Source organism: Exiguobacterium sp. s146, assembly GCF_018618415.1.
GTDB lineage: Bacteria > Bacillota > Bacilli > Exiguobacteriales > Exiguobacteriaceae > Exiguobacterium.
Genome location: NZ_JACSMA010000001.1, coordinates 336268 through 393938, shown reverse-complemented (window position 1 = coordinate 393938; position 57671 = coordinate 336268). Strand labels below are relative to the sequence as shown.

The following is a 57671-nucleotide window of genomic DNA, read 5'->3' as shown; positions in this document are numbered from 1 at the left end:
GATGCAGAGACGAGACGACATCTCCTGCTCATCTACAACCGCAAGCGACAAACAATCGACTACATCTTCAAGACCGGCGGCAATATCGTCCATCAAGCGTTTCTCGAGTTTGTAAATGAACAGGCGATTACGACATACTCCGCTCATACTCGCGTCCCGAACTTCGTCATGAACGATTGGTTGCCTCACTTAGAACAGATGGACCGGTTGAATCGCTATTGGCTCAACTATGGACTGATCATTTGGTTCGAACGGAAAGGCAGCAAGCGTCTCAAACTCTATGTGGAAGTTGGACCGATTGACTACACCGAACGTCTCCCGCTCCTCGAGGCATTCGAAGCGAAGAACATCTCGTTTTGGAAGTCCGGGAAACAAGAAGGCAAAAAATTCACTCGCATCTACACTGAGACGACCGATGTGTCCGATTGGACGAGCGCAATAATCGTGAAAGAGGCAATGACATCACTCATCGACGCCCCATCGTTCCGCTCGTTCAGTGATACGATAACCGAAGTCCTAAGTAACATTTACAACGAATCGCCAGTAGAACTTTAAGAATAGCCAATTCACCATTTCCAATCGCCTCACCTTCCATGATTTTTATGTAAGGAGAGGCGAATTTTATCAGCACTTATGCTTCGGTTAATAAATATTTCTTCAATTTTGTTTATGAATGTGACAACTTAGGGAATTCTTTAATTGATGTGCGATAAGTGTGTTAAAAAAAGTTTAGACATAAAAAACCATTTGATACAAATCAGTGGTGGATTAAACGTCAGCGTCGTCATTTGTAAGCGCTTACTTAAAGGAGGACGAAATGTTAAATCGAAAATATGCCATGCTCATGTCTGCTGGATTATTGACGTTCGCGATGTCCGGTTGTACCCCGAACGATTCGGGAGACAGTGGAAAAACAGAAATCAAATTCATCAATGGATTCACTGGTGGTGACGGCGACTACATGACAAAAATCGTCGATGACTTTAACTCCAGTCAAGACACATATCAAGTCGTCCAGTCCCAAGAAAAAGAGCATTACACGAAATTTAAGTCCGGGGATTACGATTTGGTCGTCATGCATGAAACGAACCTGGATACGTATCAAAAAGATCAATTGATTCAAGACGTCGGACCGTTCATGGAGGCGGCCGAGATTTCGGAGAGCGACTTCAACGAGGCGGGTGTCCAATCCGGTTCAGTCGACGACAAGATGTTTGGTGTCCCACTCGACATTCACCCACTGACGATGTTCTACAACAAGGACATGGTCAAAGAAGCACCGACCGATTATGAACAGTTGAAGCAACTCGGAGAATCGCTTCAAGCTGAAGATTCGAACTTGTATGCATTTGGTCTTCCATCGACCGGATTGACGACATTCTACTTCACGGTCGCTGCCGCTCAAAACGGTATCGATTTGGCTAAGGAAGGCTATTTGAATTTCACTGATAGCACATATGCGGACGCGTTGATGCAGTATCACGCGATGGTGTTTGAAGACAAGACCTCGCCTGAGAAGCTCGGCCTTGACGGTGAGTTCCAAGCGTTCATGAAGTCGGCCGAGGACAGTTCGAAACAGACCGCGGTCACCTTCACCGGTCCTTGGTATTATCAAGCCGTGAAAGAGAAATACGGCGATGCGCTTGGCATCGGCAAAATGCCGACCTTGTTTGAACAAGAAGCGACGACCGGGAACGCTCATACGATCGCCGTAGCCGCCGCTGTCGATGACCAAGAAACAAAAGACGGGATTGCCGAGTTCTTGAAATTCATGTACACCCCTGAGAATTTAGCGAACTGGGCCGAGTCCGGTCAAACACCGACACATGTCGCCACTCTTGAATTGATTTCAGAAGACCCTGAAAAATATGCGCTCGCCAATCAAAACCAGGAGCAATTAGAAATATATGAACCAGCTCCTCGTGTGTATCAATTTGACGAGCAAATGCGTTATATGAACGAGGTCGTCTTCACGAAATTGACAGGTGAAGCAAATCTCACGAAAGAGGATTTGATGGCCGAACTTGAAAAAGCGACGAAAGCAGCGAAACAAGTCGCCGATACCCAACAGTAAAGATGACATTTCGATCAGTGTGGGGGCTCCTACACTGATCGTTTTGGAAGGAGGACGTGCGATGTATATGACGAAACGAACCAAATGGATTGGCTTTTTGTTCGTGATTCCATTTCTCCTCAGTTTTCTCATCTTTTGGCTGACCCCGTTACTTTACGGCATCTGGATCAGTTTGCATGATTTTCGTTTGTCCGTGGGCAATAACGGGTTCATCGGATTAAAGAACTATGTCGATATTCTCACGCCGGACACGCTCTATAACAACGTGTTCATGAATTCTTTAAAGAACACGTTAATGTTTATCGTCTTGAGCGTGCCACCGCTCATCTTGATCAGCCTCGGCTTGGCCCTATTAATCGATAACTTGCCGAAGCGGTTGAAAACATTTTTCCGGACCGTCTTTTTCTTGTCTTATGCCATTTCTGTCACCGCCGTCTCAGCGCTCTATCTTTGGTTGTTCGGCGCCAACGGTGGGTTCATTAACAACTTATTGTTAAATACCGGTATGATTTCGTCACCGATCAACTGGACCGGTGATCAACCGTACGCTTGGTTCGTCATCGTCATCGCGACCGTCTGGTGGACGATCGGATTTAACATGCTGTTGTTTGTCAACGCGCTCGATGAAGTCGATCCGAACTTGTACGAGGCAGCTGATTTAGATGGGGCTTCCTCGTGGAACAAGTTCCGCTACATCACGTTACCCGACATTCGAAATATCTCGATTTTTGTCATGATTACGACTGTCATCGCCTCCTTCAACTTATACGGACAGTCCCTTCTCATCACACGCGGTGGACCAAGTCAATCGACGAGTTCCTTGATTATGGGCATTCATGCGACCGTGTTCGGAAACAACCAACTCGGCGTCGGTTCCGCCATGGCGCTTTTGATGGGACTCATCATGATGGTCATCACAGGCCTCCAATATTGGATGTCATACCGAAACAACAAAGAAGAAACGGAAAGTGGAAAGTCCGAGAAGAAACGGTTCACCCGTGCCACCAATGTCGGACCGACAAATGTCAGCTCACGGCCAGCCACGACGATTGAGAAAAAGGAGCGGAAAGTCACATGAAGAAGAAACGAATGAAATCGGTTTTACTCGTGACGTTCACGTCCATCCTTGCCGTATTGTTCATATTCCCGCTCATCTGGATGGTGTTTACCTCGTTCAAGACACTCAGTGAATCACTCTCGAGCGCCGGTCTCTTCCCGAACGAATGGACACTCGAGCACTATCAGACCATCTTCTCTGCCTCGGCGGACTCCAACATGGTGCAATGGACGATCAATACCGCAGTCGTCACGCTCATGGGAACGGTGATTGTCATCTTCGTCGATGTCCTCGCCGCCTATGCGCTCGCGCGGCTCAACATTCCCGGTAAAAAAATCATTTTGGCCATTGTCATCATCGCGTTGACCGTACCCGGAATCGTGACGTTGTTCCCGGCGTTTTATCTATTTAAAAGCGTGAACTTACTCGATACGTATTACCCGCTCATCTTGCCATATTCAGCAGGAACACTCGGCGTGTTCCTTATATACAACTTCTTACGCTCATTTCCACAAGAGCTCGAGGAAGCCGCCTATCTTGATGGTGCGACCCAGTGGCAAGTACTGACGAAAGTCATCTTCCCGTCCATCAAGCCCGTCGTCACAACACTCGGTGTCGTCACATTCCTCGCCATCTATAATGATTTCCTCTGGCCATCGCTCGTGACGAACAGTGATGAGATGAAGACACTCACGCTCGGTGTCGCAACGCTCGTCCAAGGGTCGAACTTCGTCAATCCGGCCGCCATGATGGCTTCGACCGTTGTCGCGACCGTCCCGGCTCTTCTGATTTTCCTTTGGGCGAATAAATATTTCGTCAAAGGCGTCACGAATTCGGGGATTAAATAAAGTCGGAATCAGCAATCGAATCAAAAAGGAGCTGGAAGAATATAATCTTCCAACTCCTTTTTGTATAGAGGCTTATCAATCTACACCAAACCGATACACCGTCCGCGAGTGATATAACTCCCCCGGTTTCAGTTCAATCGATGTGGCGATGTCTGGATGGTTCGGTGCATCCGGCAGTGCTTGAGCTTCTAAACAGATGGCGCTATGCTTCTGCCGCCCCTCGAGCGTCACCGGCGTCTCTTCACTGAGGAAGTTGGCCGTATAGACGACCATGACCGGTTGGTTCGTCTCGACGTCCATGACGCGTCCGCTCACCGGGTCGTGCAATCGCGTCACCCCGTCCTTCAAGATGAACGGATGATCAAGGCCACCAGCTTTCGCAATCGCCTCGTCCTCTGACGTAATTGCCTCCCCGACTCGCTTCCCGTCCCGAAAATCGAACGGTGTCGATTCCACTTCAAGTAATTCGCCCGTCGGCAACGACTCGTCATCGAGCCGTGCGACGTGATCCGATGGCAGTGTCAGCACGTGATCATGGATTGTCGGCCGTCCGCCGAGATTGAAATAGTTATGATGGTTCAAGTTGACCCACGTCCGTTTGTCCGTCGCAGCCGTCATCGTGACTACGAGCTCGTTATCGTCCGTCAACTCATACAACACCTTGAACGTAACGTTGCCGGGATAGCCTTCTTCCCCATCCGGACTTAGATAAGTAAACGTGATCGCCTGTCCTTCGGCGTCCATGTCCCAATGCCGGAACGTGATGCCGTCGTCTCCACCGTGGATATGATGCGGGGCCTCGCTTGGGGTCAAGGCCACGCCATCAATCTCCGCGTTACGGATCCGTCCGGCAATCCGTCCGACGACGGAACCGAGATAGACCGGGTTCTCAAGATATTGCTCGGGACTGCCGTACTTCAAGATGACGGAGTCCATGTTGCCGTCACGGTCCGGTGCAGTCAATTCGGTCATGGCACACCCATACGAAATGGCCGACAGCCGCATGCCGTTCTTGTTCTCAATCGTTGCTTCTCTCAACTGACTCACCTACTTCGCTTCGTTTACCCTCTCATTCCCGTAGACGTCGCTCCGTACTCCACTTTGTCGACATCGCTGCTAAGAAACGAATCCATTAGCGCGTTCTACAGGCCCACTTATATAGTTGCTGGAGAGTGCCCTTCGTACAGACTGTGTCCTTCAATCAATCCAGAAGATCGGCTGATGGAACCAAAGAACCTTACATGGGAAATCTCTTACCTGAGTCCTTCTATTTCATATTCGTCGGATATTCATCGATATTCGACGATTGGTTGTTGCTGTACGCTTGCCTTTCGACTCCATTCGTTATTGTAAGCCGATATTTCAATTAAGCCCTAGGCTTACGTGCGATAAGGGCGCTAGTCCATCTCGGATATCGATGACTATACTCGAATTAACCTAGGAAAATCAACAGAGCGCTCGGAAAAGAATCACCACATGAATCACATTGATGATCAAATCTATGAATGGGAACCGATGATTCACTATGTCATCCGCCACCTATCGATTCACCCGAACGAACAGGAAGACTGCGCCCAAATCGCACGAATCGCCCTATGGGAAGCGTTGAATCGCGGTTGCACGCTGTCAAAGACATATTGCTTCCAGCGGATCCGGGGTGCCATTCTGAATCACCAACAAAAGAACGCCAGACATTTGAAGCACGAGGTCGCAGCCGAACGGATTCCGGAACAGTGCATGACGTCCGAACGCAATCTCTTCGACTGGCTCGACGAACAACGGTTGTTACTGTCTCCCCGCCATTTCGAACTCCTCTGCCACTTGATTGATGGGACCGAACAGACGCTGTCTTATTCGCCGAGTCGTTTGCGGGCATATAAGGCCGACGTCCAACGAGAACTGAAAGAGGCAATCAACTTGAAGGAGTGAATGACATGAAACACGTGTTACTGAATGATGCCATCGACTTGTACTTAACGGACTTGAGAGAACGAAAGGAAGCGCCCGAAACGACGCTGAAAAGCACGCGCAATTCGTTATTGCGCTTCGCCCGCTATGCGGCCGAGCACGGTGCAGTGTACATCCAAGAGATCGACGAGACGAACCATGCCATCCCATACAAAAAACACCTCAGCGGGATGGCCGACAATACGGTCAAATCCTATATTATGCGCATCCGTGGGCTGTTCACGTTCGCTATCGATCAGCATTGGATGAATCATAATCCGTTCAGTCGAATTGTCACGCGGGAAGGTGTCAGTGAACCACCAACAATCATTACACGCGAACAAATGAACACGGTGCTGTATCACGCCCGCAATTACACGCTCTATACGATTTATCTCGTAGGAGGGGATGCCGGATTACGAATCAGTGAGATTCTGAATTTGGAGCTCGACCACATCAATTTCGAAGAGCGGTTGTTGACGGTCCGAAAAGGAAAAGGCGACAAGACACGTCATGTCCCGATGACACCTCGACTTACGACGGAATTAAAGAAGTATATCGCCACGCATCGACCGAACGTCGGAGATTCGAATCGCATTTTCTTGATGCCGACCGGACGCATCGTCCAGCCCGGCTTTGTGAACATTGACTTGAAGAAAATCGCGCAAGAACAGTTCGGCGTGAAGCTGACGAGCCATATGTTGCGGCATAGCTTTGCGACAACATTGTACAATCAGAGCCAAGACATTCTTGGCGTAGCCGACTTGCTCGGACACAAGTCAATCAATACGACCGAGCGCTATCTTCACGTGTCAAGAGAGCGGAGTCGGAAGTTGATTGAAGGATTGAACAAAGAACAGTAAACGAGAGAATTTGGACAGGAGTGATTGATTCCAACTATTCCTGTCCCTTTTTTGGCCCTCACGCATGTTCAGTGAAGATTGATTCCAGACATAATGTTTTAACGCTTCTAACATCTTATGTACCATCAAGCGTCACGGTTTGTATCTAACCGTGAGATGCATCGACCATTCCATAACTCAAAGTCTGTCGCACAAAAATTCATTCTAAACTCGCTCGGACAACTATATTCGGACAACTATATTAGGAACATCATAACGTCATCCTCTCTATTTGGTAACAGGAAGATGCGGCTGGCAAAAAATCACTGCAGGAGCGACACGACCTTTGAATAAACTCAATTTCTAACCATCGATTCGTTGATGAGTATTGTGGAGACAGGGAGCCACTAATACGGACTTGTGAGCCACCTAATGCGGAGACTGAGCTAAAGGAAGCCGACCGCGCCTTCGACGCTCGATTTGTCTTTCGGTTTACGGAAACGACTGGGTACGACGACCGTCCGATAATGGTCAGCCAGCTCGCGGTATGCTTCATTCACCTGTGAATTGCCTCGTTGATGCTTAATGATTCCAATCTTGAGATTTTTCGGGGCCAGGTCTCGGTGACGACGTCGAAGTATTCAAAGGCGTTTACATGCGCCAATGATCATGATTGTGACTTCATGTCGAGGGAATGATAACGGCCAGTGAAATGTACCAGCATTGCAATCCTATTTACCAAAGAGTGACGATAATACAACGGCGATAAAATCTGAATTTGGTGCTTCAACCCAGTCCGCACACGAAAGACTTGTCAACAAGTTTCACGATACACGAATACCACCCAGTCAAAATCAGGGGAACTCCATTTGGTAACGCGAAATCGTTCACTAACTTTCCAAAAAATATCATCAACACCTTATATTAAAACAGTGAAGGTAGTTCATCTCCGCAGTTAGTGCCGGGATTGTCACAATTTAAAGGATTAGTGACGACGCGTGTGACAAGTAAGTATTGCGGGAGTACCGAAAAAAATGTTATGTGGAGCGGATTTGTGACTCCACAGTTTGGTTGCTCTGAATTAAAATTTCTATAGTTTGATTATAAGGGTCGACTCATATGCTTTTTCATGGTATTTTTAGGTAAAATACCGGAGGTTACCATATGAACGCAATTATGAAAAGCTATTTATTCGCAAGGAAATTACACATGAGAAGAATACCTGTAATTCCTAACCTCATAACGATATGTAATAGAATTCTTTTTTCGTGCGATATTCCACCCACTTCCGAAATTCACCCAACTACAAAGTTAGGGCATAACGGTTTAGGTCTGGTCATACACCCTAATTCAGCAATTGGTGAAAACTCTGTAATCATGCAACAAGTGACAATCGGAGGAAACCATGGAAAGATGAGAGTTCAAGACGGCAGGGAATTCGGACACCCAATCATCGGTAAAAATGTTTTTGTCGGAGCGGGAGCTAAAATAGTTGGGCCAATATTTATTGGGGATAACGTGATAATCGGTGCAAACTCGGTGGTTACAAAAGATTGTATTTCGAACGGCGTTTATGCTGGCATACCTGCTAAACGACTAAAAGATATCCCTGACCAAGACCCAAATAATAATCTTCATTATGGAAACTTTTAACGTGCCATTAGTCCAAAATACGATGCAAGTCGTAAACATATAATATCAAAATCTTGAAAACAAAATGTAAATCAAGTGAACTAAAAAGCAGAAAAGAAGTTGGCCACGTTCAAGCCAAGCTTTGTTCTGCTTTTTTCGTTATTCCACCCCAAATCGATACATCGTCCGTGAGCGATACAACTTTCCCCTATTTCAGTTCAATTGATGTAGCGATGTTTGAATGATTTGCTGCATCCTAAAACGATTGTGCTTCGAGACAGATGGTGCTAAGCTTCTGCCGCTCCCCGAACGTCATCGGCGTCTCTTCAATGAAGAAGTTAGATGACCATGACGCACCCACTCACCCAATCGTGTAATCGTGTCGTCCCATCTTTCAAGATGGAGGGACGATTGAGGTCGCCACCTTTTACAATGTCTTCATCCTTCGACTTGCTTTCCTTTGTGATGGACATCGGCGTATGAATGGAAGATGCGGTCCGGGGTTGAGTCCCCTGTATACGGGATAATATCCACTTCTTCATACTGGTCCCAATGCTCGAACAACTGGTTCGCCAACATGACGAGCTGCTCTTACTGTAGGGAATGAATCCGGACGACCGAGCGCGGTCGGCCTGGTAATGATCGTGCGTTAAAGCCTCTTACGCTTTATTGAGGAAGAATGTCGGAATAGCCCATCAAAAAATCTACTAAAATAGATCAAGAAATCTTCGAACTTCTGATTGAACTTGATACCGTTTGAATTATGGCTGATGACCGCCGTTTCATACAAATTCCTAAGGTTCTGGACCAGATGAAAACGATTGAGGACGTCTATGACAGGATGGGATGCCAGACTGGCTACCCCTACATAAGGCAAGAAGCCGCCTCGAGACACCAAAATGAATCGGCGTCTTATTGTTGCGCCATTCCAACACGGTCCCCGTATCTCGCGACGGCAGCAGTTCAATCGAACGGCCTGTTCTCAAATCGCAGATGCTCGTCTCATATTTTTTTGTTTTTCCAATCCCAGTCATTGATACCAATCATGCGAGAGTCAGGCATGATTCGATGTTGTTCTGAGCGTTTCAACACTCGGAGCACCGTATTAGCGCTGATATTGTTCAAGATATACTCTAACTCGACCACGCTCAACCCATGCAATAGCCTCAGCAACCTAAGTTCAAAACTAGACATTCTACGGGAGTGTGATCGACACAGGTCAAGAAACCTCTTCGTGAAAATGCTTTAGAGACAGGATGGGTCGCTGCAGAAAAAAACGCCTTGCCTGAATGAGGGCACTGAAAAACCCCAGCTCTATCCGAGCGTGAGAACGTGAAAAAGGCGATTGGCCCAACTTGTGTCGGGACGATCGCCTTTTTTCCTTGCCTTTAATCTGTTTCTTCTTTCCGGAGGGTGATGATTCGCTTCAGATTGACCGCGACGATCGCCATCACGCTCTGTAAGGTCATGCCTTTCAGGTCTGGCGTCTTGTTGCGCGCCAGACCTTGGGGGTTCTTCAGTTGACTGTTCTTCGGCTCGATCGCGAAACGCTTCCGACGATGATCCTTGAAGTCATCGGTCTGCTCGTATTCGAACTGTTCGCTGTGCTCCCTCGATTTCAATGACACGCTATAGGACTTCGATTTGGCCCCGTCCTTGTAACACCCTTCGCGCAAGGGGCACTGCTTGCACAGCTCGATGTTGAAGAAATGGCTCTCCACTTGGTTCTGTCCGACGTTCTTGCGTCCGCCATGTAATCAACGCTGTTAAAATGGTTCTTCCTCACTTTTGATGAAGGTAATCTTCGGGAATTAGTTTACTAAAAGGATTGAAGGGATCGATCATGTTAAACGAGTTTCTTCCAGAACTAGAAGTGGTCGAGGTGAACCGTTGTGATGAAGCGTTTCAGTTCATTTGTCATGGAAAACAGTCGTGTGCACCCTGTCCCCATTGCACTAAAAGCTCACATCGTGTCCACAGCCGATACATCAGGACATTGCACGATGAGCATGTGTTCGGATTCGATGTGCAACTACGGATTCAGGCAAGACGTTTCTTCTGCGACGAACCAAGCTGTCCCTCAAGCATCTTTACGGAGAGATTTCCCTCCCTGTGTCGACCACACTCCCGCAGAACAATCCGTTTAGAACGTGGGCTGCTGAGGCTCTTGAGTGGGATGAGTGCGATCGGGCTGGAACGTATCTTGAACAATATCAGCGATAGTACGCTACTCCGACTGTTGAAACGCTCACAACATAATCGGAAGGTGGCTGCCCCCCGCGTGGTCGGTATTGATGACTGGGCCTGGAGAAAACGAAAAAAGTACGGGACAATCATCTGTGATCTAGAGACACGACGCCCAATCGCCTTACTTCCCTCTCGGGATGTCAAAACCGTCTGTGCTTGGATCCGTTCGCATCTCACCATACAGGTGGTGGCACGAGACGGGTCCATGGAGTTTCGGGAGGCCATCCGTTTGGCCGATGAGACGATTCAACAGGTGAGTGACCGATGGCACTTGTTTCATAACTTAGGAAAGAAAATGGAGGACATCTTGAAGCGACGTCTTCCATCTAGCGAAAAAATCCTTCTCGAACCGGACGGTCTTATCACCGAACGTGAACTGACAGACGCTGAAAGAAGAAAATGGACGCTTGTTCTCGCAGTACAACAGGATGCAAGACAGGGCGTTCCGATCTCCGAGTTGATCAGACGTCACCATATCGATCCAAAGACGTGCCGTAGATACCTACAGATGACAGAGCCACCAAGAATCAGTCGGTCACATCGACGACACAGCGCAGACATCTACAAGGCAGACAACGTCAGATGGATCCGTCAAGGTAGGACGACCGAATGGATGTACCGGACGTTGAAACGGAAAGGATATCCCCGTGGAATCAGTACGTTTCGACCTTATGTGGCAAGATTGAAAAAAGCAGTCCCGCATGAGATAAACATCAATCGACGAATCATCCAGAAAGTCCTCTGGGAGGACGAACCTTCTAACAAACCACTTCTCATAAAGATACTGGACATCCATCCTTTCTTGAAGGTGTTGAACGACCTCGTCCGTTCGTTCAAGAACCTTTTCAACGAAGTGACGTCCAAACAGGATATCTTATGGTGGTGTGAACAGGCGGAACGGATGAACGAAGCCTCGCTATCTTCTTTCGCAATCTATATACGAGGGGACATCGACGCCATCCGGCTCGGGATGACGCTGCCCTGGTCGAACGGCATTGTCGAGGGGCAGGTCAACCGACTCAAGACGACCAAACGCCAAATGTATGGTCGGGCAGGATTGGAACTGTTGCGCATCAAAGTATTGAATATCACTTGAGGCTCGTTATTATACTGAAATATGAATCGATGTCTAAATAACCACAGGAATGAAGCGTTTCATCAAAAGTGAGGAAGAACCAATTTTAAACCGCTGTTGACAGGAATCAATCCTTTTTGATTTTATTCCCATAATGTCGGCATCACTACCTCACCAACATTGCGTAAGAACCACTCCTATTTTGCACTACACATAAGAACCACTCCTATTTTGCACTACACAAGATCCAGTTAAAAAGGTTGCGAGATTCGGACCTGGTCATCATCGATGACCTTATGTACATGGCGATGGACCAACGAGAAGCCAATCTCTTCTTCCATCTCGTCAACCACCTTTATGAGCGCAGCTCGATCATCCTGACCTCGAACAAAAGCCCCGACCAATGGGGCGAATTGATCGGAGACCAGGGCATCACGACTGCGACATTGGACCGCTTACTTCATCGCGTCGAAATCATACATAGTGATGACGACAGTCATCGGATGAGGAACCGAAAATCATTATTTTCGGCAGAAGTGTAAAAGGCAAACGAGCAAAAAGTGTCAAAATCAACTTGACGTCTACACGCCTCCAAGTTGGTTGGTTACTGCCAGTATAGTCCGGAATGCAGGAGGCGTGCAGCCACCGCCCGAGGGCACGCCGACTCCCGGGGAATCAGCGGGCAAGGCGAGACCCAGCAACGACGACGTCGAGATGCGGCTCGACGCCCGCCCCAGGAAAGCGGCGTGCCGGATAGGGCGGCTGAAGGGCGATGAAAACAGAGGAGCGCCATTCCTCACGGGACGACGCTCCTCTGTTCAAAATCATTTGAAGTTTTTCAGTGCCCTCGCCTGAATCCGTAGTTTTACATCCATCCCGAACACGTAGTCATCCTTCAACGTCCTGACGTACCGCTGTGGATACGATGTTAAAAGAATTGCATTGAGGACAGGATGCACATGACCTATTTCCATGGCAAATGAACTGATACCTTCTACCTTCCATCGCGACGATTCACATCGAATATTTCCAGTTTCGAAAAACCTCGTTCAATATAAGAAATCCCTTTGATCTTTTTAGATAGCCAACTCCCTAAGATGAGGATTATCAAAAAACGAGGACAACCAGTTTTAAACTTTTATTGACATTTTATATTGTAGTAAAATAAAAATTACTGGATAAAATTACATATCTATACTGGAACATCAATAAGTATATAAATGAATAGACAGAAATTGATAGAATCATTAATTTAATGAGGTTAAAGTAGATGCTAACTTTATTATTATTCTTACTAGACATTAGGTCGTAATTAGCATGAGAAATACTTCTAATTACTTCTGCTGTTAACATAATTACGATTGGTGAAAGAATAGATAAGAAATCGGAAAATCTAATGAAAATATTATAATTCAATACGGATCCTAACGTAAAACATAGCACAATTAAAATATAGGTTTGTATTTTTTTAAAGCCTTTTGGGATATGTTCGAAGTTATATATATTAAATAAAGACATTATGAAAATCAAAGATATAATAAGCACCTTGTTTATAATTGGAAGTAAAGAATAATAATCTACTGCACTATAGCCTAGTATTTGCATATAAAGAAGATTAAAGAAATCAATATATGTTAAATTCGCTACTATTTTTAAAATGAATTCTAAAGAAAAAGACCATCCTAAAAGAACAGGAATTATTATTTTCGAAGACATTTTATTATAAAACACCAACAATATTCTCAAGAGTACTAATATAATCACACTAGAATGTAGAAAGCATAATAAAATATAAAATATCCAACTGTAAAAAGCGTTCTTTTTATATACTAAATCATAGTAAAGTACGTATGCAAAAATGGCGAAGGCCAACATGTTTCTAATCCCGCTCACCATAGCTAAGTAATTAAAAGTAGTGATAAATAATAATACCCCTAGAAAAATTACAATTTTTGGTGATTTTAATTCACGAAATGTCTTAATGTGAATACTAAAAGACGATGTATAGACTAAAAATGTTGTAATTGCAGGTAAAAAACCGTTATAAGGTAGAAGGCTGATGACATAAAAATAGTATCCGAATAAAGGTAGGGATTCGAATAAATCGAAATTAATTAATGCATCCCATCCTCCTGATCTAAGACTTTCAAGAATTATAAAATGTCTAAATAAATCCATTGTTTCAAAAGGTTTTATGAAAAAACTTATTAAAGATAAAAGAATAGTAAATATCAAAAAATATATTCCCAGAACTCTTTTTGGTATAACAATAAAAAAAAGTATAAAGATAAAAAATAATATTAATAGTGCTAGCATTTTACCTCCTAATAAATACAAATGTTTTATAGAACAAAACTAACAACCATTCATTTCTACTTTTTAATAAAAAATATAAAATCTGACTTTTACGTTCTCTTCCCATTTTTTTATAATTATTAATAAAATAATTAATTATATATTTTTCTTTCCATTTTTTTATCTCTTTTTTCATCTCCGTTGCATTCTTGTTTAATGCTAATTGTCTTATACACTCATGCAAGCTTTTGTAAGAATAGTCATATAATATTTCATTTTTGCTTTTCTCATCCATATTAATTTTTTCCATAAATCGTTCTAAAGAAGTCATCATTTGATTCATTAGCGTGAGCCTTGAAGTTCTATAAGAATTAGATAAAGAATTATCGTTAATCACATAATTATAACCGATTGCAGCAGATGTATTTATTCTCTTTATGTTTTTAATGTACTCCATATAGAATAGTTGATCTTCAAAAAGACTTGTACTTTCATCAAAAAAAATTTCATTATCTATTAAAACTTTACGTTTGATGATTTTATTCCAAGTGTATCCAAAAACATTACTTCTCATTAGATATAATACAGCTTCGGCTAAGCTTTTATAGTTTGAATTATTTAACTTAATAAAGCTTGAAGCGTTTTTTTGTATTCTTTGGTATCCAGAAACCACTATATCTGAATTTTTTTCCTCCATTTCTTCTACCATATTTTCAATGTAGGTTTTTTCTAGATAATCATCAGAATCCACGAACATAATATATTTCCCTGAAGAAATCTTAATTCCACAATTTCTTGCACTAGAGACCCCTTCATTAACTATTTTATCAATAATAATAAAACGATTATCCTTTGCAGCATATTGTTTAATAATTTCAATACTTTGATCTTTAGAAGCGTCATTAACACATATAAATTCAATATTCTTATAGGTTTGGTGTACTAAACTAGTAAGACATTTTGAAAGTATATTTTCAGCATTAAAAATCGGTATAATCACACTCACTTTTTCCATTTTTTCCTCCATAAGAAGATTAAATTCTCCACAGAAATTAAGATTCGAATAATCAAAGTATTTTTTCTTTTGAAAAAAAATAAAAATAGTTTATTTCTTTTACTTGAAATATTCTGATAGCTGATTTTTCGAGTAACTTCGTTCTCATTCAATATATATTTTATATTATGTTTTTTATCAATTTGTTTACTCTTTTCAATAGAAACTATAGAATGTTTCAGGACCTTGAAAAGTTCATTTTGATGATATTTGAAATTCTGTTCATTATCTAATCCATTATACTGATTTAAAAAAGACTCAATCATTCCGAAATTAATTCTCATCATTTCATAATAATCAGGAAATATTTTTTGAGAACTTTGATAAGGATAAACCATATAATTATAATAAATATCATTCGTAAACATTATGTTCTGGCATGATTTTAAATAATTCACTACAAAATATCCATCTTCACCCATTTTGATATTTTCGGGAAATTTTAATCCTTCGTTCTTTATAATAGATGATTTGAATAATTTATTCCAAAGAGGATTTATTGCACCTTTACGGAAATATTCCCAGTAATTTCGAGAGATGTCTTCAACACTAACTATCTTTCTTTCGAAAATTATTTTTTCGTTCTTAACTTTTTTTTCTTTAGATAAATGCTGAACATTATATCCACATATGACTAAATCAATATTATTTTCAAAACCTCTTAATAATCCCATAATCATATTTTTTTCTAAAATATCATCAGAATCTACAAATAGTATGTAATGTCCTTGGGCTATTTCTAAACCTTTGTTTCTAGCCGCTGATACACCTTTATTTTCTTGGTTGATTACAAATATCCTTTGATCTTTTTGAGCTAATTCCTTACATATACTTAGACTGCGGTCAGAAGAACCATCGTTAATTAATAGAACTTCAATATTATAATAAGTCTGATTTAAAATACTACTTATATTTTCAAACAAAAAATTTTCTGAATTATATACTGGAACTATAATTGAAACTAGTTTTTTCATACTTGCTCACTTCCTTTAAGCAAAATCTATCAAAAGTCTTTTAATATCTTCACGTGCATTACGATTGTTTTGTGAATTTTCTTTAAGGTATATACGCGATTTATTTAAATATTCAGGATTATCAACTAACCATTTTAATTTTGTGTAGATACCTTCTTCAGAGTTTTCACATATAAATCCTTGTTTATATTCGGCAATTATTTCACGAGCTGAAAGTGTTTCTGTTGCTAACACTGGAACTCCTAAACTCATCGCCTCACTGATGACAAGTGGAGCAGCTTCATGTAAAGATGGTAGTAAAAACAAATCGGCGTTAGGAAGATACCTATATGGATTTATAGTGTCACCGTATATTTTAATGTAATCTTTCAAATTATAATTATTAATTATTTCAATTATTTCTTCTTTTAAAGATCCATCTCCCACGATATTCCACATAATCAAATGTCCATCCTCAATTATTTTTTTTATAACAAACAAAGTTCTTATCAAACCTTTTTCAGAACTTAACCGAGAGATTGTTACAATGTTAAATATACTTTTTTCGTATTCAAACGGATTATTTGAGGCTAATTCTTGTATTGAGTTATAGTCATGAAAGTTTTCAACTTTGTAAACTCTATCATTGAGTGAAGGAATAGCCTGAAGAAAGCTTTTTTTGCAACTTTCTGATACTGTAGCTACACCGTCTAATTTACAATATAGCTTTCTATTTTCAGAAGTATTTCCACCATAATTTAAAAAATCACAATGAATAAATCCTATTTTTTTCGTAGCTTCAATTTTCTCTAATACGAATTCAACGCACCCACCATAAAATGATTTGTTATTAGTAACATGCAGATATGAAATAGCTATGTCAAAATTTTTTAAGCGTTTTTCTGGAAAGAACAGAATTTTAAAAGGGATTTTATTTCCAAATACTTTCGTCCAACCTACCATGATAGCGCGAAAGAAAGCTAAGTATTTACTTTCTTTGTTTATATTACTTTGAGCTTCACCCAAGACCTTTAGAAACGATTTCGCTTCTATAACTTTTACACTTTTAGGGATTAAATGATTCTGTACTTTATTAAAGTTATTAAATAAATATAAGGTTATGTCATATTCATTCTCAATTTCTTTTAATAGACTTAGTAATGCTTTTTGAACCCCACCTATATTTAAATTATTGTTAACTATTATAATTTTTTTTTTTGTCAATTTAAATAAATCTCCTTTTTGATTAATGATCTATATTTTTTTAATTTTCTTTAAAAATAACTTACGGTAGTAAATATAGTTTTTGTTTCCTTTAAAGAAAAATAAAATAAATATGAAGTACGTTGCAAATACGCTAATAAATGAAAATACTAATGTAATCCATGTTCCATTAAATATTAATGAAGTAGAATAAAATGCGAATATAGTTATTATTATTGTAATTAAAATGTATTGAATATAGCTCTTAGCATAATTAAGAAGATTTTTTTTAAAATAATATTTGTATAAAATATAGGGTTCTATCCACACACTAGTTGCAAGTGTAGAAAGAATTGTTCCTAAAAACACACCCGCTAAACCATAAAATTGAATGAAAATATATGAAGATACTAGATTGATCACTACTTCAACTAATGGTTTATACCTATCCTGATAATAAAGCCCTAAAGCATTTCTATATGACAATACACTTCTACGCATGCTAGACAAATAAAAATTCACAATGATCAATATTACTAGAGCATTTGAAAGAAGATATTCTTTTCCTAACCACATTTCTATAAAAGGATTGAGTAACGTAAACAAACTTACACTACAAAAACTAAAAATTATGAACGTACCAAAAAACAGTTTTTGAAAAATGTCTGAATTTTTTTCTATACTTTCAGAAGCAGTAGCATTTCCTATACTAGCAGCAACTGAATTAAGTAGTTGATTAGTTAAAGCGCTGATAACTCCAATTATCATCAAATAATTCGAGTAAATTCCTACAAAATTAATACCTATAAACATCGAAATCAACAAATTATCTGTACCAATGACAAGCACTTGACCAATTTGATGATAAGACATTGCTCTAATTTTTCTAAATATTTCAGCTTTAAATGTAGTCTCTAAAATAATATGTTGAGATTTTTTTAAGTACGGATACATTTTATCTGCTTTTTGAGATATAAACAGATTAATACTTATCGTAGCTATAATTTGAACACATAGATATATAATGAAACTTTCAAAAACTATTAAAATCATGATTTGAAGAACACTCATAAATAGCGTAAAAAATGTGTGTATCACAATGATGATATAATTTTTTTGATCAGCAATGATTATTGAGCGTTTATAACTTAGTAGATAAGTAGAAACTGTATTAATTAAAAAAAGTAGAAATATAATTTCTAAATTTTCAACATCAGGTTTTTCTTCAAAGAAAATATTTAAAAAGGGAATAAGACTTAAACCTATAATTAAAACTATTATTCCAATTACAAGGTATGCTTTTCTAAAAAGGTTCATCAATCCTGAAATTTTAATTTTGTCGTTATCTGCTAAAGGTTTATATAAACTAAATGTAATAGCAGAACCCAATCCAAGTTCTGCTAATGACAGTATAGTTAATATGTTTGTAAAAAGACCGTTAATCCCCAAATATATTACGCCAAGCGTTTGTATGAATATAGTTCTTGAAATGAATTGAGTTGAATATAAAATTATTTGACTAATTAATCCAAACTTCGCATTTTTATATGTTGCTTGCAAACGCGTTGGTTTTGTCATTTCATTCTCCTTGTAACTTAGTCCCTTAGTCTCTTCTGTAGATATCTCTTGTATATAGTTTATCTTTGACATCTTCAAGATCACTACTCATACGGTTCGTAATGATTATATCTGATTTTTCTTTGAATTTTTGTATATCATTAATGATTTTGTATCCTTCAAATTCAGATTCATTTATTCCAGGTTCAAAAACAATTACTTCAATACCTTTTGATTTAATTCTTTTCATAACTCCTTGAATCGAGGAATATCTAAAGTTATCGGAGTTTGATTTCATAGTTAAACGATATACCCCGACTGATTTTGGATTTTTATCTAGTATTGTTTTTGTAATAAACTCTTTTCGAGTTTTATTTGCTTCTACTATAGAACTTATAATGTTATTAGGTATATCCACATAATTTGCTTTCAGTTGTTTTGTGTCTTTTGGTAAGCAATAACCACCATACCCAAACGAAGGATTATTATAATGGTTTCCAATCCTAGGATCTAAAGATACGCCTTCTATTATCTGCTCTGCATTCAAATTACACATTTCTGCATAAGTATCAAGTTCATTAAAAAATGCAACTCTCATTGCTAAATAAGTATTTGAGAACAATTTAATAGCTTCTGCCTCAGTAGGTTGAGTAAATAGTACAGGAATTTCTACTTTAGTTGCAGCTTCAGTTAATAAGTTAGCAAATATTCTTGCGTTGTCTGTATTATCACCAATTACAATTCTAGATGGATGAAGGTTATCGTACAATGCTCTTCCCTCACGTAAGAATTCAGGGGAAAAAATAATATCCATGTTTGGGTGTTTTTTCCTCATTCTTTCAGTGAAGCCTACTGGAACTGTGGATTTAATAATTACACAGGTTTTATTGTTAATCTCGTTTATATTATTTATAACAGTCTCTACTGAACTTGTATTAAAATAGTTTAATTTAGTATCATAGTCTGTTGGTGTTGCAATGATAACAAAATCTGCACTCTTATAAGCTAAATAACTTTCAGTTGTAGCGGTTAAATTTAATTTCATGTTTTTAAATTGATATTCAATATCCTCATCTAAAATTGGTGACTTGCGTTTGTTTATACTTTCAACTTTAAACGAATCAATATCTAATGCTATCACATCATTGTTACTAGATAATAATGTTGCTAAAGACAACCCAACATATCCTGTTCCCACAATTGTAACTTTCATTTTTTTTATCACCACTCCTAGCTCTATTTATTATTAAAATCTTTAATTCCATTTATCATAAAAGTCATGGCTTCGACAAACGAAATATTTCCACCTATGTTTTTCTTTTTTCTAATTAAATACTGAAGCATCAATAAATATGAAAACCTTCGGTTAATCGCAGCAAACAAAGCACCTTTGTCATAATAATACTTTTCGCTATATCCTTTAAACCACGAAGAAGGACGATATTTAATTTCCGCTATAATTTCTTTGTTAGAATATATTGTTAGTCCTTTTTTTATACATTCAGTTAAGAATAATGTATCTTCTCCTGAGCCATACCTTGCCCCACCTCCAAATAAAAGTGAAAAGAATATATTGTTTTTTATGATAACTTCACGGCGAAATGCAATATTAACAGTTCCATATTTTAAATAATTATAAAACTTAACCTTGGAATTCTTTTTTACTTTCAAATTGATATTTCCTTCTGCATCTTCGATGGCGACGTTAAATAGAATCACATCTGCGTAAGGATTATTTCTAAAAGCATCAAGGACTATTTTTTCATATCCATCAACATATCTCATATCGTCATCTGCCATTAGACATATGTCAGCATTAGATCTTATAAGAGCACTGTTTCTACTTTTACCAACTCCAAGTTCGTTGTAAGAATAAACTTCAACTTCCTTAAAATTTTTATCAATCTTTATATATTCATTCTTATCACATTGATTAATAATAATAGCATTTGTTTGTAAATTAAATTTGTCTAGCCAATCTATTTTTGATTGGTGCATTGTTGAGAGTAACACTTGAATATTCAAATCTACACCTCTGTCATTTTTTAAATAGCATTCACTTATTTCATCAGCAATCTTTGAATCATGTCCACTATTACATTATAAGTTTTCGCTCTATCAAATATTTCTTCAGCTAGATTCCTATGATTAATTGACATTTGATGTCTTAGTTCTTTATTTTCAATGAGGAATTTTAGTTTTTCCGCTACATCCTGAGGGTTACTTGAAGTATTCATTCCTATTTGATTTAATTCAATTAAATCTCGATATTCTTTTGAATTTTGAGTATTAAGAACTGGTAAGCCGGCCGCAGCATAATCTGCATGTTTATTGATAATACTCTGTGCCGCTTTAGGGACGATTGGATTTACTGCTATGTCACTTAATTGCAAATATGATACGACTTCTTCATAAGAAATTCTTCCAGTGAAATTCACATTTAATTCATATTTTTTTGCTTCATTTTTAAAATGAGATTCTAGTGGTCCATTTCCTATAACAGTTAGTTTAATATCATAAGCTTCCTCTTCTTTTAATATTTTCATCGCCTCAAAAATTAAAGGTAAATTATAACTGTGACCCAAAGTCCCAGTGTATACTAAATTGATCTGATTTGTTTGTTTAGTGAGAAGGTTGTTCATTCTAGTTTTAAAATTAAAGAAATCTAAGTTAGTACCTAGATAAACCGTTTTAGAAATCGTACTATTTTTTCTCGAAGATAGCGCTCTTTCTCTATAAGTATCAGAAACTGCAATGATTCCATCAGCAGCATTGTAAACTCTGTTGGCTTTTCTAGTCATTGGATAGAATAAAACAGTTGAAATCATTTGATTTTTAATAACCATTTTAAAAGCCTCTGGCCACAAATCCCTAACGTCAATTACGTATTTAATGTCGTTCTTTTTAGCATATTTTGCAACTACCTGTCCAACGTCAAGAGAAGGTATAAAATTATAGATTAAATCTGGTTTTTCTCTCTCATTTAAATATTTCTCCAAATTTTTAGCGAATTTCTTTTGGCTTAGGTATCTGTTCAATGAAAGATTTTTTTTATAAGGGATAGTTGGAATTAGAGTTATTTTAAATTTACTATTGAGATAATCGTCTTGTACAGCCAACTCTTTTGTAAAATGATTGAAATTTGAGGATACTTTCTCTACATCATATCCTTCTTTAATTAGCATTTCCGGAATATAGTTACTGCGATTATTGGAAGGATAACCCACAAACGGAGTATCAACTATCAAAATATCTTTCATTAATCTAATCCCCTTCTGAATTTAAAAAATTTCAAAATCGTTGTTATTAAAAAGCTTTTAGCCTGATGCCATATACAAATTTGATGATGAAGTTAGGTAAAGCGGAGGCTAATACTAGCATAACTTTAAATGACACATTTTGAGGATGCCAATCATTTAGAACTTCACGAGCTTTTTTACGTTGGCCTGCTAAAATCAAAGTATACGTATAGGCTATAATTTTTTTGTCATATTTAAGTCTGATATTGAGTCTTTGCAAAGAACTTCTGTTAAAATTATTCATTTCATTTCTCAAAATTTCCAAGTAGGCTTTTGGAAAAGCGACTTTCCCAGATGTTCTAGCATTGTTTTCTGCATATCGATTATATTTTACACAAGGTAAAATTGAATGGGCTATATTAGAATTGTTCAAAGCAATACGAGCAAAAAAGTCTAAATCTTCACCGATTGTCTCATTTTCATTGAAAAACCCAATATCATCCAATGTTTTTTTTCTTATTGTAGTAGCAGAAGTCCAAACAAATTCATACTTATTGTTAATGGTCATCCAATAATCACTCACATAATTTTCATCATCGGTATCCTTATAACTAATCGCTGCTGATAATTTCGAAGTGTGTTCATTTAAATGAACTGTGTAAGCTGTTGTAAAAATATCGCAATTAGGAAATAAAATTATCAATTTATTTATCACTTCAAGGTAATTACTTTCCCAGATATCGTCCGCATCCAGAAAAGATATATATTCTCCTTTAGCCTCTCTAAGACCAGCGTTTCTCGCAGCAGAAACTCCTTGATTCACTTGCTTTATCAATTTTATTTTGCTGTTATTAAAACTTACTTTTTCCATTTCTAAGATACTTTGATCTGTTGAGCCATCATCTACCACAATTATCTCAAAATCTTGAGTTGTTTGATTTAAGACACTCAATATGGTTTCTTTAATATGTTTTTCTTTATTATATAAAGGGATTATTACTGAAAATAACATTTAAATCTCCATTCTAGTTGAGTTTCGACTGTTTTTCTGATATAACAACGCTATTATAGTAATCAATCACATGATAATCTTCATCTAGTAAAGACATTTCTTTTTCATAAATTAGATTACCAAAGACTTTTTCAAAAACGTTTAATCGTATATTATTTATGATTTTCTTTAAACCTCTTATCAAATAAATCTTATGAAAGTGTATTTCCCCAATAGTTATCACTAAGTCACCAACATCGACATATTCTTTATTCTGAGGGAAAAAGTAACCTGACTTTTGATTTAATATAATTATAGATAGTAATTCTGTAAGATTATAAATATGCAGCATGCTTCTTGAATTGTTTACTTTCGGGAAAAAAGGTGTTATTTTAGACATTTTTGATATTTTTTGATAATTACCCTTACATCCCAATCCGTAAATCATAGGAGGTCTAACAATTGCCAAAGTAAAGTTATCATCTACTAGATTTTTAATTTTATGTTCAGCTTCCAATTTAGATTTCCCATAATAAGAATTAGGTATCGCCTTAGTGTTTCTAGTAATCACACCTGTTGTTAATCCGTATACACTCATTGAACTTAAAAATACAAATTGCTTAACACCTGCTTTTTTCGCTTTTTTAGCAACAGATTCAGCCAAATTTGTATTGATTTCTTTATAAATATTTTCATTACTTTTTTTTTCTCTGATATGTGCAATTCCAGCCACATGTATTATTGAATCATACTTAGAAAATTCTATAGTTTCCCATTCTCCGTTTTTTGAGCCTACGAGATCCAATTTAATTTGACTAGAGTATTTATTTGTAATCCATTTATTTAACTCTTGACCTACATAACTATTTTTCCCAACCACTAGTACTTTCTTCACTTTTCTTTTTCCTTCGCAGTTGCAACTTCCTTACTCATCATTCCAGTACCACCTTCTAACACTCCTTCGCTTTTCAAAACACTGAAAATGGTTTTTACAAAACAATAAGCATCTAGTTTTAATGACATTTTTTTGACATAGTCACCGTCCATTTTGGCTTTGAGTTCAATTGGTATTTCGTCTCTCCCATTGATTTGTGCCCATCCTGTAAGGCCAGGTAATATACTATGAACTTCATACTTTTCACGCTCATCAATCAAATCATATTGGTTCCAAAGTGCTGGACGTGGTCCAATTACTGCCATCTCACCTTTTAAAATATTAATGATTTGTGGTAATTCATCGAGACTCGTTTTTCGAAGAAACTTGCCGATTTTCGTAATATATCGGTCTGGATCTGTTAATAAATGAGTTGGCATATCTTTGGGTGCATCAATACGCATCGTGCGAAACTTTAAAATATTGAAAGGCGTTCGATGAAGTCCAATACGTTTTTGCTTAAAAAAAACCGGGCCTTTCGACTCCAATTTAATAGCGACCATAATTCCTATAAATAATGGTGACAGTAAAATCAATCCGATTAAAGAAAGTATAAAGTCAATTTTTCGTTTTTTTTCACTATACGGCATTACTGACCCTCCATTATTAGACTGTCTCATGTAAGTTTTTATTTACATTCAAATTATTTAAATCCAGACAATCGTTTGCCCAGTTAACAAGATATAAACTGAGTGCTTCGCTAGTCATTAATTCATTCATACGTGCAAGTTTTTCAGCCATATTCGTCTCTTCCGTCACAATTCCAGTAAAAATTTTGGGATATACTGCTTCTGGGTGAACTTCTCCTTCTTTCAGCAACTCCTCAAACATTTTTTCTCCTGGACGAATACCGCTAAAAGCAATCGGAATCTGTTCTTCCGTAAAGCCACTTAACTTAATCATGTTTCGAGCAAGATCAACAATTTTTACCGGTTCTCCCATATCGAGAACGAATACTTCGCCTCCATCCGCAAGCGTTCCCGCTTGAATGACAAGACGACTTGCTTCAGGAATCGTCATGAAATAACGGGTCATATCAGGATGAGTCACCGTGACTGGTCCACCTTTTTCAATCTGTGTTTTAAATAAAGGAATAACCGATCCACGACTCCCCAACACATTTCCAAAGCGGACGACAGCGTATTTTGTATGACTTTTCTTTGCCAAATTTTGAATAATCATCTCAGCGACTCGTTTCGTCGAGCCCATGACGTTAGTTGGATTGACCGCTTTATCGGTTGAAATCATGACAAAGCGAGACGCACCGTATTCATCTGCTATTTCAGCGACGTTTTTTGTACCATAAATATTATTTTTAACTGCTTCATGCGGATTCGCTTCCATTAAAGGGACATGTTTGTGCGCCGCCGCATGGAAAACGAGATGCGGCGAATGTCTCATAAAGATGTCGCGTAACCGTTCAACGTCCTGAACATCTGCAATGACCGGGATGAGTTCTACATCTAAATTTAGTTCTCTTAACTCACGTTCAATCAAATAAATGCTATTTTCACCGTGACCGAGTAATAACAAGCGTTCAGGATTGAATTTCAAAATTTGGCGACAAATTTCAGAACCAATCGAGCCTCCTGCACCTGTGACGAGCACCGTTTTATTTTCAACCTCTGATTGAATACCCGAAATATCAAGTTCAACTGGTTCACGGCCGAGAAGATCGTCAATTGATACTTGACGCATTTGATTGACCGCAACTTTACCGGCTGCGACTTCTTCAATCATCGGCAACGTATGAACATTTGTACAAATTGCTTTCGCACGTTTAATAACTATGAGACGTTCTTGATAATTCATAGATGGGATAGCGAATACAATTTTATCAATCGCATGATGTTCGACTACACTCTCTAATTCTTCAAGTGTCCCCAACACCTTCACTCCATTAACAGTTAAATTTTGGAGATGACTATTATCATCAATGAATCCTACTGGATGCATGCGATGATTATCTGACTGATTAATTTGACGGACTAGCATTCGACCAGCTTGACCAGCTCCAACAATTAAAGTTCGTTTTTCAGATTTACGACGATTAATCTTTCGTGCACCTAGAATTAAACGACGATCTTGTTTCCACGTCACGTAAATTCGTGACCCTAAACGAATACCACCTAATAGTAAGAGAGAGAGACAAAAACTAAGGAACAACATTCTTTCCATCGCTTCCCCGTAAACAGCAAATTGAAGAAAGTACAAAGTTAACGTGCTCATAATAAGAGTAACAGCAAGACGAATGGCTTCGGACATACTTGCAAAGCGCCATGCAACTCGATACAAGCGGCTGATACCGGCCATGACGATAAATAATGCGCTATATAGTAAAGCAGACTCTACGAAATGATTCCGATCTACATTTTCAATAAATTCAATAGGGTACAAGAAAAAGTACGTCACGAACATTGAAGATAGAATTGCAAAAACATCAAGAACTACTAATACGCTTGTCCGAAATGATTTTCGACCTAGTTCAGGAATTGACAATTACTTTCCCTCCCTTTAGTTGACTACATTCATTGCAGCATTTTCTTCTACTAGTTGCGTGATCATCTTCAACACGTCCTTACGCAAATCTTCTCGCGCTAAAGCAAACTCTAGTGTCGTTTGGATGAAGCCGAGCTTCTCTCCGACATCATAGCGCTTTCCTGTGAATTCATAAGCGAAGACACGTTGCACTTCATTCAAACGTGTAATCGCATCTGTTAACTGGATTTCCCCACCAGCTCCTGGAACTTGTGTCTCTAAAAACTTAAAAATTTGGGGTGTAAATAAGTAACGGCCAAGAATAGCGAGGTTTGAAGGCTCTGTCCCCGGTGCCGGTTTCTCAACGAACGACTCAACTTTATGTAACCCACCTTCTAGCGACGTTTGCGGGTCGACGATACCATAACGATGTGTCACTTCGTGAGATACCGGTTGCACACCGATAATCGAGCTCTCTGTTTTGTTGTATTGTTTGATTAATTGTTTCGTACAAGGAATCTCTGCTTGCACAATATCATCACCAAGCATAACAACAAACGGCTCGTCTCCGACGAATGCTTTTGCTTGAAGAACCGCATGTCCTAGTCCCATCGGTTTTGATTGACGGATGAAATGAATATTAATGTTAGTTGTTTCTTCGACGAGTTTTAAAAATTCTGATTTTCCTTTTTCAATCAATTGTTGCTCAAGTTCTGGTACCGAATCGAAATGATCTTCAATCGCTCGTTTACCTTTACCAGTGACAATTAAAATGTCTTCAATACCTGATTCGACTGCCTCTTCGATAATATATTGAATTGTCGGCTTATCTACGATTGGTAACATTTCTTTCGGCATCGCTTTCGTTGCCGGTAAAAAACGTGTACCGAGACCTGCTGCCGGGATGACTGCTTTTTTCACTCGTTTAGTTGTCATTTAAACCACTCCTTTATGGATAAATATATATTTCCTGTATGATTCATAGAAAAAAGGATGTAACTTACATCCTTTCAAAATTATAAATTAAGATTATCACTTTCGACCTAATATAAAAACATACAAGGAGTAAAATAAACCTAAAATCGTTCGACAGTTGTCGACAAAAGAATTATATTTTAGATGGATTTTCAATAACTACTCTTTGACAATAAGTAAATTATTTTTTCCATTTTCCTCGCCAATTTTTAGTCGGTAATGTTGGTGGATCAATGAATACAAACTCATCTTTCATAACTGCTTCCGCATTGATTACGTAATTCTCCCACTTATCTTGACCAAGTTCTTCGCGAACAACCTTTTCAACTTCGGTCCAATAGAAGGTTCGACGGCCAGTACTATGAGCGTCTGATGCAAGCAAGTGACTTAATCCGTTACGAAGGTAAGCGAATGCTAGTTCCTTCACATTTTGGCCGAACTCGCCAGTCAAGCTACTCGTCGTGATTTGTGAGAGTGCTCCAGACGAGACGAAGTCCATCAATCGTTTTGGATTTGTAGCAAATTCTTTATTCCTTTCTGGGTGAGCGATGACGGGTGTATAGCCTTCCGTTTGAAGGCTAAAGAAGAGTTGTTCCGCATAGGCTGGCACTGAATCACTCGGAAACTCCACTAAAACGTAACGAGATCCGGCGAGTGATAATGCCTTTCTTTGCTCTAATGATTCAGCAAGGTCTCCAAAAACTCGAATTTCTTGCCCTGTATATAAATCCAGGTCGATTCCTTCTTGCCGCAAAACATTTTGTAATCTCGCGACAGCATTTGCTACATCGAGCTGACTTGTGTCAAACTGCGGGTGAAACGCGTGGGGGGTGACCACGATTGCGGTCACCCCTTCACTTACGGCGCGTTTCGCCATTTCGACCGCTTGTTCGACTGTTTCCGGACCGTCATCAACGGCCGGCAATAAGTGACAATGGATATCAATCATGGCACGCTCTCCTTTTATTCGTATGCGTAATAGTAATAGTAATCGTCGCTGCCTTGCGGTTCACGTTTATTCAAGACAACCCCAAGAATGTGTGCCTCCGCGAGCGTCAATTGTTCTTTTGCTTTGACAACCATTTGACGGTCTGACTTATCACAACCGACGACGAGGACGACACCATCCACTTTGCGTGCCAAAAGACGTGTATCCGCCACTTGCATCATCGGAGGAGCGTCTAAAATGATGACGTCATAATTTGCTCGAAGTTCTTCTAAGACACGATCCATCATTTTTGATGACAACAACTCTGACGGATTTGGTGGAATTGGACCAGCCGCAATCAAATCGAGGTTTTCGACTTGAGTCGAGTGCGTCGCTTTTTCAACGGTTGTCTTTTTCGCTAACACGGTAGAAAGACCAATACCGTTCGAAAGACGGAACGTGAAGTGGGCTGTCGGGCGGCGCATGTCACAGTCGACGAGCAAAACTTTCTTACCTTGCTGTGCGTAGACGACAGCAAGATTAGACGAAGTGGTCGACTTCCCTTCACCCGATGAGGCTGAGGTAATAACCATTGTTTGTAAATCATCATCTACAGCGGTAAATTCTAAGTTCGTCCGGATTGTGCGATATTGCTCTGAAATCGGTGACTTCGGTTTAAGAAGGGTGATTAAATCCCGTCCTGTTTTGTCATATTGAACGTGCTTATGTTTCTTTTTTCCGAATTTAAACATGGGCTTGTTCACCTTTCACGTTAGCTTGACGTTGTTGACGCATTTCAACTTTATCGATGACAGGAATCGATCCAAGAACCGGGAGTTCCAAGATGTTTTCAACGTCTTGTTCCGTCTTAATCCGGCGATCCAACACCACTTTAAGGAATGCGATGGCTACACCAATCATTAATCCAAGAACTGATGCAATCGCTGTATTTAATAAAATGTTCGGCTTTACCGGGAACATTGGGACCGATGCCTTTGAAAGAACTTTGACATTATCAACACTCATCAATTCTGGAACTTCTTTTGAGAAGACATCACTGATTTCGTTGGCAATATCTGTCGCTAAAACTGGGTTTGTATGTTGGACTTTAATATTGATAACCTGAGAATTTTGTTCACTATTGACCGTGATTAAATTACTGATGTTCTCCGGAGCACCCACTACATTTTCTTGAACTTGCTCTAAAATGGCCGGGCTTTGAATGATCACACGATATGTGTTGACCAAGTTAATTGAAGATTGAACTTGACCTAAATCAATCGATTGTTCAGATTGTTTCGGTGCAACGAGAACCTGTGTTGACGCTTCGTATGTCGGACTAATCACGAACGAACTAGCTAAAAAGGCGATGAGTGCCGCGATAATTGCTAAACTAGCGATGAGCAATTTGCTTCGCTTTAAGATGGAGAATAATTCTCCAATAGAAATTGTTTCTTCTTTCATACTCGTGTTTTCTCTCCTCTGTTCTCTAAAGTCACTACTGGAAAAATTCCGCAGATAATATTTAACAATGTCAATACCAAAACATTATAGCAAAAATCCTCACAATTGATGACCCATTTTTTTAAAATTTGGGTTTTTTGGTATGTAAATCTGATAAACTTTGTTAGGAAGAACTTAACAAAAGGAGGAGACAATAGTGCACGTTAGTGAGCGCCTACTCCAGTTGTATGCAGAAACAAATGCGGCAACACGTACAAAACTGCAAGATACCATTAAACAAAATTTAGGGGACGGAAAATCGTTAAGCGTGTCCTTTGAAGAACTAACAGGTTCGGTAAACAATGCACTACCAAAAGAAGAAAAATCGGCTACTGACTTCGCCGCCTGGATTAAAGACGGCAAAAAAGATGCTACGTTTCTTCCATACTATGTCTCTTTACTTGAGATGTATGACACCGTGTTGAACAAAGAAGCGACTGTCCTACAATCGGCACCAGTTGACAAGACAACGGTCAATGAGACTCCAGTAGTCGATAAGTCGACAGAAACAGTGCCTAAATCAACCACAGTTGATGCTCCAAAAGTAGAAGACAAGCCAACTGCTTCAAAGCCACGTTATACGCCAGAAGTGCCAGTCCCATCACGTGCCGAACGCGCCAAGTACCAACGCACGATTGAACCGGCCCGTCCACGCCGAAAGTCTGGCAAATGGATTGGTGTGCTTTTCTTTCTCGCTTTACTCATAGGAGGCGGTTATCTCGGGTATCCATATGTAATGGACTTATTGGAACCAAAACAAGAAGCCACCGTCGTTGAGGAAACACCAAAACCAGACCCTGAACCGGTCGTCCAAGAGCCGGAGACGAACTACGTCTGGCTCGCTTCAAAAAACGTCAATCTCGTCTCAGAGCCAAACGGCACAACGGTTACCTATATAGGAGATATCGGCGACCGATACGAAGTTATGAAGGAAGAAAACAACCACGTCGAAGTGGATTTAGATGGGACAACCGCTTGGGCCCCACTTGACGCCGTCACGAAAGAATGGCCGACGCGCGAGTTGACGGACAGCACTCTGCTTGATTGGGTGAACACGAACTTGGACAACGACTGGCTCGGTGAATCGATTCCTGATTTCTTCGCGATGAACGAAGCAGGTCTCACTGAAACAATCGGCGCTCCTTATGGTCGGGAGACGGATGCGTTGAACGCCTACGCGTTCTATAACGGTGGTTTCTTCGTCATTCAACAAGATAAGGTTCATGCCATCGATTGGACGAACACGCAAACGACACGCGACGCCTTCAGTTCGCTCGGCGAACCCGTCCTTGAGACGGAGGATGCAGTGGTTTACGAGAGTGAAACATATTCACTCCGCTTATTCGAAGGTACGAACGGACAGACACGCGTACGTTTAACAGAGAAGTAATCATATAGAGGGTTTTTGGAAGGAGTTATTCATATGACCACCATTTTAGTCACAGGTGGTGCCGGTTATATCGGTACCCATACCGTCTTACAATTACTTGAGGCAGGACAGGACGTTATCGTCCTCGACAACTTATCAAACAGTCGTCGTGAAGCACTCGAACGTGTTGAAGAAATGACCGGAAAGTCAGTCACATTCTACCTCGGCGATATCCTTGATCGTGAGTTACTCGAACAAATCTTTTTGACACATACAATCGATGCCGTCATCCACTTTGCTGGACTGAAAGCTGTCGGTGAATCCGTATCAGAACCACTCCGCTATTACGAGAACAACGTCGTCGGCACGACCGTGTTACTTGAAGTCATGAATGCGTTCGACGTGAAACGGATCGTTTTCAGCTCTTCGGCGACTGTATATGGTATGCCGGAACGGACACCTATTGACGAGTCGTTCCCGCTTAGCGCGACGAACCCATACGGTCGCACGAAACTGATGATAGAAGACATCATGCGTGACCTCGCCGTGGCTGACCCGTCATGGAGCATTGCGCTCTTGCGTTACTTCAACCCGATCGGCGCCCATGAATCGGGTCGTATCGGTGAGGATCCGTTCGACATCCCGAACAACTTAATGCCGTACATCACGCAAGTCGCCGTCGGTCGCTTGAACGAATTGAGCGTATTCGGTGATGATTACGACACACCGGACGGCACCGGCGTCCGCGACTATATCCACGTCGTCGACTTGGCCGAGGGTCACTTGAAGGCGCTCGACTACGTCATGGATCACACTGGTGCCGAAGCGTTCAACCTCGGAACGGGCACAGGTTACAGCGTACTCGACCTCGTCCAAGCGTTCGAGGCCGAGAGTGGTAAACCTGTTCCTTACAAAGTGACACCACGTCGCCCGGGCGATATCGCCATCTGCTTCGCTGACCCGTCGAAGTCGAAACAAGCGCTCGGCTGGGAAGCAAAACATGACGTTCGCGCCATGTGCCGTGACGCCTGGAACTGGCAATCGAACAATCCGAACGGTTACCGGGCATAAGAAAAACCCCTTACGAGAACATCACTGTTCTTCCGTAAGGGGTTTTGTCATGTCGATTTCGATGATTTCTGGTTCCTTGCCCGGCGTGACGAGCACCCCAAAGTCAAGGACGGCGATGACGATGGCGATCCCAGCGAGCGCCCAAGCGGCGTCGAACGTGAACGCTTCAACGATTAAGCCAAACAAGACGAACGCTGCAAACGTCAAATAGTAGAACTTGCGCCACAGCGTCCGATACTCAATCGCAAACTCGCGGTCCCACATATAGAAGACGACGTAGCCTGCCAAGGCGATGAACAACGTCGCGAACATCCAGTATGAGAACGATTGGAACGTCATGCTAAGCAATTGAATAAATAATGATTCATTCATCGGAATTCGCTCCTTAGGTGTATGTAGGATTTTTTGTCATGGAAATTCCTTCTATCTCCATTTTCCTACCAAATGAATCGTGAGTCAATACACCTAATTTACACAATTTACTTTTGAACCAAAAGACCTATTCAGATTTCACCCAAACAAACCCATATGCGTCGAGCTCAATCGTGTCCACAGGCTCACCTGTGAACAGGTTCGTTCCGTTCGCATGGATCGTTCTCGGCTCTGCACTTACGTTCGTATAGAGCATGAGCGTCTCTCCTCCACCCTTCCGCTCGACCGTGAAGACACGCTTATCTGACGTATCGATCCGTTGCTCAGCGTACGGCGAGAATGCCGGATGCGTCCGTTTGACGTTCAGTTGACTCAGAATCCCTGAGAACACCTGCAAGCGATACGGATTGGTCTTCAGGTCTTGGATAAGTTCATCATGCTCGACCGGTGTTTCAACGCCGAGGAGCGTCCGGTAGTCGATGGCCGGGATGCCTTGCAGCGAGAACAAAATGCTGTGGGCCGCGAGAATCTGCTCGACGCTCGGCTCGATTAGATTCTTCTCGAACGGGTCACGCTCCCGGCTCGACAAGTAGTTGAAGTACGTCTTCCCGTCCCCCGGCGCCTCGATCCGCTTCGCCCAGTCGGATAACTTCTTCGCATCCCCTTGTGCGAATGCCAGCAGCGTATGCGACGCGAGGTCAAAGTGGCAGACGGCATCGGCGACGGCGAAGTAATCGGGAATCAAGGACGGGTCTCCTTCATAGGCGAGGATGAGTTGCCCGTGCGGCTTATAGTGATGAAGCACGGCGTGCCACAGCTCAAGGACGAGTCGAATCCGTTCCTCGGGCATGCCCCGGAACGACTGGACGTGGACGCGCAGTTTCGTCGCGCCTTGGGCGAGCCGCTCGATGAAGGCGTCCGTCTCGTCTAACAAATCGAGCTGCATCTCGTTATAGACGTCCGGATCCATATCGTACATGAGGTCGAATTCATGCTTGAAGCGCCCGAGGTCCTCATATAAGCGGATGCGCGGATTGACGGCCGTATCGGTCGGCTTCGCCTTGTACGGGAAGAGCGAGACGAGATACAAGTCGCTGATTGACGCCTGGACGTGGTCCTTCAACAGCTCATGGAGCGCATCCAAGTCTGGACTGCCGTCGTTCGTGACGGCGTTCGCGTCCATCAACAGGACGCTCGTCTTCTCGGTCACCCCTTCCCCGTCGTGCCAAGCGTGATTGTCCCACTTGATGAACAGTTCCCGCCACGCTTCAACGGTATGGTCATCCTCTAATCGGTTGATAATCGGTTCAATCGTCTCAACATTCATGCGATCCCTCCTCAAGTGTCTCTTAATCAGTCCCACCGATACCATCTTTTCAAACGCAAAAAAAGCCGTCCCGTCAGGAACGACTTAGTTCATCAAGCGTTTGAGCTCGGTTTGGACGTCAGCGAGTGAGGCCGCATCCGGGTTCCAGTAATAAATCCCGTCCGCCTCCAAGCCGCCCGACCCTTCGATGCGGAGCGTACTGGCGTTGCGGAACGCCTTCATATAGTCCGTCGACAACGTTACGAGCTCATTGAACTCGATGTTCGTCTTGGCCCGGTTGCCGGCGACATCCAACAGCTTCGTCACTTTGTCGACCGAGAAGTCGGAACGTCCCTTCTCGACGATGGCCGCGACAACGGCGCGTTGCCGCTCCTGACGACCGAAGTCACCGTTCGGGTCGTCATAGCGCATCCGCGCGTATGAGAGTGCCGAGGCCCCGTTTAAATCGACCTGACCGACCGGATAGTTGTAGCCGTCCGAAGAGAACGCGAAGTTGTTCGTCACCGTGATGCCACCGAGCGCGTCGACGACCTCGGTGAACGCCTCCATGTCCGCCTCGACGACGTAATCGATTGGGATGTCCAACAGTCCTTCGACCGTGTCCATCGCCATCTCGGCGCCACCGAACGCGTAGGCGTGATTGATTTTGTCGTTCATGCCTTTGCCGACGATCTCCGTCTTCGTGTCGCGCGGGATGCTGAGCATCGCCCCTTCGTCCGTCGTCGGGTTGAGCGTCATGACGATAATCGAGTCACTCCGCCCCTGCTCCCCGTCCCGTCGGTCGATGCCGAGAAGGAGCACCGAAATCGATTCTTTCTGCTCGATCGTCTCGACCTGCTTCCGTTCCTGACTGATGTCGAGGTTGTCATTCACTTTCGTCACCGTCTCGTTGACGTCGCGGTACATCGACCAGACGAACAAGCCCCCGGCGACGAGGAAGACCGTCATGACGCCTAGCGTAACCGCCAACACCTTTTTCCAGCTTGATTTTTTCTTATGTCTCGCCATGCGTGCACCTGCTTTCAAAAATCGTTAGATATGGATTTATTTCCCGCATCACGTGTTGTATTATAGCACGTTGTCAAAAAATGCTAACCATTTCTTTTGGATTTTCATGGGAAATGCGTCTTATACCGTGTGCGTCGCATGTGATTCGGCCAGGCCGCATTGATCTCGGCCCCGAGCAACATCGTCGCCGCCGTCAAGTAGAGCCAAATCTGTAACAGGATGACGACACCAATCGTCCCATACGTGTCGCCAAACATCGAGAATCGGTCGACGTAGACGCTATAGCCCGTCGACAACAGCTGCCACGAGATGACGGCGAAGACGGCACCCGGGAGCGTCTCGGTGAACTTGACGTATTGTTGCGGGGCGATCTTATAGAAGAGCGAGAACGCGAAGATGAGGATGACGGTCGACACCGTGTAGCGCGTGAGCGTCGCCAGCCGGTCGAAGTCCTCGAGCCGAGGGAACCACGTGTACATGAGCTCGACGAACTCGCGGCCGAAGATGTGGAACACGATCAAAATGACGGCACCGATGCTGAAAGCGATGAGCGTGAGCAGCCCAATCAAGCGGCGGACGACGTAGTTCCGTGCCTCCGCCTCCCCGTAGGCGAACACGGTCAGCTTGACGAGACGGGCTGTGCCGTTCGACGCCGACCAGACGGCGATGATGGCCCCGATCGAGACGAGCCCGGCGTTGATGTTGCCGCTGACGTCATAGACGATCGACAGCATCTCGCGCACGCTCGAGCCCGGGATGAGAATCTCGATCTGTTCGATCAACAAGGCGTCATCGATGCCGAGCCACGCCATGACGGCGAACAAGAGGACGAACGTCGGGAAGATGGCGAGAAACCAAAAGAACGCTAGCGTCGCGCTATAGTCGTTGATATGGTGGTCCTTGAACCGATGGCGGACGTCGATGACGAGGCGGATCAGGCGGTCGAGCACGCGCGTCACTCCTTTTCTTTTTATTATGACATAAAACAAATCGCCTCATCCGTGTCGGATGAGGCGATGCGTCATTGTTCCATCAATTGTCCGAGATACGACTTCACGTCTTCGAGTGAAGCAGCGTCCGGGTTCCAGTAGTAGATGCCGTCGCTTTCTTTCCCGCCCGCTCCTTCGAGGCGAAGGACGTCCTGGTTTTTGAAAGCGGCCATATAGTCGCTCGAGAGCGTCCGGATGTCTTTGAACGTCATGTTCGTCTTGGCGTTGTTGCCGAGCACGTCGAGCATGTTGTTGAACTTCGAAATCGAGAAGTCGTCTTTGCCTTTGTTGACGAGCGCCGTGATGACGTCACGTTGGCGCTCTTGGCGACCGAAATCTCCGCTCGGATCGTCATAGCGCATGCGCGTGTACGCGAGCGCCTCTGAACCGTTGAGCGTGAGCGCGCCCGGTTCGAACGTATGCTCACCTGACGTGAACGCCAAGTTGTTCGTCACGTTGACGCCGCCGAGAAGGTCGACCGTGTCTTGGAAGCCTTTCATATCAACTTCGGCCACGTAATCGATTGGGATGTCGAGTAGGTTCTCGACCGTATCGAGTGCCATCTCGGCTCCACCGAACGCATAGGCGTGGTTGATTTTATCAGACGTATCTTTGCCGACGATCTCCGTCTTCGTGTCACGCGGGATGCTGAGCATCGCGCTTTGATCCGTGTTCGGGTTAAGCGTCATGACGATAATCGAGTCACTGCGACCCTGCTCGTCGGCACGACGGTCGACACCGAGGAGAAGGACCGAAATCGGCTTCTTATCCTTGATGGCTTCTGTCGTCATGCGTTCCGGGCTGAGACCCGTCGACTCGTTCAATCGTTCGACGGTCGAATCAACTTGATTATATAGGTATGTAGCCACCCCAACTCCAATGAGCAGGAACAGTCCTACGACGATGCCCGCAATCATCGCGATACGTTTGGCGGGCGATTTCTTTCTACGGCGCTTCTTGACTCTCTTTTTCTTTTGCTCTTCCATGACATAACACCTTTCCTCGAACCTTTGAATGAAATAGACCAGGTTTTAGTTTATCACGTTACTCATTTCGACACTGTTATTTTTTATAAAAAAGGTAAATTAATGCGATTTGTTGTCGAAATATTCGTTCGTTTCTAAATATCGGGTTTCCCTCTTGGAAAGTTTAGCTTTCCGTCCAGATTCCTTTGTAAGAGTACCACGTCTTGGTATAGATGAAACCGTCATCACTTTTTGCTCATATGTATAAGGTCCTGCTTTTTAGTCCAGAAATATTTGAATTCATGTCGAATATGCGTCAAATATGTGATTTTATAGGTCTGTTTCCTTATATTTAAAAACCTTTTTGGGACATATGAATGATTTTTTGTAATAATTGTATTGCTTGTATGTTAAATGTAAAAAGAAACCCAATTGATGGTCGGAGGAGATTGGCAGATGCGTTACGTCGTCACGTGTTATTTAGAGAAAGAAGATCCATGTTCATTTATCGTTTATGGAGCCTCCATTCACGAGGCTTCCTTCATGTTCGAGAAGACGTTGAAAGATGCAAGTCCCTTAAACGATTACGTGGAGTTGAGTGACGGCAAGCAAGTGAAGGTCGGTTCCATCCTCGCCTACCGCATCGATGAAGTGAAGCCGCTCTTTTGAAGTCTCGTCATATCGGGTAACCCTTATAAGGAAACCAATACAACGAACGGGGTGAATCGATATGGAATTAGGGATGATCGGACTTGGCAAGATGGGGATGAACTTGGCGCTCAACTTGACGGACGGTGGACACCGCGTGCTCGGCTACGACCCGGGCAACGTGTCGACGAGTCAGTTCGAAACGACGGCCACGCTACAAGAAGTCATCGAGAACTTGAAGGCGCCGCGCGTCGTCTGGGTAATGGTACCGGCTGGCGACGTGACGGAGCACGTCTTGAACGACTTGCATGCGCTCTTGTCACCAGGGGATATCGTCATCGACGGCGGCAACTCGAACTATAAGGAATCGATGCGGCGGGCCGAGCATTTCAAAGACAAGCTCATCTATTTCTTTGACGTCGGGACGAGTGGCGGCATGGAAGGGGCGCGTCACGGCGCCTGTACGATGATCGGTGGCGACTTGGAGGCGTTCGGCAAAATCGAGGAGTTGTTCCGCGACGTGTCGACGGACAACGGCTACTTATACGCCGGGCCGAGTGGTAGTGGCCACTTCTTGAAGATGATTCACAACGGCATCGAGTACGGCATGATGCAGGCCATCGCCGAAGGGTTCGAGATTCTCGAGAAGAGTCCGTTCGAATACGACCACGAGCAAGTCGCCCGCGTCTGGAACCACGGCTCGGTCGTCCGCTCGTGGCTGATGGAGCTGACCGAGAGCGCGTTCCATAAGGATGCGAAGCTCGACGAGATCAAAGGGATCATGCATGCGTCGGGCGAAGGAAAATGGACGGTCGAGACGGCGCTCGAGTACGGGGTACCGGCACCGGTCATCGCGATGTCGCTCATGATGCGGCAACGGTCGCTCGAGGAGGACACCTTCTCCGGAAAAGTCGTCGCTGCCCTGCGGTACGAGTTCGGTGGGCATGCGGTGGAGAAAAAATAATCGTAATCAGCGTCGGTCGAGTCGAACTCGGGCGACGTTTTTTTGTACTGTGACAGTTATCCGCTCGCCTCGTTGCGAACAAACGTTGATATGAAGGGAACGTCTATCGATTTGGCGATGGAATGTACTAATTTCTGTAAAACTCTTTTGTATCACCTAAGCGTATGATGAAAGAGCAGCATATCTTGTGACACAGAAGGAGCCAGCATGATGCGTAAACTTCCCGACTATAAGATTCACATCCCGAAAGAGCTTTATGAACCAGGAGACAGGCCAGTATTCCGGAAACAGACACATGACTGGCGCGATTTGGACGATTGCTTCAACCGTCTCGTCAAGCAAGCGTTTCATGCGTGGGAACATGGCGGCCTATTCTTCTGTCAGGCCTACGCCATCCCCGCCACCCGCGTCCATTTTCTCAGACTCCGACGAACGGCCGAGGATGGTAGTGGCGTCGAGATGATCATGATTTATCAGAAGGGAATGGAGAACATCTATGCCACACTCCGTGTCGGTAAAACAATGCAGCGAGTGAGAACGGCCTGGCTATCGAACGGGATCATGGTTCTCCAATCGGACTCGTCTGTGAATTGGTTACACTTGGAACCGCGCTGGGTCGGGGACAACTTCATCGATGAAATCTCCATCTGGTTGTTAGAAAAATTTCATAAGCTGGAAATCAAGGCGCGTTTCTAACAAGAACAGCCCCTCATGTCTAGGGGCTGTTGCGCTGCGTGTTATTCCATTACATTGCCTTCCGCCGGGATTGGCGTCTGTTTTAACATATTGGCGAAGTGATACAAGTTATACGCCATCACGCGCCCGTTCTTTTTCGTGAAGGCGTTATCGCGGCCCGCATCGATATACGAGTCCCCTGGTCCGGCCTCGCCGACCCAGTACGTGTCGACGTTCGGCGGGACGGTGAAGCCGATATGGGATAGCCCGTACAAGATGGATGCACAGGCGTGCTTCGCCCCGTCCTCGTTCCCCGTCACAACGACACCGCCGACCTTGTTGTAATAGATGGCCTGGCCTTTGTCGTTCGTCAAGGCACTGCCCCCATATAACCGCTCGATGACTTGCGTGGCGACGCTGCTCTTCTCGCCGAGCCAAAGCGGTGTTCCGATGAGAAGGATGTCGGCGGCTTTTACTTTCTCAAAGATTTTTGGCCACTCATCCCCGTCGCCTTCATCTTCGGTCACGCCGAAGGCGACGTTGTAGTCGACGACACGGACGATTTCCGAGTCGACCCCGAGTTTGTCGAAGTGCGGAATGATATCCTTTATCAACCCTTCTGTGTGCGAGGTCGTTTCCCCGCCCTTCAATGAACAGTTCAAAAATAGGGCTTTCATCAAATTCCTCCTTATTATGTGATCAACAGTTAGGTGTTCCCGGTGCGTTGGAAGCTTAATCTTGTCGACATGTCTATCTCCACATGGGAAAATCAGAATAGACCAGATTCAGGAGGCACTGCCCATGACACGCTTCATCCATATTGCCGATTTACACCACGCGAGACATACCGGGAATGCCATCACGACCGAACGGACGAGTTTTGATATCCAAGCTGATAAGCTCGCCCAACTCGCTGACGTGATTCGAGAGGAATCAATCAAGGCCGTATGCATTGCCGGGGACATCGAAGTGAGCGACCCGCAAGATTTCATCCCGTATTTAAAGACATGGACCGCTCTTGGCGCATCCGTTTACTTGGTGTACGGGGATCATGATATTAACAGGCTCGCTTACGACGCGTGTTGGCGTCAAATCGAGCACGTACACACCTTCCTTCAACCTGGTTATATCTTCGATGAAGCGCTCGGTGCGGGCATATACGGGTTAAGCTGTGAAACGAACCAGGCAGGATTGAAAGGACAGATTGCGCATGCCCCGGTGCGGGACGACTCGTATCCGAACATCTTTCTCAGCCACGGAGACCGAAATCAGTTCCCCGCATCGGTCGTTTGTGAACTCGGATTTAATTATTACGCCCTCGGACACCACCATCGCTATGAGGTCACTTGTCGCGGGGGCGCCAAGCTCGTCTACCCCGGCCACATCTTCTCCGTCTGGGATGGATGCGGTAAAGCATGGCCGACCGGCTATATCATCGGCGAGGTCACACCGTCGGGCATCAATCACGAGTTCCGCACGTTCAAGGGACCTGAGACGCGACGAATCAGTTTCAACCCGTTTCTCCGAGACGGATCGCGCATTCTGGTCACACGCGATAATATCGATGCGCCTTCCGAACAATGGATTGAAGACAATGCCACCACGCTACGTGAACTGATCCGCTCCACGTTGATACGCTATCCTAATGATTACTTCGTCACGCCGAGTCGTTCGAAAGGTTATCCGACGAGACGTCTCTCGATGACCGGAAGATCACTGCTAGAAGATGACGAGCGATTCGAGGAATTCTTCGCTCGCAGTTTCAAAGCGACGAAGACGACTCAATAAAAATGACCTCCGATGAATCCATCGGAGGTCATTTTTACAAACATATGTTCGTTTTATAGTACAGCGCAAACAAGCGCCTATATATTCGCATTTTCTATTCTTAGCGTAGCAAATCCCGCAACATAAGTCTATTCTTTTTCGCTCCGACTCCCTACAGTAAAGATAGACTCTGGAAAGGAGCACCTCAATGGAATCATACCGCTGGGACCTCAACCTGAAGGTCCGCTTATTTGGCGAAGGCCTGTTCAACCTGTTGTTTTGGATGTACTTCCCGTTCATCACCGTCTATTTCGCTCAAACGCTCGGCGTCGAGCTGGCCGGCCTGTTCATGGCCGTGCCGCCGCTGTTTCTGTTGCTTGGCAGTTTAATCGGCGGTTCGCTCGCAGACAAGATCGGACGCCGCCCCGTCATGCTCGTCGGGACGTTCGCGCAAGGGATCTTGTTCCTCGCCTTCGCCTTCTCGACGAACGGCTACATCGATTACATCACCTATATCGGCATCGGCTTCATGGGCGCCATCTATAAGCCGGCCAGCTCGGCCATGGTCGCCGACCTCGTGCCGGCCGAACACTTGCGGGACGTGTTCGCGACGTTCATGGCGTCGAACAATATCGGTGCCGTGCTCGGTCCCATCCTCGGGGCAGTCCTGTTCTTCGAACATCGCCAGGCGCTCCTCCTCGGCTGCGCCGTCGTCCTGTTTGGATACGGGTTGTTGCTCGCGGCACTCACCCGTGAGACACGACCGGCCGCGACCGGGAAGACGGTCGCGACGACATTCCGTACCCAGGGCCGGTCGTATGTGACGATTTTGCGCGACCCGTTGTTCCGGCTCTATTTGATTGCCGGGGTGTTCGCCTTGATCCCGATCATGCAGCTCGATGTCTATTTACCGGTCTATTTAATTGAACAGGCCCCGGTCACGTTCGACATCTCGAACACGGTCCTGTTCGGCTGGCTCGTCGCCTATAACGGTCTCTTGTTCGTCGTCTTCATCATCCCGGTCACGCGCGTGTTCCGAGCGTGGGACGAACGTCGCGTCTTTCTGTTGTCGACGTTTCTCGCCGGCTTCGGGACGTTCCTCGTCGTCTTCTCGTCGAACATCTGGTACTTGCTCGTCGTCACGACCATGTTCACGTTCGGCGAGTTGATCCGTTCCCCGGTCAGCCAGAGCTTCGTCAGCCGCTACGCGCCGGCCGAGTCACGCGGACAATATCTCGCGGCCGACACGCTTCAAAATACGATTGGCAAGTTCCTGGCGCCGGTGACGGTACTCGTCTCAGGCTTCGTCTCCCCGCTCGCCGTGTTCACGCTCATCTTGCTGTCGGCGCTCATCGGGATGGCGTTGTACGACAAATTGTTCCACCAGCTCACACAACAAGACGGATGACCCACGGCGGTCATCCGTCTTTCGTCTGTTCATACAATTCCTCGCCGCGCTTCACCCGTCCGTCCGGATACTTGTAGGCGACGTGCTCGAGCGACAGCTTCGTCGGCGTATCAAGTCCGGCTGCGGCTGTCATGTTGTAGAGCCCTTCCCGGAGCGAGATGATGTAGTTCGTCACGCGGTAGCTCTTCTCGTCGACGACGAGGGCGTGCTGCAGTTTCGGGTCGGTCGTCGCGACGCCGACCGGGCATCGGTTCGTGTGGCACACTTGCGCCTGGATGCAACCGACGTTGAACATGAGCCCGCGGGCGATGTTGACGCAGTCGGTCCCGAGCGCGAGGGCGACGGCGATCTTATCGGCCGTGACAAGTTTGCCGGAGGCGAACAAGGTGATGCGGTCACGGAGCCCGTGTTCGTCGAGTAAGCGATGCACATACGGAAGTGCCGCCTTCAACGGCAGGCCGACCGTATCGGCAAGTTCTTGATACGTCGCCCCGGTCCCCCCTTCCCCGCCGTCGACCGTGATGAAATCGGGATGTTTGCCGGATGACACCATCTCGTGAACGAGCGCCTCGACGTCCGCGAGCCGAACAGCGCCGGCCCGATTTGACAGATCAGGTCGACCCCGCCCTTCAAGTGATGGTCCGACAGCCCACCCTCGCCGGTGTTCATCCACGTTCCCTTGGCCCGGCCGAGCCCGATGGAGAGCGCCGTGATGGCATTCTCGCCGAGCGAGCCAAACTCATCGCCGATTGACCGACGAGTCCGCGGAGTTGGAACGGTTCCCGGCACGTCTGCCTCCCGATGACGATGCTGTCTTCTTCCGTCAACAAGTACGGACCGACGTCGCGTTCGATGATTCGCTCTTTACGGGTAAACAGATTATCCTCTTCGACGTGATACAGATGGGTCGTCACAGTCTCACGGTTATCGATCCGGAGCTCGTTCCGGTTCGTCGGATAGAGCACGTTCTGCAGATAGAATCCGCCCCGTTCGCAGTCCCGTTCCGAACCGAACCCAATAATGCGTGACTTATATTTCCCGGAAATAACGGCGGCCTCATAGTCGTTCCGCGATAACGGCTTCGCCTCATTGTCGTTCAAGAACAAGTACTGCCGCATCTCCGGCCCGACTTCCTCCAAGATGTAGCGGACCTTGCCGAGAATCGGGAAGTTGCGGAGGACGGAATGCTCGCGCTGATGACGGTCCTTGCGCCATAAGTACAAGACGATCAAAAACGGGGCGGCAATCATCGCCAGCACGAGCACGAGCAAAATGGCCAACATCGTCGTATTTACAGACATGGCGTGTCCTCCTTCAACTAGACGAAGAACCCGTCCCGACTGATTCGGGACAGGCTCACTTGTTCGGGATGGTGACGTCGTCGAACTGTTGGTCGCGGCAGAGCGTGATTGCCTGCATCGCGAGCTGATAGTCTGGTTCAGGCAAGGTGATCAGCTCCGTCGGTAACACCCATTCCTTGTTGTTATACAGATGAATAACGAGTTTGACGAGGATGAAATCCTGCTTCTCGAACGTGTTGTCATCGATGATGGTCGCCGTACTGATCTTGCCGTCTTCGAGATCCATATACGGCAGCAACAGGTTCCGTACCCGCTCATTCCCGGCAATCACGTACAGGGCGGAGAAATATTCTTTCTTGACGTCGCCGGGATTGTTGAGACGCTGGGCCAACTGTTTGAACACATCATAGTGTTCGGTCGTCAAGAATTCAAGGTTGTTCATATCGGTCTTTCCTCTCTGTATTGACAAAAATTAATCTGTTTATACTAATTCCACGTTTTGCCTATTTATAATCCTCTTGTCAGATGTCATGCCGGGTAAACCACATAAAAAAACGACTGCCCGAATGGTCAGCCGTTTCACATGCGCCGGAGCGAGATCGCCTCGCGCATCTTCTGGAGCGATTCCCTGCCCGCTTCCCCGCGCCGCATCATGACGACGGTGAACAAGGCATCGATTAGACTGAGTTCGGCGATTCGCGAGGCGAGCGCCTCGGAGCGGAACTCGGTCTCTTGCGACACGGTATACAGGGCGACGTCACACAGCTTCGAGAGCGGTGACTTCGCATAGTTCGTGATGGCGACGGTCGGGACGCCGCGCTCGTTCAACACTTTCGCGACGTCGAGCGTGTCTTTCGAGGCGCCCGAGTGCGAGATGAGGACAGCGACGTCGTCGTTCGTGAGTTGCGACGCCGACATGAGCTGCATGTGCGACTCGAGGTTCGCCGTGACAAACAGGCCGCTCCGGACGAACTTGTGATACGCATCGAGCGCGATGACGGCCGAGCCCCCGCTCCCGAAGAACTCGATGCGCCGGGCCGACAAGAGCAGCGCCACGGTCTCGTCGAGAGCGGCGGCATCGAGTATCTGCCGGGTCGCCTCGAGCGTCTTCACGTTCGACGTGAAAATCTTCTCGGCGATCTCATGCGTCGTGTCCTCGGTCGAGATGTCCTCATGGATGTCTTGGAGCGGTGCGACAACGTCGGTGGCGAGCGCGATTTTCAGAGCCTGATAGCCTTTGAAGCCGACGCGTTGGCAGAAACGGAAAACGGTCGACTCGGCGACGTCGAGGTCGTCGGCGACTTGATTGATCGTATGGTGGATGATGCGTTCCGGTTGCTTCAAGATATAGTCGGCGATGCGTTGCTCTTTCTTACCGAGTGTCGAATAAGCACCGCGGATGCGGGCCAGGCCGTTCATCGATTCCATATGTCTCACCCTTTTTCTTTTTACGATACCGTTTCGAAAAAAATTCCGCAATCAAAGACTAATCATCAATTAGTCATTTCCTTGCTAATCACTTGGAACCTGACATCCTGAAGTTTTAATAAAAGGAAAAAAATTACTTTTAGCGAATACGTGTATGTATTCTTATGAATCTATTCAATCAGGAGGTCGATTTGTGTTAGCTGAAATTAAAGGGAAAGTCAGCCGAACTGGTTCAAACCTTTCCGAACGACTAGAAGACAATTTAACGGGCAATGTATTTGGTGTCTTGCGTTACCTCCCCTTCTCAGACGGACTCGGAAAAGTGTTGGCGAATGTGGTTAAAACATCTACAGTCAAATCAATCATTGAAGAAATTCCGGACAGATTTTGGGCAGATCGAATTGAATTTTGGCCCTATGACCAAGAGGGTGAACTAGATGCCCTACTCACTTTCAAGAACGTCATGATTGGCGTTGAAGTAAAATTTCTCAGTGGACTCTCTTCTGTGGACGACGCTGACCATGACCCGAACACGTCGAGTAAACATCAACTCGCAAGGGAATCGCAAATTGTTGCAAAGAAAGGTGGCAACAAGAAAAAGGTGCTTCTCTTCATTGCGGATCGACAGATGTGTAAGGCTGTAGAAAAAAGCGTTGGATCTTTAGACAACTCAATAATCGAAGATGATGTCGAACTAGAATACGTAGCATGGCAGGATTTTTTGCATGAATTAAAACAATTGAATGGATTAGATCATTTTCAACAGATTATCATCCAAGATTTAATCGAGCTGTTGACGAGAAAAGGATTTGAAGATTTTATCAGGATGGACATCTACGAAGCACCAATCATACATACAAATCAATTATTCGACTTCAACATTTTAAGCAATGAAGTAACAATCGATTTTATAACCAATCCATCAATCAATGAGGAGCTATATTATGAATTCAACTGAGAATGTAAGAAACGCCTTCTATGTTGTCTATAATACATACGAGAACATCCATAAGTTAATGGACTATACGAAAACCATCGCCCCAGAGAAAAGCCATTACGTCAGTGTCGTCGATAAGTTTCTACGCTACAAGTCAGACAATGATTTCGCCGGTTGGTTCATCGGTGATTTCATCCTTATCTTTCAAAACAAGGACCATAACGAGTTTGAAAATGAATGGCGGGACGGACCGTTATATGTCATGGAGATTGAGTTGTATGATGAGGAATTAGAGTTGAAAGAAAGTCAGCTTCCTTGTATTCGACTATCCAAATTTGTATATAACAATGAAACGATGCAGGACTGGGGTAAAGGATGTTCTCCATCCAACCATTGGAGATTCTATTACCCATTACGCAATGCAGATTTAATGAACATCGAATTAGAAAATGGTCATTCGCGTATCACCCCAATCAACCAAGAAAGCAGTGATCGTCACTACTGGGGCGTCCAACATATCGTAAGCACACAAATCCCTCTGATGGATGTCACTGCTGACAATGTAGTGGACAAAATATTCAAGACCTTCGATTCACTTTAACATTTCTCGATTTTTGATATGTTTGACCGTCCCTCTCAACAAAGAAGTGGGACGGTTTTTCATTTATATGCTTTCAATATTTGTTGATAATCGGTTTACTCTTCCAATGTGCCAAACTATTGACCCACTGTGGAAAACATTCCCTTCACGTCAAAACAAATATGCTAAGCTAGGAAAGCTCATTTTTGAGAAACTGTCCGTTTTCGTCCATTTGTCCCGACTTCATTAAAGAAAGGGTTGGTCCCCATCGAACACCACCTCCATAGTACATACAGTCTTCCCCTCGTCTTGTTATCCATCGCCGTCGCCGTCTTCTCGGCCTTTGTCTCGCTCGATATTAGTAGCCGGCTCAAGTACGCCGAACGGGTGTCGCGCATCCGTTGGGTGAGCGCCGGTGCCCTCAGTCTCGGGCTCGGGATTTGGGCGATGCATTTCATCGGCATGTTGGCGTTCCATTTAGAAGCCGACGTGTCCTACCATATCGGCATCGTTATCGCCTCGATCATCCCGGCCATCGTCTCGTCCGGGTTCGCCTTCTATATCGTCAGCCTGCAGACGGCACGGCCGCGTGACCTCGTCATCAGCGCCGTCTTCATCAGTATCGGCATCGTCTCGATGCATTACGTCGGTATGGAAGCGATGCAGATGAACGCCGTATTGACGTACGACCCGGTCATGTGGCTGTTGTCGGCCATCGTCGCATTTCTCGCCTCGCTCGTCGGGCTGTATCTGTTGTTCTCGCTCCCGGACGTGTCGCGGTTCCATTGGCGGAGGCTCGTCTGTTCGCTGTTGATCGGTCTCGCCGTCTCGGGGATGCACTACATCGGCATGGGCGCGGCCGAGTTCACGCCGCTCGCGACGCCACAAACATTGACCGGCTTCTCGATGGACAGTACCCTTCTCGCCTTCTGGATTGGCGGCAGTGTCACGACGCTGTTCGTGCTGATGCTCATCTCGCTTCGCAATGAGAAGCAACTCGAGCGCCAATCGATTGACTCGGAGACGAAGTTCCAATCCGTCATCGAGTCGGCGAACGATGCCATCATTGTCGCGGACGCCGAACGTCAAATCGTCCAATGGAACCACGGGGCCGAGCGACTGTTCGGATATGCCCCAAGTGAGGTGCTCGGAGAGTCAATCACGCTCATCATGCCTGAACGGTTCAAGGCGGCACACGAGCATGGCATGAAACGTTACAATCAGACCCGTGAAGCGAACGTCATCGGCCGCACGGTCGAGCTCGTCGGGTTGCATAAAGACGGGACCGAATTCCCGTTCGAGATGTCACTTGGCACATGGGAGACGGAGGAGGGTCTGTTCTTCAGCAGCATCATCCGCGACATCAGCGAACGGAAACAGATTGAGGAGCAGATCAATAACCTCGTCTATTTGGACACGTTGACCGGCCTGCCGAACCGACGCCTGTTCAACGATCGACTCGACGCCTTGCTCGCTCAAGCCAACGAAGCGACGTTCACGCTCTTTTATATCGATCTCGACAACTTCAAGGTCATCAACGATCGGTTCGGTCACTCATCGGGTGACGTCTTCTTGCGTCAAGTGACGGACCGGTTGTTGACGACGATCCATAAGAGCGACACCCTCGCCCGGCTCGGCGGGGACGAGTTCGTCATCCTGTCGCCGAACACCGGCAGCAACTTGGCGGCCCATCGCGCCCAGCAGATCACGAACGCGTTGAACCAATCGTTCGTACTCGAGGGCGAAGAAGTGTTCACGAGCCTGTCCGTCGGCATCTCCCTCTATCCGTCTGACGGCCAGACAGCCGACGATTTATTGAAGAACGCCGACATCGCCATGTATCGGGCGAAAGAGGACGGCAAGAACGGCTTCCAGTTCTTCACGAAAGAGATGAACGAGTCCGTCGCCCGGAAGTCGCAGCTCGCGATGGCGCTCCGAAAAGGCATCGGTCGCGGCGAGTTCACGATCCATTATCAACCGCAAATCAATCTTGAAACCGAGGCCTTGATTGGCGTCGAGGCACTCGTACGTTGGACGCATCCGGAGCTCGGAATGATTTCCCCGGCCGAGTTCATCCCAATCGCCGAAGAGACCGGCAGCATCCATCGTCTCGGCGAGTTCGTCTTGAATGAGGCGTGCCACCAGAACAAGGCATGGCAGGATGCGGGCGTCACCCCGTTCCGCGTCGCCGTCAACATCTCGGCACTCCAGTTCGCGCAGAAAGATTTGCCGGTCATCGTCAGCCAAGCGCTCGAGGCGTCGGGTCTCGCGCCGGAATATCTCGAGCTCGAGCTGACGGAGACGGTCATCCAAAGCGCCCAGAGCGCCATCGAGACGATGGAAGAACTCGTCGCGCTCGGCGTCCACCTGTCGATCGACGACTTCGGGACCGGCTACTCGTCGCTCAGCTACTTGAAGCTGTTCCCGATCGACACGCTGAAAATTGACCAGCATTTCACGAAGAATATCGAGACCGACTCGAAAGACGCCGCCCTCGTCAAGACGATCATCCGGATGGCGCACGAGCTCGGGCTTAACGTCATCGCCGAAGGGGTCGAGACGAAAGAACAAGTCGCGTTCCTCAAGGCCGAGGATTGCAATCAAGCGCAAGGCTACTATTACAACAAGCCGATGCCGGCCGAAGAGCTCGACTCGTTCCTGTATCCGTATAAGAAAAGTGTTTGACCCTCGTCCCGCCTACTCGTTAGGTCGGGACGTTTTTTGTATTCTTCGAAAAAAATTCCGTGATTCGACTTGTAAATCGAATTTAATTTGATACCATAGAGGAGAGATGGAAAAAAATTCGATTTTGAGGTGACGATATGCAAATCGGTTTGATTGGATTAGGCAAGATGGGATACAACTTGGCGCTCAACTTGAGCGACCACGGTCACAGCGTCGTCGGGACGGACGCCGGGAACGTCGAGGCGACAGCGAAGTTCGACATCGTGCCGACGCTCGAAGACGTCGTCAACGCACTCGAGACGCCGCGCGTCGTCTGGGCGATGGTGCCGGCCGGTGACATCACCGAGGCCGTACTCGCCGAGCTCCTCGAGAAACTTGAGCCAGGTGACATCGTCATCGACGGCGGCAACTCGAACTATAAACTGTCGATCGCTCGCGCCAAACAGTTCGCTGCGAAGCAAATCGCCTTCTTCGACTGCGGGACGAGCGGTGGCACGGAAGGTGCCCGCAACGGCGCCTGCACGATGGTCGGCGGTGACGCCGACGCCTGGCCGACAATCGAGCCGATCTTCAAGGACCTATCAGTCGAGAACGGCTACTTGTACACGGGCCCAGCCGGCAGCGGTCACTTCTTGAAGATGATTCACAACGGCATCGAGTACGGCATGATGCAGGCGATCGCTGAAGGGTTCGATATCTTGGAGAAGAGCCCGTTCGATTACGATTACGAACAGGTCGCCCGCGTCTGGAACCATGGGTCGGTCGTCCGTTCATGGCTCATGGAGTTGACGGAGAACGCGTTCTCGAAAGATGCGAAACTCGATGACATCCGTGGCGTCATGCATTCCTCTGGGGAAGGAAAATGGACGGTCGAGACGGCGCTCGAATTACAGGCGGCGGCCCCGGTCATCGCCATGTCGCTCATGATGCGCTACCGCTCACTCGAGGACGATACGTTCTCAGGGAAAGTCGTCGCCGCGCTCCGCAACGAGTTCGGGGGTCACGCGGTCGTCAAGAAATAATGCGGAGGAAAAGGTCAGGGGTGGCCTTTTCCTTTGGTAATATTTGTAAACGGTTACACAACCAATAAAGGGGGAAAACATAATGTCTGGCTCTACACTTATACTTATCGCAGTCGCAGGAATTTTCTTGCTCTTATTCTTAGTCATGCGGACGAAGCTTCACGCGTTCGTCTCACTTCTCCTCGTCAGTCTGCTCGTCGGGATCGCGGCCGGTATGCCGCTCGGGGACGTCATTGCCTCGATTCAGAACGGGATGGGCGGAACGCTCGGCTTCGTCGCCGTCGTCGTCGGTCTCGGTGCCATGTTCGGCAAGATGTTAGAAGTGTCGGGTGGCGCAGAACGCCTCGCCCAGACACTCGTCAATAAGTTCGGGGAAGACAAGGCACAATGGGCGCTCGCCCTCACCGGCTTCATCGTCGCCGTCCCGGTCTTCTTCGATGTCGGGTTCATCATTCTCGTTCCAATCGTCTACGGTCTCGCCAAGAGAACAGGCCGTTCGCTGCTCTACTACGGGATTCCGCTCCTCGCGGGTCTCGCCGTCACGCACAGCTTCATCCCGCCGACACCAGGTCCGATTGCCGTCGCCAACTTGATCGGTGCCGAGCTCGGCTGGGTCATCTTGTTCGGGGTCCTCGCCGGGATTCCAGCGACGATTCTCGCCGGTCCGATTTTTGCGAAGTATATCGCCAAGAAGATTCACGTCAATATCCCGGACTATATGGAGTTCGAAGAGATTGACACGTCGAAAGAATTACCGAGCTTCAAGATGATCGTCTCGCTCATCTCGATTCCGCTCGTGTTGATTCTCGCTAACACGTTGTCTGCAGTGTTATTAGAAGAAGGCAACAGCATCCGCACGTTCTTCACGTTCATGGGTCACCCGTTCGTCGCCTTGACGATCGCGACGTTGCTCACGTTCATCTTCCTCGGCACACGCCGCGGTTATACACGTGACGAAGTCCAAGAGATTGCGACGAAAGCGCTCGAACCGGCCGGGATTATCATCCTCGTCACCGGTGCCGGTGGCGTGTTCAAACAAGTATTGATCGACTCAGGTGTCGGTGACGTGCTCGGGGAAATGATGGCCGGGTCAGCGTTACCTGCCATCGTGCTCGCCTTCTTGATTGCAGCTGTCGTCCGTGTCGCCCAAGGGTCGGCGACCGTCTCGATGGTCACGGCGGCAGGACTCATCACGCCGCTTCTCGAACTTCAAAATATCACCGGTGCGGCGCTCGGTCTCATCGTCATCTCGATCGCGTCAGGTGCGACCGTCTTGTCACACGTCAACGACTCGGGCTTCTGGCTCGTCAACCGTTACTTCGGTTTGGATGTAAAAGACACGCTCAAGTCGTGGACCGTCATGGAAACGATTATCGGACTGACCGGTTTTGCGGTCGTCTTCTTGATCAGCCTGTTCATTATTTAAGTTAGGAAGTGATGTGGATGTACACGATTGGCGTCGATATCGGGACGACGAGCACGAAGGCCGTCCTGTTCCATAACCAGCAACAACTCGCGGTACATAATGTGCTGTACCCGCTCCTCACCCCCGACACGGAGACGGCCGAGCAAGACCCGGTCGTCATCTACGGGGCCGTGCTCGAGGCGATTTCGGCCGTTCGCGCGAAAGTGGACGGGCCAATCCGGTTCGCCTCGTTCAGCTCGGCGATGCACAGCCTGATCGCGCTCGACGCGTCGGGGCGTCCGCTCACCCACAGCATCACGTGGGCCGATAGCCGGGCCAACCCATACACGCAGGAGATTAAACGCGAGTTTGATGCGAGCGCGCTCCATATGCGCACCGGCACACCGGTCCATCCGATGGCGCCGTTGTCGAAGCTGCGTTGGCTGAAGGCCGAGCATCTGGACGTGTTCCAGCAGGCAACAAAATTTGTCTCCATCAAAGAGTACGTCTTCTATCGGTTGACCGGGCGCTTCGTCATCGATCACTCGATTGCCTCGGCAACGGGACTGTTCAACTTGAAGGATTGCGACTGGGATGCGGAGGCGCTCGCTGTCGCTGGCGTCACACCAAACCAGTTGTCTGAGCTCGTACCGACGACGGAGATTCTCTCGCTTAAACCCGACGTCACCGAGACGCTCGGTTGGGACTTCCCGCTCGTCATCGGGGCGAGTGACGGGGTGCTGTCGAACCTCGGCGTCGGAGCATTCGAACCGGGTGTCGTCGCCGTCACGATCGGGACGAGCGGTGCCATCCGCACGGTCGTCCGCGAGCCGGTCGAGGACCCGAAAGGCCGCATCTTCTGTTACGCCTTGACCGACAAGCATTGGGTCATCGGCGGGCCGGTCAATAACGGCGGCATCATCTTGCGTTGGCTCCGCGACGAGTTCGCGGCGAGCGAGGTCGAGACGGCGAAACGTCTCGGCATGGACGCCTATGACGTGTTGACGCGCATCGCCGAGACGGTCAAACCGGGCTCGGACGGGCTGCTGTTCCATCCATATTTGATGGGCGAACGAGCCCCGCTCTGGGACTCGAACGCACGCGGCTCGTTCTTCGGCTTGAGTATCCACCACAAGCGCGAGCACTTCATCCGCGCTGTGTTAGAAGGCGTCATCTTCAACTTGTATACGGTCATGCTGGCGCTCGACGAATTGACGGGTGCACCGAACCGGATTCACGCGACGGGCGGGTTCGCCCAATCGAGCCTGTGGCGCCAGATGATGGCGGACATCTTCGATACGCCGGTCGTCGTGCCGGAGAGCCATGAGAGCTCGTGCTTAGGTGCCGTCATGCTTGGGGAGTATGCGTTCGGCGACATCGACGACTTCACGGCCGTGCCGCAAGTGACGCATGAGCATGCGCCGAATCATGAAGCGACGACGATTTACCGGGAGCTGCTCCCAATCTATATCCGACTTTCGCGTCATCTCGCGGAAGAATATGAAGCGATTTCCGCGTTCCAGCGGAAGCATGTATAAGAAGAGGCCGAGTTCATCGTGAACTCGGCCTTTCGTTTATCGTTCGTACGTCACCATGACGAACTGTCCAGACGCACGTTGACCCGTCAGTTTTAATTTCGTCTCTTTCGTGCCTTCCGGGAACAGTGGAACCCCTTCCCCTAATACGACCGGCGCAATCGCAATCTCATAGCGGTCAATCAAGTCATGCGCCATCGCCGCCTTGATGACCTCGCCTCCCCCGACGAGCCAGATGTCTCCGTCGATGTTTTGCTTCAACCGTTCGATGAGCTGCTCGATTGGCTCATCGGTGAACGTGACATGCTCGGCCTCTCGGTCCGGGCTCCGTGTCAAAATATAGTTTGGAATCTTGTCGTACGGATAACCGTCCGGCTCCAACACGAGCACTTCCTCGTACGTCTTCCGTCCCATGATGACGGCCCCGACCGTTTGAAAGAAGTCGGTGTAGCCGTTGTCCCCTTCCCCCTCGACCGCGAACAACCAATCGAGTTGATTGTTCGTTCGCGCAATCTTCCCATCTAAACTCGCCGCGATATATAAGACGACGTTTACCATGATGCATTCCTCCTTGATTCGTGATACATTCAGCTTAACTGACAAACACGACAAAACTTGACGGGAATGAGAATAATGAAAAAACGACACCTGCAGTTGATTCGATTGTTGAATCGGGGTCGACGGTTCACGGCGGACGAGCTTGCCCATGAGACGGGCGCCTCCATCCGGACGATTCAGCGCGACATGCTGACGCTCGAGGAACTCGGCTATCCGATTTGGAGCGTCCCCGGCACAGGCGGCGGTTATGAGATGTTGCCGAATCGCCTGCTCCCCCCATTTCAACTTCGAGAGCAAGAAGCGGTCGCGCTCTACCTCACCCTCAAATGGATGGAACAGATTCCGGACGTACCGTTCGGCGATCTGCGCGATACGCTGTCCGACTGGTACGTGAACGAATTGCCACACGACCTGGAGACGAAAATCGCTCGGCTGGAAAAGAATATCCTTTGGCTCGGGAACAAGACCGTACCACCGGCCCCGTTCACGAAAGACGTCTATCGTGCCGTCGAACAGAGACAGAAGATCGAGTTAACGTATGCGACAACGAAAGGAGCACGCAAGTTCATCGTCGCGCCGGTCGGGATGGCGCTCCTCGATTTGAAATGGTATGTGTATGGTCTCTCGGAATACGGACTACGCCAATATCGGATTGACCGGATTGAAGCGCTGCGTCTCCTTGATGACACGTTCGAAGCGGACGATTTGGCGACACTCCTCAAGGCGAGTGACGAACGAATCGGTGTGAATGTCCGACTCAACATCACCCCGCTCGGCCGGCGTCTGCTTGAAGACGTATTACCCGATATCGCTGAAAAGAATGAGTGGGACGTACCGGAAGTCGAGCTCCCTTTCTTGTCGCGGCAATTGCTCGCGGCCGGGGCGGAAGTCGAGGTGTTGGAGCCGACTGAACTGCGGGAGATGATGCGGGAGCAAGCGGAGCGGTTGTGGAATATGTATGAATAAAAAATGGACTCATACCGGGAAAAGTGCGAGTCCATTTTAGGTCGATTTTTGTTGAAGCTGACGAACAGACTCAAGGAGCCGCTCAGCATTGGTCTCGTCGCATCGACACTTATCAAGTTTGTCCAACACTACAAAGCACCGTCGGTCACAAACTGACGACATGCCCTTCAATCTTAGGATTGAGGGGCTTTTCTCTGATGATTCACGGTACACTAAGGAGATACAGGAGGGATTCATGATGACATTCACGACGACCCGCTGCCTCATCCGACCGTTCGAACAACAGGACATCGAACCGTTCATGGACTATCGAAACGACTTGGACTGGATGCAGCACCAATCGTTCAAAGGATTAACGTTCGAAGAATATAGACACGCCCTACTTAAGCCCACATCCATCGTAAACGGGATGCAACTCGCCATCATCCATCAAGCGACGAATGACTTGATTGGCGATTTGTACGTGCAGCAAGACGGGACGACGTATTGGATCGGCTATACGATTTCACCCCGTTATGCGCGCCAAGGCTATGCTTTCGAGGTCGTGTCTGGTCTGATTCGTCATTTGTCCGACCAAGGGGCTGAGACAATCAAAGCCGGTGCCCTTCCGACGAATGAGGCGTCCATCTCCCTCTTGAAAAAGTTGAACTTCACCTATGTCACGACGGAAGATGATGAACGGATTTATGCGCTCCATGTAACGAAATGAACCGACTCACATCCTCGTTCCTGATTTTCAATTTCAGGGGCAAAATTCACTTCAAATTTGAATCAGATGTATGGTACTCTAACTTTCAAACCGATACTATGTCACCTGTTTTTGCCTCGAGGGAGTTTTGTTTGAATGATGAAACGTGTCATTTTGCTCATGTCGATTTTTTTGTTGATCAGCTCCCTGTCACAGGCAGCGATTCCGAAACCGAAAGCCTATAACGACCGCAGCCTTATCTATTTGACGCTCGATGACGGACCGAATCGAAAGACGGGAGCGCTACTCAACGTCTTGAAGAAACATCGGGTAAAGGCGACCTTCTTCATCCTTGGGAAGAATATCGAGGGCAATGAGCATCTCATCCGACGCATCGTCGCCGAAGGCCATCTCATCGCCTTGCATGGGATGACACACGTGCGCGAAGAGTTTTATGAGTCGCCGATGACGGCCGTGCGTCAAATGAAGGACGTGCAACGCCTCATCTATGAAGTGACGGGTATCCATACGAATATGGCTCGTACCATCTATGGAAGTGACGCCGGGATGACGCCGGCGCACTGGCAAGCGATGGACGAGGCCGGTTTCGAGATTTGGGACTGGAACGTCGGCAGTCTCGATCATATCTATAAGAAAGACAATGCACCAATCGAGCAGCGGGTGTTCGACCGGCTCGAGGCGAACTATGAGATGAATATCGCCTCGATCATTTTGGCACACGATCACTCGATGACACCGCAAGCGCTTGATACAATCATCCGCTATGCGAAAGAACGCGACTATGAATTCCGGACGCTAGAAGGGGTGCATCCCGCGTACAACTTTTTCAATCCGTGGGAACCGAATGAATGAAAAAAATGCTGAGCCCTTATGGACTCAGCATTTTTGATTACATCTCGAGTTCCGTGAACGCGAGCGGGACGAGCTCGTCAAGCGTCACTTCTTTCACGTCGGCGTTGCCGTTCGTGAGCAACACTTTGAAATCCGGGCCACCGAACTCGACGAGCACTTGACGACAGATGCTGCATGGCGGCAAGAAGTCGACCGTGTCACCTGACACCGCGACGGCTTCGAAGTCACCTTTTTTATAGCCTTGCGCGACCGCTGTGAAGATGGCCGTACGCTCGGCACAGTTCGTCGCACCGAACGAGACGTTCTCGACGTTGACGCCGTCAATGACCGTTCCGTCTTTCATGAGAAGCGCTGCTCCGACGCGGAAGTTCGAATACGGGGAGTAGGCGTTCTCTTTTACTTGGCGGGCACGCTCGACTAATTGTTGTTGGTTCATGGGATCATGGTCCTCTCTGACTCGAAATGAACTGATGCCAGTTCCCGGCCTCTCTGTTTTGGGCAGGATTTTTAGCATACACCTCAACCGACAGAGAAGTCAACGACTTTTTGATGACGCTTTCAACAAAAGGAGCCGTGTCTGGTGGGACACAGCTCCTTTTGCTTACAGCTCCCCTCGCCGGTTCATCCGAATCAAGAGGTAAATCAAATACGGCGCCCCGACCATGCCGGTGATGACACCGACCGGATAGCGGGCCGTAAAAGCGAACTGGCCGATGAGATCGGCCGCGAGCACCAAGATGACGCCAACGAGTGCCGCCGGAATGATCGTCGAACGCCCATCCCCGACGAGACGCTTCGCAATCGGTCCCGCCAGGAAGGCGACGAAAGCAATCGGTCCGGTCGTCGCCGTCGCGAGCGCGAGCATGAGCACCGAGGCGACAATGAGGAGGACGCGCGTCTGGTTCGTCTTGACACCGAGCGACGTCGCCGTCATCTCCCCGAGCTCTAAAATCTGCAGTTGTCGGCTGAGTCGGAGGATGACCGGGAGGCAGAGCGCGACAGCGATCATGAGCGGCGGGAGCGTCTCCATCTTCGCCCCGTTCAAGCTACCGCTCAACCAGCGCATCGCCGTCCCGACATCGTTCTGGCGGCTGATGAGCAACAGATAGTTGATGACCGCCGTCAGCATCGCTTGAATCCCGATTCCGACCAAGACGAGCCGGCCGATCGAGAAAGCGGCACCTTTCGACAAGAAATAGATGGCGAGGACGGTCAACAGGCCGCCGATGATCGAGATGATCGAGACGAACGTATCGCTCGCCTGCAAGACGACGATGCCGAACACGGCCGCCGCACTC

52 protein-coding genes and 3 pseudogenes (2 of these 55 only partly in view) are annotated in these 57671 nt (G+C 46.1%); 25 read left to right on the top strand and 30 right to left on the bottom strand.

Going from position 1 to position 57671, the window contains the following annotated elements; genetic code table 11:
• The 4 genes from KNP83_RS02150 to KNP83_RS02135 all read left to right on the top strand — a co-directional run.
• On the top strand, window positions 1-555 hold the 3' end of the coding sequence (locus tag KNP83_RS02150) for a PDDEXK-like family protein (protein WP_214760066.1). The gene continues 780 nt to the left of window position 1, outside the view; the window shows 555 of its 1335 coding nt (coding positions 781-1335); its start codon lies off the left edge, out of view; the stop codon is at window positions 553-555.
• Window positions 556-817: 262 nt separating this feature from the next.
• Window positions 818-2074 carry a type 2 periplasmic-binding domain-containing protein gene (locus KNP83_RS02145; protein WP_214760058.1) on the top strand — a complete coding sequence of 419 codons (1257 nt, stop codon included), beginning with the start codon at window positions 818-820 and terminating at the stop codon, window positions 2072-2074.
• A 61-nt stretch (window positions 2075-2135) separates the two neighbouring features.
• Complete coding sequence (locus KNP83_RS02140; protein ID WP_214760055.1) at window positions 2136-3152, top strand: carbohydrate ABC transporter permease; 1017 nt, start codon at window positions 2136-2138, stop codon at window positions 3150-3152.
• Complete coding sequence (locus KNP83_RS02135; RefSeq protein WP_214760048.1) at window positions 3149-3979, top strand: carbohydrate ABC transporter permease; 831 nt, start codon at window positions 3149-3151, stop codon at window positions 3977-3979. Before KNP83_RS02140 ends, KNP83_RS02135 begins: the two co-directional genes overlap by 4 nt.
• A gap of 75 nt (window positions 3980-4054) precedes the next feature.
• On the opposite strand, the gene KNP83_RS02130 is transcribed toward KNP83_RS02135, so the two are convergent.
• The gene (locus tag KNP83_RS02130) at window positions 4055-5026 is read right to left on the bottom strand and encodes an aldose epimerase family protein (RefSeq protein WP_353048507.1); all 972 of its coding nucleotides are present in this window, start codon (window positions 5024-5026) and stop codon (window positions 4055-4057) included.
• Between the two features lie 429 nt (window positions 5027-5455).
• Between KNP83_RS02130 and KNP83_RS02125 the strand changes: the two genes are divergently transcribed.
• The 3 genes from KNP83_RS02125 (at window position 5456) to KNP83_RS02115 (ending at window position 8421) form a co-directional block, all read left to right on the top strand.
• Window positions 5456-5908, top strand: a complete 453-nt coding sequence (locus KNP83_RS02125; RefSeq protein ID WP_214760045.1) for a sigma factor — start codon at window positions 5456-5458, stop codon at window positions 5906-5908.
• Window positions 5909-5913: 5 nt separating this feature from the next.
• Window positions 5914-6789, top strand: a complete 876-nt coding sequence (locus KNP83_RS02120) for a tyrosine-type recombinase/integrase (protein WP_214760042.1) — start codon at window positions 5914-5916, stop codon at window positions 6787-6789.
• A gap of 1143 nt (window positions 6790-7932) precedes the next feature.
• A complete protein-coding gene (locus KNP83_RS02115; RefSeq protein ID WP_214760039.1) occupies window positions 7933-8421 on the top strand; it encodes a serine O-acetyltransferase in 489 nt (162 codons plus the stop codon).
• Window positions 8422-8838: 417 nt separating this feature from the next.
• On the opposite strand, the gene KNP83_RS02110 is transcribed toward KNP83_RS02115, so the two are convergent.
• A complete protein-coding gene (locus KNP83_RS02110; protein ID WP_214760030.1) occupies window positions 8839-8979 on the bottom strand; it encodes a hypothetical protein in 141 nt (46 codons plus the stop codon).
• Window positions 8980-9788: 809 nt separating this feature from the next.
• Window positions 9789-10124: pseudogene (locus tag KNP83_RS02105) on the bottom strand (transposase); the annotation flags it as partial.
• Window positions 10125-10243: 119 nt separating this feature from the next.
• Between KNP83_RS02105 and KNP83_RS02100 the strand changes: the two are divergent.
• Window positions 10244-11743 (top strand): ISL3 family transposase, encoded by a 1500-nt coding sequence (locus tag KNP83_RS02100; protein WP_214760026.1) that lies wholly within the window; start codon window positions 10244-10246, stop codon window positions 11741-11743.
• A 221-nt stretch (window positions 11744-11964) separates the two neighbouring features.
• Window positions 11965-12264: pseudogene (locus KNP83_RS02095) on the top strand (ATP-binding protein); the annotation flags it as partial.
• 1775 nt (window positions 12265-14039) lie between these two features.
• Here the strand turns inward: KNP83_RS02095 and KNP83_RS02085 are convergent.
• The 15 genes from KNP83_RS02085 to KNP83_RS02015 all read right to left on the bottom strand — a co-directional run bounded on the left by KNP83_RS02085 (window position 14040) and on the right by KNP83_RS02015 (window position 29793).
• A complete protein-coding gene (locus KNP83_RS02085; protein WP_214760021.1) occupies window positions 14040-15032 on the bottom strand; it encodes a glycosyltransferase family 2 protein in 993 nt (330 codons plus the stop codon).
• Window positions 15020-16045, bottom strand: a complete 1026-nt coding sequence (locus tag KNP83_RS02080; RefSeq protein ID WP_214760008.1) for a glycosyltransferase family 2 protein — start codon at window positions 16043-16045, stop codon at window positions 15020-15022. Before KNP83_RS02080 ends, KNP83_RS02085 begins: the two co-directional genes overlap by 13 nt.
• Before the next feature lie 15 nt (window positions 16046-16060).
• Window positions 16061-17248, bottom strand: coding sequence for a glycosyltransferase (locus KNP83_RS02075; protein WP_214760005.1), 1188 nt, complete (start codon window positions 17246-17248; stop codon window positions 16061-16063).
• A 30-nt stretch (window positions 17249-17278) separates the two neighbouring features.
• Window positions 17279-18805 (bottom strand): lipopolysaccharide biosynthesis protein, encoded by a 1527-nt coding sequence (locus tag KNP83_RS02070; RefSeq protein ID WP_214760002.1) that lies wholly within the window; start codon window positions 18803-18805, stop codon window positions 17279-17281.
• A 25-nt stretch (window positions 18806-18830) separates the two neighbouring features.
• Window positions 18831-19997 (bottom strand): nucleotide sugar dehydrogenase, encoded by a 1167-nt coding sequence (locus KNP83_RS02065; protein ID WP_214759999.1) that lies wholly within the window; start codon window positions 19995-19997, stop codon window positions 18831-18833.
• A gap of 23 nt (window positions 19998-20020) precedes the next feature.
• A complete protein-coding gene (locus KNP83_RS02060; protein WP_214759997.1) occupies window positions 20021-20809 on the bottom strand; it encodes a glycosyltransferase family A protein in 789 nt (262 codons plus the stop codon).
• Window positions 20810-20844: 35 nt separating this feature from the next.
• Complete coding sequence (locus KNP83_RS02055) at window positions 20845-22044, bottom strand: glycosyltransferase family 4 protein (RefSeq protein ID WP_214759995.1); 1200 nt, start codon at window positions 22042-22044, stop codon at window positions 20845-20847.
• A gap of 46 nt (window positions 22045-22090) precedes the next feature.
• Complete coding sequence (locus KNP83_RS02050) at window positions 22091-23035, bottom strand: glycosyltransferase family 2 protein (RefSeq protein ID WP_214759986.1); 945 nt, start codon at window positions 23033-23035, stop codon at window positions 22091-22093.
• Between the two features lie 13 nt (window positions 23036-23048).
• Window positions 23049-23909 carry an NAD-dependent epimerase/dehydratase family protein gene (locus tag KNP83_RS02045; protein ID WP_214759982.1) on the bottom strand — a complete coding sequence of 287 codons (861 nt, stop codon included), beginning with the start codon at window positions 23907-23909 and terminating at the stop codon, window positions 23049-23051.
• Window positions 23906-24538 (bottom strand): sugar transferase, encoded by a 633-nt coding sequence (locus KNP83_RS02040; protein ID WP_214759980.1) that lies wholly within the window; start codon window positions 24536-24538, stop codon window positions 23906-23908. Before KNP83_RS02040 ends, KNP83_RS02045 begins: the two co-directional genes overlap by 4 nt.
• 16 nt (window positions 24539-24554) lie before the next feature.
• Entirely contained in the window at window positions 24555-26447 is a 1893-nt protein-coding gene (locus tag KNP83_RS02035; RefSeq protein WP_251139155.1) for a polysaccharide biosynthesis protein, read from the bottom strand.
• A gap of 15 nt (window positions 26448-26462) precedes the next feature.
• Window positions 26463-27362, bottom strand: coding sequence for a UTP--glucose-1-phosphate uridylyltransferase GalU (gene galU / locus KNP83_RS02030; RefSeq protein WP_214759978.1), 900 nt, complete (start codon window positions 27360-27362; stop codon window positions 26463-26465).
• Between the two features lie 220 nt (window positions 27363-27582).
• Window positions 27583-28350, bottom strand: a complete 768-nt coding sequence (locus KNP83_RS02025) for a tyrosine-protein phosphatase (protein ID WP_214759976.1) — start codon at window positions 28348-28350, stop codon at window positions 27583-27585.
• 14 nt (window positions 28351-28364) lie between these two features.
• Complete coding sequence (locus tag KNP83_RS02020) at window positions 28365-29081, bottom strand: CpsD/CapB family tyrosine-protein kinase (protein WP_214759973.1); 717 nt, start codon at window positions 29079-29081, stop codon at window positions 28365-28367.
• A complete protein-coding gene (locus KNP83_RS02015; protein ID WP_214759962.1) occupies window positions 29074-29793 on the bottom strand; it encodes a YveK family protein in 720 nt (239 codons plus the stop codon). Before KNP83_RS02015 ends, KNP83_RS02020 begins: the two co-directional genes overlap by 8 nt.
• A 196-nt stretch (window positions 29794-29989) precedes the next feature.
• On the opposite strand from KNP83_RS02015, the gene KNP83_RS02010 reads away from it, so the two are divergent.
• Entirely contained in the window at window positions 29990-31222 is a 1233-nt protein-coding gene (locus KNP83_RS02010) for a hypothetical protein (protein WP_214759960.1), read from the top strand.
• A 33-nt stretch (window positions 31223-31255) separates the two neighbouring features.
• On the top strand, window positions 31256-32272 hold the full coding sequence (galE, locus tag KNP83_RS02005) for a UDP-glucose 4-epimerase GalE (RefSeq protein WP_214759958.1): 1017 nt from the start codon (window positions 31256-31258) through the stop codon (window positions 32270-32272).
• Window positions 32273-32293: 21 nt separating this feature from the next.
• On the opposite strand, the gene KNP83_RS02000 is transcribed toward galE, so the two are convergent.
• The 5 genes from KNP83_RS02000 to KNP83_RS01980 form a co-directional block, all read right to left on the bottom strand.
• Window positions 32294-32644 carry a hypothetical protein gene (locus tag KNP83_RS02000; protein WP_214759955.1) on the bottom strand — a complete coding sequence of 117 codons (351 nt, stop codon included), beginning with the start codon at window positions 32642-32644 and terminating at the stop codon, window positions 32294-32296.
• Window positions 32645-32771: 127 nt separating this feature from the next.
• The gene (locus tag KNP83_RS01995; RefSeq protein WP_214759953.1) at window positions 32772-33971 is read right to left on the bottom strand and encodes an alpha-amylase family glycosyl hydrolase; all 1200 of its coding nucleotides are present in this window, start codon (window positions 33969-33971) and stop codon (window positions 32772-32774) included.
• 84 nt (window positions 33972-34055) lie between these two features.
• Window positions 34056-34979 carry an LCP family glycopolymer transferase gene (locus KNP83_RS01990; protein ID WP_214759950.1) on the bottom strand — a complete coding sequence of 308 codons (924 nt, stop codon included), beginning with the start codon at window positions 34977-34979 and terminating at the stop codon, window positions 34056-34058.
• Window positions 34980-35083: 104 nt separating this feature from the next.
• Window positions 35084-35929, bottom strand: a complete 846-nt coding sequence (locus tag KNP83_RS01985; protein ID WP_214759947.1) for a YihY/virulence factor BrkB family protein — start codon at window positions 35927-35929, stop codon at window positions 35084-35086.
• 71 nt (window positions 35930-36000) lie between these two features.
• Window positions 36001-36954, bottom strand: a complete 954-nt coding sequence (locus KNP83_RS01980) for an LCP family glycopolymer transferase (protein WP_214759944.1) — start codon at window positions 36952-36954, stop codon at window positions 36001-36003.
• A 435-nt stretch (window positions 36955-37389) separates the two neighbouring features.
• Here KNP83_RS01980 and KNP83_RS01975 point away from each other — a divergent pair, with 435 nt between their 5' ends.
• From KNP83_RS01975 to KNP83_RS01965, 3 genes are all read left to right on the top strand, one after another.
• Window positions 37390-37602 (top strand): hypothetical protein, encoded by a 213-nt coding sequence (locus KNP83_RS01975; RefSeq protein WP_214759942.1) that lies wholly within the window; start codon window positions 37390-37392, stop codon window positions 37600-37602.
• 61 nt (window positions 37603-37663) lie between these two features.
• Window positions 37664-38545, top strand: a complete 882-nt coding sequence (gnd, locus tag KNP83_RS01970; protein WP_214759939.1) for a phosphogluconate dehydrogenase (NAD(+)-dependent, decarboxylating) — start codon at window positions 37664-37666, stop codon at window positions 38543-38545.
• 207 nt (window positions 38546-38752) lie between these two features.
• Entirely contained in the window at window positions 38753-39241 is a 489-nt protein-coding gene (locus KNP83_RS01965) for a hypothetical protein (RefSeq protein ID WP_214759937.1), read from the top strand.
• A gap of 41 nt (window positions 39242-39282) precedes the next feature.
• Here the strand turns inward: KNP83_RS01965 and KNP83_RS01960 are convergent, their stop codons facing one another.
• Window positions 39283-39897, bottom strand: a complete 615-nt coding sequence (locus KNP83_RS01960) for a flavodoxin family protein (protein WP_214759934.1) — start codon at window positions 39895-39897, stop codon at window positions 39283-39285.
• A gap of 124 nt (window positions 39898-40021) precedes the next feature.
• On the opposite strand from KNP83_RS01960, the gene KNP83_RS01955 reads away from it, so the two are divergent.
• Window positions 40022-41008 (top strand): metallophosphoesterase family protein, encoded by a 987-nt coding sequence (locus KNP83_RS01955; protein ID WP_214759931.1) that lies wholly within the window; start codon window positions 40022-40024, stop codon window positions 41006-41008.
• 187 nt (window positions 41009-41195) lie between these two features.
• Window positions 41196-42395, top strand: a complete 1200-nt coding sequence (locus tag KNP83_RS01950; protein ID WP_214759919.1) for an MDR family MFS transporter — start codon at window positions 41196-41198, stop codon at window positions 42393-42395.
• A gap of 10 nt (window positions 42396-42405) precedes the next feature.
• Here the strand turns inward: KNP83_RS01950 and KNP83_RS15250 are convergent.
• From KNP83_RS15250 to KNP83_RS01935, 3 genes and pseudogenes are all read right to left on the bottom strand, one after another.
• Window positions 42406-43678: pseudogene (locus tag KNP83_RS15250) on the bottom strand (glutamate synthase-related protein).
• Window positions 43679-43751: 73 nt separating this feature from the next.
• Window positions 43752-44138 carry a hypothetical protein gene (locus KNP83_RS01940; RefSeq protein ID WP_214759916.1) on the bottom strand — a complete coding sequence of 129 codons (387 nt, stop codon included), beginning with the start codon at window positions 44136-44138 and terminating at the stop codon, window positions 43752-43754.
• A gap of 137 nt (window positions 44139-44275) precedes the next feature.
• Entirely contained in the window at window positions 44276-45124 is an 849-nt protein-coding gene (locus KNP83_RS01935) for a MurR/RpiR family transcriptional regulator (protein ID WP_214759914.1), read from the bottom strand.
• A gap of 193 nt (window positions 45125-45317) precedes the next feature.
• Between KNP83_RS01935 and KNP83_RS01930 the strand changes: the two genes are divergently transcribed.
• From KNP83_RS01930 to gntK, 6 genes are all read left to right on the top strand, one after another.
• Entirely contained in the window at window positions 45318-46082 is a 765-nt protein-coding gene (locus KNP83_RS01930) for a hypothetical protein (RefSeq protein ID WP_214759905.1), read from the top strand.
• Window positions 46069-46662 carry a hypothetical protein gene (locus tag KNP83_RS01925; protein ID WP_214759896.1) on the top strand — a complete coding sequence of 198 codons (594 nt, stop codon included), beginning with the start codon at window positions 46069-46071 and terminating at the stop codon, window positions 46660-46662. The genes KNP83_RS01930 and KNP83_RS01925 overlap by 14 nt, the downstream gene beginning before the upstream one ends.
• A 237-nt stretch (window positions 46663-46899) precedes the next feature.
• The gene (locus tag KNP83_RS01920; RefSeq protein ID WP_214759893.1) at window positions 46900-49326 is read left to right on the top strand and encodes a bifunctional diguanylate cyclase/phosphodiesterase; all 2427 of its coding nucleotides are present in this window, start codon (window positions 46900-46902) and stop codon (window positions 49324-49326) included.
• A gap of 137 nt (window positions 49327-49463) precedes the next feature.
• Window positions 49464-50348 carry a phosphogluconate dehydrogenase (NAD(+)-dependent, decarboxylating) gene (gene gnd, locus KNP83_RS01915; RefSeq protein WP_214759891.1) on the top strand — a complete coding sequence of 295 codons (885 nt, stop codon included), beginning with the start codon at window positions 49464-49466 and terminating at the stop codon, window positions 50346-50348.
• A gap of 82 nt (window positions 50349-50430) precedes the next feature.
• Window positions 50431-51774 (top strand): GntT/GntP/DsdX family permease, encoded by a 1344-nt coding sequence (locus KNP83_RS01910; RefSeq protein WP_214759877.1) that lies wholly within the window; start codon window positions 50431-50433, stop codon window positions 51772-51774.
• A 17-nt stretch (window positions 51775-51791) separates the two neighbouring features.
• The gene (gene gntK, locus KNP83_RS01905) at window positions 51792-53291 is read left to right on the top strand and encodes a gluconokinase (RefSeq protein ID WP_214759874.1); all 1500 of its coding nucleotides are present in this window, start codon (window positions 51792-51794) and stop codon (window positions 53289-53291) included.
• A gap of 36 nt (window positions 53292-53327) precedes the next feature.
• On the opposite strand, the gene KNP83_RS01900 is transcribed toward gntK, so the two are convergent.
• Window positions 53328-53846, bottom strand: a complete 519-nt coding sequence (locus KNP83_RS01900; protein ID WP_214759872.1) for a dihydrofolate reductase family protein — start codon at window positions 53844-53846, stop codon at window positions 53328-53330.
• 75 nt (window positions 53847-53921) lie between these two features.
• On the opposite strand from KNP83_RS01900, the gene KNP83_RS01895 reads away from it, so the two are divergent.
• The 3 genes from KNP83_RS01895 to KNP83_RS01885 all read left to right on the top strand — a co-directional run bounded on the left by KNP83_RS01895 (window position 53922) and on the right by KNP83_RS01885 (window position 56373).
• Window positions 53922-54812, top strand: a complete 891-nt coding sequence (locus tag KNP83_RS01895; protein WP_214759870.1) for a helix-turn-helix transcriptional regulator — start codon at window positions 53922-53924, stop codon at window positions 54810-54812.
• A 235-nt stretch (window positions 54813-55047) separates the two neighbouring features.
• The gene (locus KNP83_RS01890; protein ID WP_214759868.1) at window positions 55048-55521 is read left to right on the top strand and encodes a GNAT family N-acetyltransferase; all 474 of its coding nucleotides are present in this window, start codon (window positions 55048-55050) and stop codon (window positions 55519-55521) included.
• A 135-nt stretch (window positions 55522-55656) separates the two neighbouring features.
• On the top strand, window positions 55657-56373 hold the full coding sequence (locus KNP83_RS01885) for a polysaccharide deacetylase family protein (RefSeq protein ID WP_214759860.1): 717 nt from the start codon (window positions 55657-55659) through the stop codon (window positions 56371-56373).
• 37 nt (window positions 56374-56410) lie between these two features.
• On the opposite strand, the gene KNP83_RS01880 is transcribed toward KNP83_RS01885, so the two are convergent.
• Window positions 56411-56809 carry a cytidine deaminase gene (locus KNP83_RS01880; protein WP_214759858.1) on the bottom strand — a complete coding sequence of 133 codons (399 nt, stop codon included), beginning with the start codon at window positions 56807-56809 and terminating at the stop codon, window positions 56411-56413.
• 165 nt (window positions 56810-56974) lie between these two features.
• On the bottom strand, window positions 56975-57671 hold the 3' portion of the coding sequence (locus KNP83_RS01875; protein ID WP_214759856.1) for a FecCD family ABC transporter permease. It continues 332 nt past the right edge of the window; the window shows 697 of its 1029 coding nt (coding positions 333-1029); its start codon lies beyond the right edge, outside the window; its stop codon occupies window positions 56975-56977.

Coding starts and splice junctions, on each gene's coding strand:
- KNP83_RS02145 (WP_214760058.1), top strand. CDS start 818: ATGTTAAATCGAAAATATGCCATGCTCATGTCTGCTGGATTATTGACG.
- KNP83_RS02140 (WP_214760055.1), top strand. CDS start 2,136: ATGTATATGACGAAACGAACCAAATGGATTGGCTTTTTGTTCGTGATT.
- KNP83_RS02135 (WP_214760048.1), top strand. CDS start 3,149: ATGAAGAAGAAACGAATGAAATCGGTTTTACTCGTGACGTTCACGTCC.
- KNP83_RS02125 (WP_214760045.1), top strand. CDS start 5,456: ATGAATCACATTGATGATCAAATCTATGAATGGGAACCGATGATTCAC.
- KNP83_RS02120 (WP_214760042.1), top strand. CDS start 5,914: ATGAAACACGTGTTACTGAATGATGCCATCGACTTGTACTTAACGGAC.
- KNP83_RS02115 (WP_214760039.1), top strand. CDS start 7,933: ATGAACGCAATTATGAAAAGCTATTTATTCGCAAGGAAATTACACATG.
- KNP83_RS02110 (WP_214760030.1), bottom strand. CDS start 8,979: ATGTTGGCGAACCAGTTGTTCGAGCATTGGGACCAGTATGAAGAAGTG.
- KNP83_RS02100 (WP_214760026.1), top strand. CDS start 10,244: ATGTTAAACGAGTTTCTTCCAGAACTAGAAGTGGTCGAGGTGAACCGT.
- KNP83_RS02085 (WP_214760021.1), bottom strand. CDS start 15,032: ATGGAAAAAGTGAGTGTGATTATACCGATTTTTAATGCTGAAAATATA.
- KNP83_RS02080 (WP_214760008.1), bottom strand. CDS start 16,045: ATGAAAAAACTAGTTTCAATTATAGTTCCAGTATATAATTCAGAAAAT.
- KNP83_RS02070 (WP_214760002.1), bottom strand. CDS start 18,805: ATGACAAAACCAACGCGTTTGCAAGCAACATATAAAAATGCGAAGTTT.
- KNP83_RS02065 (WP_214759999.1), bottom strand. CDS start 19,997: ATGAAAGTTACAATTGTGGGAACAGGATATGTTGGGTTGTCTTTAGCA.
- KNP83_RS02055 (WP_214759995.1), bottom strand. CDS start 22,044: ATGAAAGATATTTTGATAGTTGATACTCCGTTTGTGGGTTATCCTTCC.
- KNP83_RS02050 (WP_214759986.1), bottom strand. CDS start 23,035: ATGTTATTTTCAGTAATAATCCCTTTATATAATAAAGAAAAACATATT.
- KNP83_RS02040 (WP_214759980.1), bottom strand. CDS start 24,538: ATGCCGTATAGTGAAAAAAAACGAAAAATTGACTTTATACTTTCTTTA.
- galU (WP_214759978.1), bottom strand. CDS start 27,362: ATGACAACTAAACGAGTGAAAAAAGCAGTCATCCCGGCAGCAGGTCTC.
- KNP83_RS02025 (WP_214759976.1), bottom strand. CDS start 28,350: ATGATTGATATCCATTGTCACTTATTGCCGGCCGTTGATGACGGTCCG.
- KNP83_RS02020 (WP_214759973.1), bottom strand. CDS start 29,081: ATGTTTAAATTCGGAAAAAAGAAACATAAGCACGTTCAATATGACAAA.
- KNP83_RS02015 (WP_214759962.1), bottom strand. CDS start 29,793: ATGAAAGAAGAAACAATTTCTATTGGAGAATTATTCTCCATCTTAAAG.
- galE (WP_214759958.1), top strand. CDS start 31,256: ATGACCACCATTTTAGTCACAGGTGGTGCCGGTTATATCGGTACCCAT.
- KNP83_RS02000 (WP_214759955.1), bottom strand. CDS start 32,644: ATGAATGAATCATTATTTATTCAATTGCTTAGCATGACGTTCCAATCG.
- KNP83_RS01995 (WP_214759953.1), bottom strand. CDS start 33,971: ATGAATGTTGAGACGATTGAACCGATTATCAACCGATTAGAGGATGAC.
- KNP83_RS01990 (WP_214759950.1), bottom strand. CDS start 34,979: ATGGCGAGACATAAGAAAAAATCAAGCTGGAAAAAGGTGTTGGCGGTT.
- KNP83_RS01980 (WP_214759944.1), bottom strand. CDS start 36,954: ATGGAAGAGCAAAAGAAAAAGAGAGTCAAGAAGCGCCGTAGAAAGAAA.
- KNP83_RS01975 (WP_214759942.1), top strand. CDS start 37,390: ATGCGTTACGTCGTCACGTGTTATTTAGAGAAAGAAGATCCATGTTCA.
- gnd (WP_214759939.1), top strand. CDS start 37,664: ATGGAATTAGGGATGATCGGACTTGGCAAGATGGGGATGAACTTGGCG.
- KNP83_RS01965 (WP_214759937.1), top strand. CDS start 38,753: ATGATGCGTAAACTTCCCGACTATAAGATTCACATCCCGAAAGAGCTT.
- KNP83_RS01960 (WP_214759934.1), bottom strand. CDS start 39,897: ATGAAAGCCCTATTTTTGAACTGTTCATTGAAGGGCGGGGAAACGACC.
- KNP83_RS01955 (WP_214759931.1), top strand. CDS start 40,022: ATGACACGCTTCATCCATATTGCCGATTTACACCACGCGAGACATACC.
- KNP83_RS01950 (WP_214759919.1), top strand. CDS start 41,196: ATGGAATCATACCGCTGGGACCTCAACCTGAAGGTCCGCTTATTTGGC.
- KNP83_RS01940 (WP_214759916.1), bottom strand. CDS start 44,138: ATGAACAACCTTGAATTCTTGACGACCGAACACTATGATGTGTTCAAA.
- KNP83_RS01935 (WP_214759914.1), bottom strand. CDS start 45,124: ATGGAATCGATGAACGGCCTGGCCCGCATCCGCGGTGCTTATTCGACA.
- KNP83_RS01925 (WP_214759896.1), top strand. CDS start 46,069: ATGAATTCAACTGAGAATGTAAGAAACGCCTTCTATGTTGTCTATAAT.
- gnd (WP_214759891.1), top strand. CDS start 49,464: ATGCAAATCGGTTTGATTGGATTAGGCAAGATGGGATACAACTTGGCG.
- KNP83_RS01910 (WP_214759877.1), top strand. CDS start 50,431: ATGTCTGGCTCTACACTTATACTTATCGCAGTCGCAGGAATTTTCTTG.
- gntK (WP_214759874.1), top strand. CDS start 51,792: ATGTACACGATTGGCGTCGATATCGGGACGACGAGCACGAAGGCCGTC.
- KNP83_RS01900 (WP_214759872.1), bottom strand. CDS start 53,846: ATGGTAAACGTCGTCTTATATATCGCGGCGAGTTTAGATGGGAAGATT.
- KNP83_RS01895 (WP_214759870.1), top strand. CDS start 53,922: ATGAAAAAACGACACCTGCAGTTGATTCGATTGTTGAATCGGGGTCGA.
- KNP83_RS01890 (WP_214759868.1), top strand. CDS start 55,048: ATGATGACATTCACGACGACCCGCTGCCTCATCCGACCGTTCGAACAA.
- KNP83_RS01885 (WP_214759860.1), top strand. CDS start 55,657: ATGATGAAACGTGTCATTTTGCTCATGTCGATTTTTTTGTTGATCAGC.
- KNP83_RS01880 (WP_214759858.1), bottom strand. CDS start 56,809: ATGAACCAACAACAATTAGTCGAGCGTGCCCGCCAAGTAAAAGAGAAC.